Here is a 54596-nt window from a genome sequence, read left to right as displayed (position 1 = left end):
CGGCGATCGAAACCGAGTACCCGACGGTGGCGGTCGCGCACACGATGGAGTGCGCCGGCAACGGTCGCGGCCAGCACCGACCCGAGACGGGCAGCGTGCAGTGGGAGTTCGACGCCGCCGCCACCGCGGTCTGGACCGGGACGCCCCTCAGTTCGGTGCTGCGCGATTTCGGCGCGGACGCGGCCGAGGGCCGGTGGCTGACCGCAGTCGGCGGCGATCGATCCGACGGCGACGACGTCTTCGCGCGGTCGATTCCGCTCGAGAAGGCGCTCGACGACTGCGTCCTCGCCTACGAGATGAACGGCGACCCGCTCCCGCCGGAGCACGGGTATCCGGTCCGACTGATCGTCCCCGGCTGGTACGGGGTCAACAACGTCAAGTGGCTCGAGGAGCTCCGGGTGGCGGACTCGATGGTCGTCGACGGGGCGCTCGACCGGCCGGGCGAGCACGCCGTCTGGCAGCAGGAGTCGTACCGAATCCACCCCGAAGGCGTCGAACCCGATCCGAACGAGACGATCGATTCCGTCGACACGTGGACCCAGCTCGAGGGCGCGGTCGACTCCCCCTACACGTTCGACGCGAACGTGATGTCGGTGATCGGCACGCCGGACGGGGAGTCGCCGGCGACGCCCGACTCGGACGGAACGATCGAGGTGCGCGGCGTCGCCTGGGCGGGCGACGACGCCGTCGACCGCGTAGATATCTCGACCGACGGCGGCGAGACGTGGAACGACGCGGACCTGTTCGGCCCCGACTACGCCGGCGCGTGGCGACTGTTCCGCTACGACTGGGACGCCGGACCCGGAACGCACGCGCTGCTGTCGCGGGCGACCGACGAACTGGACCGGCGGCAGCCGGCGCGGATCTCCGAGCCCGACGCCTGGCGCGACGCCCTCGAGGACGACGAGTACCCGTGGAACGAGGGCGGCTACGCCGCCAACGCGTACGAACCGAACGGCGTGACGGTCGAAGTCGTCGCGGACGAAGCGGGCGAGACGACCGGCGACGAGTGAGGAGGCGAGGGAGCGGGCGAGAGACGGACTCGAGGGGCGCTATCCGCCGCTGACGGGCGGGAAGAGCGCCAGTTCGTCGCCCTCCTCGAGTTCCGTCTTCATCCCCTCCTCCTCGACGAGGACGTTCGTCCCATTTCGCAGAACGTTGATCTGGGAGCGCAACTCGCCGTCGTCGTCGAGGACGCGTCCCTCGAGGTCGGACCGCTCCTCGAGCAGTTGCTCGAGGGCGTCCCCGACGGTGTCGCCGGCGCCCGCGTCGACGGTGACGTGTTTATCGCCCGCGCGTTCCGCGAGGTCGGCGAAGAGCTTCCACTCGGTGGGCATACGTGGCGGTATCGGTGCCGACGGCAAGTAGCTACCGCTCCCGCGCGGGGTCGGCCGGCGGGTCCGTGGGTTCCGAATCGGCTTCCGCTCCGTCCGACTCCGCGGCCTCCTCGAGCAGGGCCTCGCCGGGCCGCTCGAGGTCGCCGATCCGCCGCAGGGCGTCCGGGCGGCCGAGAACGTAGGCGACGTCGCCGGCCTCGAGGCGCGCGTCGGCCGCCGGCAGCGCGAGGGGGGCGGCGGCGTCCGCGTCGCGGTCGACCGCGAGGACGAGAACCGGCAGCGAGCCGACGGTCGCGCCCTCGAGCGCGTCACCGGCCGCGACGGGGAGCGTGGTCACGGTCTCGTCGGCCGCCCGGAGCAGGGAGACGAGGTCCCGCTCGGCGCCGGGGTCGCGAGGCAGCGTTACCAGCCGGTACTCCTCCTCGGACGGGAGCGATCCCGCGTCGTCGGCGTCGACGGCGACGGTGGCCACGTCGTCGGCGACTCCGCGGAGTTCTCCGCCCGTGGCCCGTCGGAGCGAATCGCCGTCGCGACGCCAGATCCGGACGGCGTCTCCGGGTGTGGCGTCCGGCGCCGGATCGCCGCGGATCGCGACGGCGACGGTCCCCGGCGCGAGCGTCGAGCCGATTCCCGACGGGCGGCTGCCGAGGGCCAGGTAGTCGATCGTCCGATCGGCCCCGAACTCGACGTCGACGTGGCCGATCCCGTAGTCGCGCTCGAGGCGGTCGATCAATCGCTCGCGCAGGTCGTCGACCGAGAGGCGCCGCGGGAACAGCAGCGTGTGGCCGGCCAGTTCGGTCTTGGTGGGCTCGTCGACCGGGTCGTAACCGTCGACGTCCGCGATCTCCTCGGGGAGTTCGACGGCGACGACGCGGCCGGCCGATCGGACCAGTTGGCCGACCTCGGTGATCGTCCGCGGCGTCGCGATCGAGAAGACGTCCGTCGCGAGGTGGTCACCGAGTCGTCGGCCGCCGTCGGCGGCCATCGCGCTCGCGGCGAACGCGGCGACCGTGAAGACCACCGTACTCAACTCGAGCAGTTCCGCGTCGCCGCTGATCACCTGCTGGAGCGCCGACTCGGCGTTGAGCCAGATGGCGACCATCGAGACGCCGAGCAGAATCGCGACGCCCTCGGGGATCGCGTCCGCGCTGTACCAGCGGAAGACGAAGGCGATGCCCGCGGCGGTTCCCCCCGCCAGCAGCGCGAAGCCCAGAATTCCGAGGAGCGAGTCGAGCAGCGTCTCCGAGGTGATCGTCTGGGCGAGCATCGGCTCGAGTCCGGCGGCGATCGACGCCGTCATCGGGCGACCGCCTCCACGAACTCGTCGGTCGCCGCCTCCGGCCCCGCGACGAACACCTCGTCGCCGGGCTCGAGCGACCGTTCGATGCCGGGCGCGAACACCCAGCCGCTGCGACGACCGCCGGTCTCGCTGCCCTGTCGACGGGCGGCCAGGACCGTCACGTCCGCCGCGGCGCGGAGGTCGGCGTCCGCGTTCGGGCCGACGGTGAACCGTCGGATCACGTGCCCGGCCCGCTTGACCAGCGTGAAGGCCTCGAACTCCCGGCTGGTTCCTCGGGAGCGGACGACCAGCCGCGGCGTCTCGGTCTCGAGCAACGCCTTGACGTCCCGGCGGGCGACGGCGACGGTAACGCGACCGATGCCGCCGGCGCTGGCCGCGTTCGGTTTGGGCGCGGGGTCGGGGTCGGCCTCCGCGTCGCCGCCGTCGGGGACGGGCGTCCCGTCGTCGACGGGCGACTCGTCGGCCGCGTGTTCGTCGTCGACCGCCGTCCGGGCGCTCAGCACCGTTCCGGAGAGCGTCCGCGCTTCGGCGCGGATCGACACCTCGTCGCCGCGCGCGAGCCCGGTCGGGACCAGCGTCGCGATCGAGACGGCGCGGCGGCCGTCGGGGATCCGCTTGGAGAGCCCGCCCGACGGCGGGGCCGCGGTGATCGTCGCGCGTGCCCGCTCGTCGATCGTCACGCTGACGTCGCCCAGGTCGTGGTCGGTCCGCAGTCGCTCCTCGAGGCGGGATTCGAGTTCCGACAGCGGCAGATCGGCGGGGAGCCGCCACGAGCCGTTCTTCAGCGATCGGCGGAGGGCCGGCGATAGCGGCGGGTAGCCCTCCATGTCGTGGATTTCGCCGGTCGGACGGACCGTGACCTGTCCCATGGTGCCGACGAGTTCGACGACGTCGGCCGACAGGGTCCGCTGGCGGATCGAGGTGAGGGAAAGGTGCCGTGGGAGTTCGGCGCCGAGTTTGTCGCCCTGGCTGTGGGCGTAGAGCGCGAGCATGAGGACGACGAGGACGGCGATCAGCAACCGCGGCGACTGGGCGATGTTCGGTTCGACGAGGCCGAGCAGCCCGCCCTGCACGCTGGCGATCGACAGCGCGAGGACGACGACACCGAAACCGGGCAGCGTAACTCCGGTAAAGTAGCGAACGAGAAAGCCGAGCGAACCGGCGACGAACGCGGGGACGATGCCGGTCAGGAGACCGAGATAGAGACCGAACAGGACTTCGACCGGGAGACTTCCACCGGGCGTCATTGTCGGCGAGTTGTCCGGGACGGTTAAATCACCACCGACCGCGAACCGCGGCCGCGATTCGCGGTCGCGGCCGCGCTCGCGTCCTCGAGTCGAAACGGGACCCGTCCGAACGAGCGGCTGTCCGTCGTCGCTCGGACGGGCGGCCGTCCATCGACGGGTGTGAACGTTCGAAAACGGAGACGTTTAACTGACACCGTCGCGGACGGGCTGTATGGCCGAGGAAGGGTGGATACGAGCGCGGCTGCCGGACAACTGGCGGCGGCTCCTCTCGATTCAGGCGGCCGTGATGCTCGCGTTGAGCGTCGCGATCCTCTCGGTCGGGACGGCCGTCGTCAACATCGGCTTCGATTTCGTCGGCGGGCCGCTCGCGGAGTACGTCCCCGACCCCGTCCGGGACGCGGCCGGCTTCACCGGCGCCCTGACGGGGTTTCTGATGGTCGGCAGCGCGCTCGCGCTCCGGCGCGGGCTGCGAGCGGGGTGGTGGGCGACGCTGCTGTTGCTCCCGCTGACCGCCGCGCAGGGCCTGCTCCAGTCGAGTCAGTTCTCGCTGCCGCTTGTCGTTCTGTCGCTGATCGCGATCCCGGTGGTGTTGCTCAACTACCGCCGGTTCGACAAGTCGCTCTCGCTTGGGACGACCCAGATCGCCGCCGGCTTCGCGCTGCTGGGCGTCCAGGCCTACGGCACCATCGGCGCGTACGCGCTCCGGGAGGATTTCGAGGGCATCACGACCATCCTCGACGCGTTCTACTTCACGCTGATCACCTCGAGCACGGTGGGCTACGGCGACGTCACGCCGGACTCGGGGTCGACGGAGGCGATGCTGTTCACGATGTCCGTGCTCGTGCTGGGCGTGGCCAGTTTCGGTATCGCCATCGGGGCGCTCGTCGGGCCGGCGATCCAGACCCGCATCACGAAGACACTCGGAAAGATGACCGATACGCAACTCGAACTGCTCGAGGATCACGTCCTCGTGCTGGGATACGGCGAACTGACTGAACCGATCGTCGACGAACTCGCCGCCAACGACCGGCAGTTCGTCGTCGTGACGAACGACCGCGAGGCGGCCTCGGAGCTCTCCGATCGGGACATCTCCGTGGTTTCGGGCGATCCGAGCGACGAGGAGCCCCTCGAGCGGGCGAAGATCGAGCGCGCGAGCGCCATCCTCGTCGCCACGAACCACGACGCGGAGGACGCGCTCGCGATCCTCACCGCGCGCCAGTTGGCCCCGGAGACCCGCATCGTCGCCGCCGCGACCGACCGCGAGAACACGACGAAACTCGAGCGTGCGGGCGCGGACGCGGTGATCAGTCCAGCGATGCTCGGCGGCCACCTCCTCGTCCAGTCGGCGCTGGGCGAAGACGAGAACGAACTGATCAAGCACATCATGCGCAGCGACTGAGTATTGTCGCCGTCTGAATCGCCGACGCGAATCCGCCTCGATGGCGATTCAGCCGTGGACGCGGCCCGGACAGCAACGCTCGACCCGGGATTCGGCTTCGACGTCGCGGGCGGAACTCGCGACCGGGACGGTCGTGTGCTCCGCTGGCACGCGTGAGCGGACGACCCTACGTCGGTCGCGTCACCGATGGCGGCCGCGGTGAACGATCGCCACGTCGGCCTCGAGGTCGCTGAGTCGCTCGAACGTCGGCGGTGAGACGAACCGTGAGGCGGCCGAGCGGTCGGTGCTCGAGCCGACGAAGACCACGTCGTACTGGGGGGAGACGCGCTCGAGGTAGGACTCGACCGGTTCGGTGACGACGTGGGTCTCGAAGCGACCGTCGAAGGCGTCGACGAGATCCGCGACGGTGTTCTCCGCGCCGCGGCGCTCGGATTCGCGGTCGATGCAGGTACAGACGCTGGTGGGCTGCCAGGAGCCGGAGACCCGCTTGGCGAAGTCGACCATCGCGCGGGCGGTGTCGCCGGCGCCCCGAACCGCGACCATGGCGTGGCGCCACCGGCGGCGGCCGTTCGCGGCGCGGAACGCGATGACGTCGATCTCGCTGTCGAACAGCCCGACGATGAACGGCGAGAGGCCGCCGCCGTCGCGCTCGGCGTACGGCGTGACGATCAGGTCGCAGTTGTGCTCCCGGGCGGTGCGAAGGACCTGTCCCGATGAGCGCTCGCCGGCCGCGACGACGACCTCGCAGGGAACGCCGTACTCGGCCGCGAGATCGGCCGCGAACGACTCGAGACGACGGGCCGCGGGTCCCGGTTCGCTCGTGGCGATCTCGTCACCGTCGTCGACGGTGTCGAAGAGGACGATCTTCCCGGCGTCGTGTGCGCTGGCGAGTTCGGCGGCGAAGTGAACGACCGGCGCCGCGTCCCCGTCGCCGTCCCAATCGTCGTCCATCGAAACGAGGACGTGATCGTCGCCGTTGGTCGTCTGGTAGAGGTACCGCGCCCGGCGTTCGTAGAAGCGGTCGCGCCAGACGACGAACGCCGCCGCGACGAACGAACTCGAGACGACGATCCCGAGCACGTAGGCCAGTTGGGCGTTGCCGCTGACCAGTACGAGCAGCGCGGTCGAGAACGCCGTCGGCTCCTCGAGATCCAGCACCCAGGTGGCGATCCCGGTGAACAGGATCGCGAGCGCGGCGCCGGACGCGCTGACGCCGGGGCCGGTCAGCCCCGCCGTGTCCGCGAGTGCGAGCGCGAGCCACCCACAACACGCGCCGGCGGTCATCCCGCCGACGAACTTCGTCGGCGTGGAGTAGCGGCCCTCGGGATCGGCGAAGAGGGTGTACGTCCCCGACGCCAGCGGCGGGAACAGGAGGAAGGAGACGGCGGCCGTCACGTTCGCCAGCCACGTCACCGCGGCGAGCAACAGCGGGACGAAGACGAGCACCGAGAGGTGCAGGAGGTTTCCCGTGTGTTCGAGCCAGCGTGAGAACGCGTCGAGTTCGCGGCGCTCCAGTCGACGAAGGCGGCGACGAAGCGAGCGAATCCGCGTTCGGACCGACTCGAGCATAGGCCCCGTTGAACGATCGGCGACGAAAAGCGTTCGGGTTACGGTACTGTCGTCGACGACGAGGGGTCGACTGGGCGTTCGTTGCGCCGATCGCGCTGTCTCGGCTCTCGATCTCCCGTCGCGGCCACCGCTCACTCCGTCGTCGTGTTATTCCGGCGCGCCCTCGAGGATCGCGACGCCGCTCGAGGCACCGATTCGCTCGGCGCCGGCCTCGACCATCGCCATCGCCTCGTCGTAACTGCCGACGCCGCCGCTGGCCTTGACGGGCAGATACTCGCTCATGAGTTCGACGTCCGGAACCGTGGCGCCGCCGTCTTCGAAGCCGGTCGAGGTCTTGACCATCGCCGCGTCGGCTGCCTCCGCGGCCTCGCAGGCGCGGTGTTTTTCCTCCTCGGAGAGCAGCGCGGTCTCGATGATCACCTTCACCGGGATCGGAACCGCGGCGACGACTTCGGCGAGTTCCGCTCTGACGACGTCGTCCTCGCCGGCCTGCAGTCGGCCGACGTTGAGCACCACGTCGAGTTCGTCGGCGCCGGCCTTCCAGGCGGCGACGCCCTCGCGTCGCTTCACGTCGGCCGCGTTCTGCCCGTGGGGGAAGCCGACGACCGTCGCGAGCGTGACGTCGGGCGCGTAGTCGGCGGCCTCCTCGAGGGCGAACGGCGGGATGCAGGCGTTCATCCCGTGGTCCGCGGCCTCGTCGAGTACCCGGCAGACGTCGGCGAACGCGGTTTCGGGACCGAGAACGGTGTGATCGATCAGGGGCGCGAGTTCGCTGCGGTTCATACGGACACGGAGTCGGTCGACGGGCAAAAACCCGCCCGATCACTTTTGCCGTCCGAACTGCAAACGGGGGTCATGGACGATCCTGGGAGAAACGTCGATCCGGCCGTCGAAGCCACCGCCGCGGACATCGCCGCGATGGACGTCCGCGGGGCGGCGACGATCGCCGACGCGGCCGCCGGCGCCCTCGCCACGCAGGCCGATCGCTCCGATGCCGAGACGCCCGCGGCCTTCCGGGATCAGTTGCGGGAAGCGGCGAAGACCCTCTACGAGACCCGTCCGACCGCGGTGAGCCTCCCGAACGCGCTCCGGTACGTCCTGCGCGGGATGGACGGCGAGACCGTCGCCGAACTGCGCGCCTCGACAATCGCCCGCGCCGAGGAGTTCCAGCGGGACCTCGCGCAGGCGCAGTCGACGCTCGGGGCGGTCGGCTCGAACCGGTTGCGCGACGGCGACGTCGTGATGACCCACTGCCACTCGACGGACGCGCTGGCCTGTATCGAGGCCGCCCTCGAGGACGGCACGGAGATCGAGGCGATCGTCAAGGAGACGCGGCCCCGGAAGCAGGGCCACATCACGGCCCGGCAGTTGCGCGAGTGGGGCGTTCCGGTGACGCTGATCGTCGACAGCGCGGCCCGCCGGTACCTGGATCGAGCCGACCACGTGCTGGTCGGCGCGGACAGCATCGCCGCCGACGGCAGCGTCGTCAACAAGGTCGGGACCAGCGGACTGGCGGTCACCGCCCGCGAGCGGGGCGTGCCGGTGATGGTCGCCGCCCAGACGATCAAACTCCACCCGGACACGATGACGGGCCACACCGTCGAAATCGAGATGCGCGACGAACGCGAGGTGCTCGCGGACGACGAGCGGGCCGAGATCGCGGCGGACGATGGACGGGCCGAGATCGCAGCGGACGACGGGGACTCCACCGACGACGGGCTCTCGGTCGAGAACCCCGCGTTCGACGTGACCCCGCCGCGCTACGTCGACGCGATCGTCACCGAGCGCGGTCAGTTCCCGCCGGAGAGTATCGTGACACTCATGCGAGAGCTGTTCGGCGAGACGACCGGCGAACCGTGGGAACGCTGAGCGGCGACCGGCGCGGTCGTCCCGCGTGACCGCCGTTACCGCCGTTTCCGCCGACCCGGTCCGATCGTTCACGCGAGTGAATGATTGTCGACCGGAAAGTGTTTGGCACTGGTGTGTGCGACATACGGTATGGTATTACCCGAGGGGTTCGCCCTTCCACCGTGGTATCTCCTCGTCCCGATCCTCGTGGTGCTGGCGGGGACCGTCGCACTGCTGTGGGCCCTCGAGCCGCCGGTGACCGACCGGACAGTGCTGGCGTTCGCGCCGTGGATGATGCTCGGTTCGGCCCTTCACGTCCTCTATCAGCTGTCAGCCTACCCGGATCGTTTCGAGATACTGTTCGCGACGCCGACCGTCTATCTGATCACGGCGATCGCGGCGGGGCTCTGCTGGATCGTCGCGATATTCCTCTACGCCGGGGGGTTACAGCCGACCATCCCGCGTTTCCTCGGCGTCGCGGGGACGGCCTTTTTCACGGTCTTCGCGATGGTCATCATCAACGCCGGCTGGAGTCAGGAGACGTTCGACCTGTTCTGGCCCGTCATCTGCGTCGTCGTCGCCGGCATCGTCACCGCCATCGCCTGGGTCGCGCTCAGCCTCTGGTTCACCGACGTCGCCGCGACGACGAGTTACACCGGGGCGCTCGTGGTCTTCGGCCACGCCATCGACGGCGTCTCGACGGCCGTCGGCTACGACGTCATCGGCGTCGCCGAGACGGTCCCCCTCTCGGCGCTGATCCTCGAGGCCGGCGAGTCGCTGCCGACCGCCGACTACATCGGCGCCGGCTGGCTCTTCATCCTTGTGAAGGTCGTCCTCGCGCTGGTGATCCTCGGCCTCTTCAAGGAATTCGTCGACGAGGCGCCCCGTCAGGCGCGGATCCTGCTCGCCGGCGTCGCCGCGGTCGGACTCGGGCCGGGCATCCACAACGTCTTGCTCTTTATCGCCACCTAGAGTTTTTTCGGGCGCCGTCGTCTTTCCTGTCGTATCGAATGCCCCCCACCGTACTCACCGCCGGCCACGTCAACTGGGACGTGACGCTGCGCGTCGACCGCCTCCCCGTCCCCGACGGCGAGGCGACGATCCGCTCCCAGCGCCAGTCCGGCGGCGGCAGCGCCGCCAACGTCGCCGCCGCGCTCGCCGGGCTCGAGGTCGAGACCGGCCTGATCGGCAGCGTCGGCGACGACGATAACGGGCTGCTCGCGAGACGGGGCCTCGAGGAGGCGGGCGTCTCGCTGTCGGGGCTTCGGGTCGTCGAGGACGCCCAGACGGCCGTCAAGTACCTCCTGGTCGACGACTCGGGAGAAGTCTCGATCCTCGGCAACGACGGCGTCAACGAGGCCGTCCGGCCGGCGGACGTCGACGCCGACCACGTCCGGTCGGTCGACCACGTCCACCTCACGAGCCAGCACCCCGAGACCGCCGCGAGGATCGCGTCGCTCGCGGCCGACGCCGGGATCACCGTCAGTTTCGACCCCGGCCGGCGGTTCGGCGACCGCGAGTACGACGCGGTGCTCGCGGCGGCCGACGTGCTGTTTCTCACCGAGCGAGAGGCCGCGGCGCTGGGCGAGTCCGACGGACTGGATCGCCGCCCGGCGGATCGAATCGTCGCCGTCACGTCAGGCGCCGACGGCGCGGAACTCCGAACCCCCGAGGGGACCTACACGCACCCCGGCTTCGACGTCGAGGCCGTCGACGCGGCCGGCGCCGGCGACGCGTTCGCGGCGGGCTTTCTCGCCACCCGACTCGAGGGCACTGACCTCGAGGACGCCCTCGCGTACGCGAACGCCTGCGGGGCGCTGACCGCGAGTCGAGAGGGGGCCCGGAACGCCCCGACGGCCGCGGAGGTCGACCGCTTTCTCAGCGAGCGGGACGAGTGATCGGGGGGACACGGGTACGGTCTCGAGCGACGGTGCTGTGACGGGGTAATTCTCAGCCCCTGCTATCCGGCGGTAATTATATGGGAGACGCCGTTGGTCATTTTTCTATACAGTCACGGAGACGTGACGGAGAGACATGACGGAACGAAGGATCAGCGAGTCCCATGGGTGCGAGCTCAAACGCCGCGTCCAGTACGAGAGAGGCAGGAATGAACCACCGAGTATCGCCGCCGCAACGGCGTTAGCAGAGTACTACGACGAGGATGCGAGTGCGACTACCAGACAGTTGTACGACTACGTCGATCCGGACGCCCTCGACGCCCTCTTCGCCGACACCCACGCCGGGCGGAGTCGGGCGTCGGGAACCGTCGAATTCACCGTCGAGGGGGTCACGGTGACGGTGACACCCGATCGGGTGGAGGTCACCCCGGAGACGTAACTGAATCACGCGACTCGCAGTCGACGCATCGCAAACTGGGGGAATGGGACAGTTTCCAGGGTACTGACCCGACGGACCGTCGGGATCCGTCCTCGAACCTTTTTTCTCGCCGCCGCCGGAATCGGGGGGTATGGCAACGCAACCGCACCTGCTGGTCGACGACGGAGACCTGACCGATCGGGCGCTCATTCCGGGCGACCCCGGTCGCGTCGACCGCATCGCCGACCGCTGCGACGAGTCCGAGACGATCGCACAGAACCGAGAGTACAAGGTCGTCAACGCGACCTACGGGGGGCAGGAACTGACGATCTGCTCGACCGGGATCGGCTGTCCGTCTGCGGCCATCGCCGTCGAGGAACTAGCCGCGGTCGGCGTCGAGAACTTCATCCGCGTCGGGACGACCGGCGCGCTGCAGTCGGAGATCGAGATCGGCGACATGATCGTCGCCACCGGCGCCGCGAAGAACGAGGGAACCTCGAAGCGCTACGAGGACGTCGAGTACCCCGCCGTCCCGGACTACGACGTGCTCTCCTCGCTCGTCGATTCCGCGGAAGCTAACGACGAGGAGGTCCACGTCGGTCCCATCGTCTCCGACGACGCCTACTACGCCGAGACCGACGAACACGTCGCCGACTGGGAAGACGCGGGTCTGCTCTGCGTCGAGATGGAGGCCGCCGCCGTCTTCTCGCTGGCCCGCCGCAAGGGCCTGCGCGCCGGTGCGATCTGTACCGTCGACGGGAACCTCGTCGAGGGCACCCAGAAGGGCACCGACACCGAAGACGACGAACTCCCCGACAAGGCGAAGAACAACGTCGGCCGCGCGATCGACATCTCGCTCGAGGCCGTGACCCGACTGTAACCGGGCCACTTCCCCGACTTCTACTCCGAGCGTCCGAACAGTCGCTCCCGGAGCGAGCGCTCCGCCGGCCGCTCGGCGAGCAGGACCGAGCAATCGACGTCGTCGACGACGTCGAGCACGAGCGAGCCGCGGACGAGCCGCGAGAGGAGGCCGCGCTCGGTCGCGCCGATGATCACGAGCGATTTGTCCGCGGCCTCGCGGGCGATCGCGCCCTCGACGTCGCCGCTATCGTCGACGGTCAACACGGCGTCGCCGAAGCCGTGTTCGGCCGCCCAGTTCGCGAGGAACTGCTCGCCGGCCTCGCGCTCGTTCTCGTCGTCGACGACGTGGAGTAGCTGAATCGTCGATCCCGTCGCCGAACGCAGCGTCTTCGCGACTTCGGCGCTGAGATCGGAGTCGGGACCGCCGGCCGTCGGCAGGAGGATCCGCGACGGATCGTAGCCGCGGTCCTTCAGGACGAGGAAGTCACACGGCAGGTCGGCGGCGAGTTCGTCCAGCGGGCGCTCGGCGCGGCCCGCGGTCCACGGGCGGTCGCCGCCCCACCCCATCACGACCCGATCGGCGTCGTGCTGACGGGCCGCGTCGAACACTTCCTCGAACGAGCGGTGGGAGACGATCGTCGTCGTCTCGATCGGAGCACCGCGGTCTTCGGCGTGTTCGCGGGCCCGCTCGAGCAACTTCGCGGACTCGGCGTCGATCCGGTCGACGTAGTCGGTGGCGCCCTCTAGCGGCGTCTGATCGGGCACCTGTACGATGTGGACCGCGTGGACGACGCCGTCGTTTTCGGCGGCGAGCGTGCTGGCCAGTTCGATCAGGTGCTGCTCGGTACGCGGGTTGGCCAGCGGAACCATGACGCGATACTCGCTCGAGCCGTCGGGGCGGGCCGCGCTGGCCGCCGAGACCGCGACGTCGGGCATCTCCTCGGAGCGGTCGAGGATGTACTCGCCGAGCACGCCCTGCCGGGGCGTCTTCGAGCGGGCGTAGAACGCGTACCACAGCACCGCGACGGAGACGAACGCGAGGCTCAGCGCGATCTCGATCGTCTCCATGAAGGCGACGAGCCCGAACGAGAGGATCGCGCCGAGGATCGGCGTCACCGGGTAGAACGGCACCCGGAAGTCGGGATCGTACTCGGGGACGTCGGCCTGCCGGAACGCGATCAGCGCGACGTTCATCAGCGCGTAGACGATCAGGTGGAGCACGCTGGCGGCCTTCGAGAGGATCTCGAGGTCCTGTCCGAGCGCGACGATGAAGACGATGATGACGCCACCGGTCAGCAGGATCGACCGGTACGGCGTCGCGTACCGGGGGTGAATCTCGTTGAGTTCGTCCGTGACGATCTTGTCCCGACCCATCGCGAAGTTGATCCGGGCCGAGGAGAGGATCGACGCGTTGGCGCTCGAGGCGGTCGCCAGCATCGCGGCCAGCGAGATCAGCGTCACGCCGACGGCGTCGAGGACGGGGATGCCGGCGAACGTGATCTCCGCGACCTGCGAGACGGGGACGCTGTCGTCCAGCGAGTGCCACGGGACGATGCCGACCATCGTGGCGACGAGAACGCCGTAGATCACGGTGACGACGCCGACGCTGCCGATGACCGCGATCGGCAGGTTTCGGCCGGGGTTTTGCAGTTCTTCGGCGACCGTCGCGATCTTCGCGTAGCCGAGGAAGGAGACGAACACGAGGGCGGTCCCCGGCAGGATCGCACCGTACCCCGCGTCGGTCGGCGCGAGGCCGTCGGTCGTCAGCGTCGACCACTCGAAGTGGAGGAAGCCGGAGGCGGCGAAGACGGTCAGAATGCCCAGCAGGATCGTGACGATCACCGTCTGGACGCCGCCGGTCTCCTTGGCGCCCATGTAGTTGACGCCGACGAACAGCAGGCCGGCGACCAGCGCGCCGAGTTGGATGTCGGTCAACGCGAACAGGCCCAACTCGAGGGTCGGCAGCGCGAGCATCGTTCCGGCCAGCAGGTCGGTGAGGTAGCCGCCGAAACCGATGCAGTAGAACGCCGACGCGAAGGCCAGCCCCATCCAGTCGCCCATGCCGGCAATCGAGCCGAACAGCGGCCCGAGCCCGCGGTTGATGTAGTAGTAGCCGCCGCCGGCTTTCGGCATCGCCGTCCCGAGTTCGCTCACCGCTAAGGCGTTGACCATCGCGATCAGGCCGCCGATCACGAACGAGACGACGACGATCGGGCCGGCCTCCTGGGCCGCGACGCCGGGCAACACGAAGATGCCGGCGCCGATCATCGTCCCCATCCCGATCGCCAGCGCCGAGAGCAGGCCGAGGTCCTTGGCGAGTTCTTCGTCACTCATGGTCGGGTCGGGGCAGGATTACCAGCGGACGATCGGTGTTCGTGAGCAGTTTCTGCGCGACGTCACCGGTCAGAAGCTTCACCCACCGGCTCGCGCCGCGAGGCGTGAAGACGATCGACGTCGCCTCGAGGTCCCGAGCGCGATCCAGAATCGTCCCGGCGACGTCGGTGCCGTACAGGATTTCCGTGTCGACGTCGGTGTTCGTCCCCGCGAGCGTCGATTCGACGAGTTCGAAGATGCGTTCGGCGCGCTCCTCGCGCTGGGTGACGCTCGCTTTGTCAGGGGCGCCGCCCGCCTTCTCGATGACGTGGACGACGTGAACCGTCGCGCTGTCGTCGCCGAGCTTCCCCAGAATCGCCTCGCACGTCTGCTCGGCGTCCCGCTCGTTCGCGATTGGCACGAGCACCGTCTCGAGGAAGGAATCAGTCATCGATCGACCCCTCCGTCGGTGACCGGCGGTTCGCACGCGCCGGCGTTCGCTCGGCCGTACTGGGCGTCCTCCCCGAAGGTACGATCGATCATCAGATGCCGTCTTTAGCCGGCTAGATCATAAACCATCCGATAGTATTGACGATTGCTTACTTTATGCGCATGAAAATTTCTGAATCCGTAGTGATATCTTTTTAGTTACCATTGTGGGGCGCGACGGATCAGAACCGTGTATAGTGGTGACCCACTATGGGCCAGCATGGACCACCGGCTCGACGAGATCGATCGTCGAATCATCCACGCGCTGATGGACGACGCCCGGAACACCGCGGCGCCGGCGATCGCGGAAGACGTGAGCGTCTCCCCCGGGACGATCCGAAACCGGATCGCCCAACTCGAGGAGCGGGGGATCATCACCGGCTATCACGCCGACGTGGACTTCGAGCGGGCGGCGGGGCATCTCACCAACCTCTTCATGTGTAACGCGCCCGTCTCCGAGCGGGAATCGATGGCCAGACGGGCGCAGGTGATCCCCGGCGTGACTAACGTTCGGGAGCTGCTAACCGGTCGGCGGAACCTGCACGTGCTCGCGGTGGGGGAAGACACCGCGGATCTCCGTCGGATCGCCCGCGCGCTCTCGGATCTCGGGATCGAAATCGAGGACGAGGTGCTCGTCCAGAACGAGACGACGCGAGCGTACGCGCCGTTCGGCCCCTCCGACGAGACGCGCGAGGCCATGCTGACGGACTTCATCAGCCTCTCCGGCGACGCGGAAGTCGCCGAGGTGACCGTCGACGAGGACGCCCGGATCGCCGGCATGAACCTGCAGGAAGCGGCTCGCTACGAGGTGCTCGACGACGACGCGCTCGTCGTCGCCATCGAGCGGGACGACGCCGTCCTGACGCCCCACGGCGACACGGTCGTCCGACCCGACGACATCATCACGCTCTTCTCCCGAAACGGGGTCGCCGAGGAGACGATCGCCGTGTTTCGCGCGGACGACGACGAGTAACGATCCCGACCGAGCGCGACGGCGATCGACTGCCGGCGACGGCATCCACCCGTCCGATGCCGTTCAGGACTCCGTCAACTGCTCCGCCAGCGTCATCGTCCGATCGGTCAGCGTCTCCGTCGTCCCGGACGCCGCCTGCAGTCCGTCGTTGATCGCCGAGAAGAGCCGTTCGAACGCGAGGCGCCCGTCGCCGCTCCGCCAGTCGGCGGTTTCGCGGGCCTCGAGGCCGCAGGTCGGACAGGTACCGTCCTCGAGTTCGTCGAAGCAGCCGTAGCAGCGGTCGAGACCGGCGGGAACGGTCTCGGCGAGGATCACGACCTCGCGCAGGCTCGACTGGAGGTCGCCGGCGGTCTCGACGACCGCCGCGAGCGACGAGTGGACGTCGGCGTCGAACGCCGTCTCCTCGACCGCCGCGAGGCGCTCGAGGCGCGCGTCGACGACGTCGAGCGCGAGCAGCACCCCGCGGCGGGTGTCGCAGTAGTTCGCGGCGGTCTCGTCGGCGGTCGGTTCGGCCCCGGCATCGGCCTCCTCGAGCGTCGTCGGCAGCGACGTCGCGAGCGAGGCGAACGAGGCAACGTCGGAGATGGCGCCGCCCTGAAGGCGAGTGGTCGCGCGGACGAGCTGGAACAGGTCGTCTCTGGCGGTCGGCCCCGAGACCGCGCCACCGGAGTCCGACCGCACCAGCTCGAAGCAGTCGGTACAGACGGTTACGAGGGCGCTCTCGTGGACCGCCCCCTCGAGCGGGACGGCGCCGACGGGGTACGTTCGGAGGGCGGTCGGATCGGCGGCGTCACCGGCCGTCTCGCAGCGTCGACACGTGTGGTCGTCGCGCTCGAAGACGGCGCGGCGGTCGGCCTGCCAGTCGCGGGAAGTCACGGCCGAGCGAAGACAGCGCGGGGGCAAAAACGCACCGGCTCCGCGAACGGGCGGCGTCGGTCGGTTCCACATCAACCATAACTCGCTGGACGTCGTAGGGGACGTATGGACGATTCACCGAGCGAATTCGACGAGATCGAACTCGAGCGCGCGTACGACCGCGAGGAACTCGCCGACGTCTTCCGCGAGTTCGCGGGCGCACTGGCAGACGATCACCCGATTCGAATCGACGACGGCGAGCGAACCGCCACGGTCACGGTCCCCGAACGGGTCGTCGCGGAGTTCGAAGCGGAACGCGAGACCGACGATCCGCCGGTCGCCGAACTGGAACTCGAACTCGAGTGGGACGATCCGGACGGCTCGACACTCCGGATCGCGGAGAGCGAGGGCGACGAGCCGGGAATCTCGATCGAGGGGGGCGACGAGGATGGTGGGGAAGCGAGCGACGCAGGCGAAACGGGCGGCGGGGAGACGGGCCAGGAGCCGGCCGATTCGGCAGCCGCCGAGGGTGAAGGGGGGACCGACGGGCGAACCAGCCGGTTCGAGGTCTACGAGGACCGCGCCGAGGAGTGGCGCTGGCGGCTCGTCCACTGGAACGGGAACATCGTCGCCGACAGCGGCGAGGGGTACACGTCGCGGTCGAACGCCAGACGCGCCGCGCGAAGCGTCATGCGGTCCGCGCCGAACGCGGCGCTCACGGACCGCGACGACTGACCGGTACTGGAGCCACGACGCGACGAACTAGGGGCGAAACTCCGCCGGTTCGCCGTCGAAGTCCACGTCGGGGGCCCGCGTCGCCGACTCGTACTCGAGGGTCGGCCGCGTGCCCGGAGAAACGGCGTTGTACTGCCGCAGGAACGAGACGACCCCGCGTTTGCCGCCGAAATCGCCGCGGTACCGGTGGAAGAGTCGCGGCACCGTCGCGACGTCGTCGGCCGCGTCGTACGTGACCGTCTCCTCGAGGAACCACTCGACGGCGATGTCGAGTTCCGCGTCGACGTCCGGCGGCGAGTAGACCGTCACCGGCGGGCCGTGGCCGTCGACGCGACTGAGCGCGAAGTGGATCCGGGGATCGCACTCGGGGAGGCGAAAGCGGCGTTCGAACGACGAGGGGAACGGGCGCGGAACGTAGCCGAAGCCCCAGGGGTGTTTCGAACACCGGAGGAGACCGTGCTGGACGTCGGTGAGGCTGAGCCAGACGCCGCCGATCGGGATCCGATCGCGGGAGACGAACTTCCAGCGCTCGAGCGCGCCGCCCTCGACGGACGTCGGCTCCGCCTCCAGTAGCAACTGGATGTAGGCGTTGTAGCAGTTGAGCCAGAACGCGAGTTTCCCCTCGCGGCTGGCGAGCGCCCTGGCGAGTTTCGACCGATCGAGCGTCGCGAGGTGCTCGCGCAACCAGTCGGTATCGCCCCCAGTCTTGACCGCGTAGAGCAGATCGGCCGAGAGGGAGAGGGGGTCGAGCTGGGTCGACATTCCATCCAACGTAAGCCTACCAGCACCTTGAAGCCGTGTGAGAGTGAGGGCGACAGTCTCTCCGCCGGACAACTCCGGCCCCGGTTTTATCAGTCACTGCGTGGACAGGACGACCGTGAACCTCAGCAAGGGGTATCTCCTGACGCTCGTCGGCGTATTCACGTATCTCTCGTGGCTGCTAGTCGAACCCTTCGTGCAGTACGTGCTCGCAGCAGTTCTCCTCGCATTCGTGCTCTATCCCCTTCAGAAACGGCTCGAGCGGCGCGTGTCGCCGACGATCGCGTCGTTCCTGCTGCTCATATTCGCATTCATCGCCTTCCTCCTGCCGTTCGCCGTGATCGTCGCACTCGTCGCCGAGGACGCCGCCCGGATCCTCGAGGACGGAAACACCGGCTCGCTCGGCATCGCCGAACTCGAGGAGGCGATCCAGTCGCAAACCGGCGTGAGCGTCGATCTCGTGTCCTCGCTGACGGACGCCGCACAGGGGGTCGGAACGGCCGTGCTCGAGCGATCGACCGCGTGGTTCGGCGCGCTCACCCACGCGATCATCGGGCTGGGACTGGCGTTCTTTCTCATCTACTACCTGCTCAAGGACGGCGACGAACTGATGGCCTGGCTGCGGAAGATGTCGCCGCTGCCAGCGGACGTGCAGGACGAACTCTACACCGAACTCTCCGAGGTAATGTGGGCGGTGCTGGCCGGTCACGTCCTGATCGCGATCGTTCAGGGAGCTATCGCCGGCCTAGGACTGTTCGCCACCGGAATCCCCAGCGCCGCGTTCTGGACGTTCATCATGATAATCCTCGCGCTCATCCCGCTGATCGGGACGTTCCTCATCTGGGGCCCCGCCGTCGCCTACCTCGTGGTGACCGGCGAACCGGCCCTCGCGGTCGCGCTGGCGGTTTACAGCACCATCATCGTCGGCATCTCGGACGACTACCTGCGTCCGATCGTCGTCGACCGCTACGCCCAGATCAACCCCGCCGTCATCATCCTCGGCGTCCTCGGCGGGGTCTACGCCTTCGGCGTCATGGGGCTGTTCTTCGGCCCCGTCGTCCTCGGCGCCCTGCTCACGGTCGTCCGGGTCGTCGACGAGAACTACGACCGACTCGAGGGCGAGTCGGGAACGACCGAGACCTGATCGCCGGCGGTGAGCGATTCGGGCGCTGGCTCCCGTTCGACGGCAACCACGAGACCGCGTCCGATCGGTAGTATCGGTCGAGCGGGCGTTCCTCGTCCGTCGAGTCCGTAGGTCCGAGCATGCGCGTCCGGACCTACATCTACGACGGCGAGACCGCCGCCGATCACGTCGACCGCGTCCGCGAGCGGCTGGCCGATCGCGACGGGGAGATCGAGTGTCTGGACGTCGCCGCCGCGGAGCGTCGGGCCGACGCCGTCCGGGAGGCGACGTTCGCGATCCGCGAGTCGGTTCGAATCGGAACGACACCCGACGGCCTCTACGACGACGCGGGCGATCCCGACTTCTCGGCCGGCGTCCTCATCACGCAGGAACCGACCGGACGGCGGCGTATTCACGTCGGCGAAGACGCGCTCGCGGCGCTCGAGGAATCGGCGTAAGGCTCGAGTGGGTCATTCCACGAGGGGCAGAAGCTATCAGCCGCCGTGGCCCGCGAGCCGAACCGACCGCCCCTCGAGACCCGTTGTCACGGCCGTTGCGCCGCGGATCCGTCGCGCTTTTGCCCTACGAGATCCGACACTGTGGTGAGCGAATGGCCCGGTATCACATCGAAACGTACGGCTGTACGTCCAACCGCGGGGAGAGCCGCGAGATCGAGCGACGGCTCCGCGACGCGGGCCACTACCGGGTCGACGGGGCCGAGGATGCCGACGTCGCCATCCTCAACACCTGTACCGTCGTCGAGAAGACCGAGCGCAACATGCTCCGCCGGGCCGAGGAACTCTCCGCGGAGACCGCGGACCTCTTTATCACGGGCTGTATGGCCCTCGCGCAGGGCGAAGCGTTCGCACAGGCCGACGTCGACGGACAGGTACTCCACTGGGACGAGGTGCCGGAGGCGGTCACCAACGGCGAGTGTCCGACGACGACCCCCGACGCCGAACCGATCCTCGACGGCGTCGTCGGCATCCTCCCCATCGCGCGGGGCTGTATGTCCGACTGCTCGTACTGCATCACGAAGCAGGCGACCGGCAAGATCGACTCGCCGTCGATCGAGAAGAACGTCGAGAAGGCCCGCGCGCTGATCCACGCCGGTGCGAAGGAGCTCCGCATCACGGGCCAGGACACCGGCGTCTACGGCTGGGACGACGGCGAGCGCAAGTTGCACCGGCTGCTCGAGGAGATCTGCGAGATCGACGGCGAGTTCCGCGTCCGCGTCGGGATGGCGAATCCGAAGGGCGTCCACGGCATCCGCGAGGAACTGGCCGCGGTCTTCGCGGAACACGAGGAACTGTACGACTTCCTCCACGCGCCGGTCCAGTCCGGCTCGAACGACGTGCTCGGCGACATGCGCCGCCAGCACCAGGTCGAAGAGTACGTCGAGGTCGTCGAGACGTTCGACGACGCGCTCGAGTACTGGACGCTCTCGACGGACTTCATCGTCGGTTTCCCCACCGAGACCGAGCGCGACCACGAGCAGTCGATGGCGCTCCTGCGTGAGACCCGGCCCGAGAAGATCAACGTCACCCGCTTCTCGAAGCGCCCCGGTACCGATGCCGCCGAGCTGAAGGGTCTGGGCGGCACGGTCAAGAAGGAGCGCTCGAAGGAGATGAGCGCGGTCAAGCGCGAGATCGTCCGCGAGGCCTACGCGGACATGGTCGGCGAGACCCGCGAGGACTGTCTCGTCGTCGAGGCGGGCACCGCCGACTCCGTGAAGTGTCGCGACTCCGCGTATCGCCAAATCATCGTGCAAAATGCGAGCGACCACGGCATCGAGCCCGGCGACTTCGTCGATCTCGAGGTGACGGCCCACGAGACGATGTACGCGTTCGGAGAGCCGGTCTGAGTTCGCGCTTCAGTTCGTCCGACGACCGTTCTAGAGGTCCGCAACGGCGTTTTCGATTTCCTCTCGAGGCAGCGGCGAGATCCAGTCGTCCGCGACGAACGCGTACTGCACCTCACGGTCGGCGTCGACCACGAACGCCGAGCGCCACGGCGTCGAGACGTTCGCCATGTGATCGCGGTCGGCCAGCAGGTCCAGCGACTCGCTCACCTCGCCGTTCACGTCGGCGAAGAAGCGGAACGCGGGTTCGTCCAGCCAGCGGAGGAACTCGTTTTGCGCGTACGGGCCGTCCCGGCTGACGCCGAGGACGGCGACGTCCTCGAACTCGCCCCAGCCGGCGCGGACGAACTGCTTCCACCAGTTCTGTGCGATCGCGCTGAACGCGAAGCCGGTACAGATCACGACGCCGCCCCGCTCGCCGAGCGCCTCGGAGAGCGCCGTCGAGCGAAACGTCTCGCCGTCGCACAGCAGCGCCTCGAAGTCGGGGAGTTCGTCGCCCTCTGTCGGTGGCATACCCCGAGTGTTCCGCGGAGCGACAAAAGGGTCCGTGCTCCGGCAGGACGCTGTCGACGACGGGTCCATCCACGGACCGCGAGCGGACGGCCACCCACCCTTTTGGCGATTCGGGTCGAACGGTCGTGTATGGTTACGCTCTATCAGCTCGAGGGCTGCCCGTACTGCGAACTGGTCGCCGACCGCCTCGATGAACTCGAGGTCGACTACGACAGCGTCTGGGTGGAGGGGCTCCACTCGAAGCGTGACGAGGTCAAGCGCATCTCCGGCCAGCGGCAGGTACCGGTGATCATCGACGACGAGTACGGCGTCACGATGGCCGAGTCCGAACGGATCATCGACTATCTCGATCAGACGTACGCCTGATCAGCCGCGAACGCCTGAGCCGTCGCGGAGAGAGGTCGCCAGCTACTCGTCGTCCTCCTCGAGTCCGTGGGGATCCAGCCCCGGGTCCTCGACGGCGGGCGCGCCGATGGCGAGCACGACGCCCTCCTCGTCGCCGACGTTGCGGTGGCCGTGGCCGACCTCGGGTTTGGCGATCCAGAACGTCCCCGGCCCGGCATCGACGTACTCCTCCTCGCCCGAACGGCCGAGTTTCAGCGAGAACTCGCCCTCGAGGACGTAGTAGATCTCCTCCTGTTCGGCGTGGGCGTGGTACCGAATTTCCTCGCCGGGGTCGAAGTACCAGAGTTTGAGGTGGACGTCGTCGGTTCCCAGGACCTCGTCGAGCGCGCGGATCCGCAGGTCCGGCGGAACGTCGTCGCTCTCGGAGAGGTCGGTCGTCGGCACGTCGTCGGCGTGTACGACTTCGTACTCCATGCTACCGTCCCGCACGACGACGGGCACCAAAAACGTCCCGACCGGGGCGCCGTCCGAGTCTTACTCCGCGCGGCCGCCGCCAGTGTCGTCGTCCCGCACTCGAGACGGCGGTCCCGGCCCGACGGTGACGGATCGCTCGAGCGCCTGCGGACTCGCGGCGGCGAGGTCGATCCCCTCGCGCTCGAGGCGGTCGACGATCTCGCGGGCGTACTCCGAGCGGACCCGACCGAAGGTGGTGCGATCGGGATCGGCGATCCAGAACGAGGCGACGACCTGCACCGCATCGTCGAGGGCCGCGATTCGGGCGGTCGGCTCCGGTTCCGCGAGGATATCGGGGTGGTCGACCGCCGCGTCGGTCAGGATCCGAGCGACGGCGTCGAGGTCGTCGTCGTACCCGACCGCGATCGGGAGGGTCAGCCGGAGCTGGTCGTTGAGAACGGCGTTGGTGACCGCGTTCGCGGTCAGTTCCGAGTTCGGCACCGTGATGATCTCGTTGTTGAACGTCCGAACCCGCGTCGACCGGAAGCTGATGTCCTCGATGATCCCTTCCTGATCCGACCACCGAATCCAGTCGCCGATGTTGAAGCTCGGATCGGTGACGATGAACGCGCCGCTGACGAAGTTGCCGACGACGTTCTGCGCGGCGAACCCGAGCGCGACCGTCAGCGCCGCGACGAGGATCGCCGCCCGTTCGAGGACGAAGCTGAGCCCGGCGATCGAGAGGCCGACCACGACTGCCGCGGCGACCACGCCGAAGGCCACGAGGCGCTCGAGCCCCCGTTTCAGGGTTCGTTCCGTCCCTCGGTAGTCCAGCGCAGCGCTCACGACCGGCCGGACGACGACGCGGCCGAACGCGTACACCAGCGCGAACGTCAGCAGGAAGGTCGCGACGTTGTCGAACAGGGAGAGATACGTCGCGAGCAGTTCCTCGAGGCGGGTCAGCACGTACACGTGGTCGGACTTCGTCGGGAACGCGCACAAGGATTCGGCCGGCAGGCGCGCCGGAGGCGAGGTCGCAGCGCGACCTCGGCGCCGCTACTCGAAATCGAAGACGACCGCGCTCCCCTCGTCGGGAACGGTCGCACCAGCCTGCTCGGCGAAGGCTTCGCGGACGCGCTCGTAGGTGTCCGCGAGCGCCTCGACGATCACCGAGGTGTCGCTCAGAACGGGCATGAAGTTGGTGTCGCCCTGCCAGCGGGGGACGACGTGAGTGTGGAGGTGGTCGTCGATCGAGCCGCCGGCCCCGTCACCGAGGTTCAGGCCGGCGTTGAAGCCGTCCGGCTCGAGGGCCGTCTCGAGCGCGTCGAAGGTGCGCTGTTTCAGGCGGGCGTGATCGAGCAGTTGTGCGTCGGTGAGGTCGCCGTACGCACCGGTGTGGGCCTGAGGGATCACCATCACGTGCCCCGGATTGTACGGGTAGTTGTTCAGCATCGCGAAGGCGTGATCGCTTCGCGCGACGATCAGGTTCTCGGCGTCGGCGTCCAGATCCGGGAGTTCACAGAAGACGCAGTCGTCGATATCGGGGTTCTTCTCCTCGCGTCTGATCCACTCGATTCGCCACGGTGCGAAGACCTGTTCCATACGTGAGCCCACACAGGGCGCGCCTAAAGGGTTTCAGTTCGAGCGTTCGGTCACCCGTTCGGACAAAACAACGTCTCTTCACAGTCAGAAATCGAGATTATTTTCCAACGGAACGCGGAGCGAAGCCCGTGAACGATATGGAACGCTCTCGCGGCGTCATAGGCGGAGAGTAACGGCGTCTTGCGATTTTTCGACTCACGGCTCGAAATGAAGCAGGGATTTAAGCCCACACTACCGAAAGGTCTCGGTAATGGCAACGACTGACGACTCCTTCAACGGGATGACCGAACACTGCACAGAATGCGACCTGGACACCCTCCACGAAGTCTCGGTCCAGATCCGCACCGAGAGCCTCAAGAAAGAGAACGCCCAGTTCTCCCGCGAGCCCTACCGCGTGGCCGAGTGCCAGCAGTGTGGGAACCGCTCCAGCCAGCGGATGAACAACGCTTGAGAACGGCGTCGAGTCGAGCGACCGAGCGCGAACGCCCTCGGTACCCGGTCTCCCGCTCTCTTCGTCTTTCACGGGTAGCGCGCACTCGCTTCGAACCGAACCGATTCTCGAGACCGATGCGAATATCGGAAAACAACCCGCTTCCGGGAACGCGGTCGTCTATCGTTCCGTCGTCACTTCGCAGCCGTCTTCGGTGACGATGATCGTGTGCTCCTTCTGGCTGACGAGGGAGCCGTCGTCCTCCTTGAGCACCGGGTAGCCGTGCACGATGTCGTTGCGTTTGAGCCGGCGCAGCGCCATCTCCGCGCGGTCGGTCTCGAGCCACCGCGTCGCGAAGGGCAGCGTCCGGAACTCCTCGGTGATCTGCTCGAGGGCCTCGCGGGCCTGCCGGTTGCGGACCGAGCCCTCGCGCTCGAGCGCGAAAATCTCCTCGCTGGCGCCCTCGCTGACCTTGCCGCCGCCGTCGGTCGCGAACGGTTCGATGGCGACGACGTCGCCGACCTCGAGCGTCGCGCCCTGCGAAACGGCCCGATTGGGGATGTTCGGACTGGTGTGTTGTTCCCAGTGGCCGAGTCCGTGCCCGGTGAGGTTGACGACGGGGTTGTAGCCGTAGCCGTCGATGACGTCCTCGATTTCGGCGCCGATGTCGCCGGTGTCGACGCCCGGTTCGACGACCTCGAGGGCGGCCTCCAGCGCCTGTTCGGAGGCCTCGGCGAGTTCGGGATTCCCCGAGAGGTCTACGGTGATCGCGGTGTCGGCCAGCCAGCCGTCGATGTGCACCCCGATGTCGAGATTGATCATCTCCTCGCCGAAGGTCTCCTCGTCGTCGATCGACGGCGTCGCGTGGGCCGCCTCCTCGTCGACCGAGATGTTGACCGGGAAGGCGGGTTCGCCGCCGAGCTCCCGGATCCGATCCTCCGCGTACTCGGCGACCTCGAGGTGGCTCGCGCCGACCTCGACGCGCTCGGCTGTCTCTTCGCGCACCTGCGCGAGGATCTCGCCCGCCTCGCGGTGCTTCTCGTACTTCTCGGACTCCAAGTCCACCTCGGATTCGGCCATGCACCGGCGTTGTACCGGTCGACAAAAAGAGGTTCCGTCTCCGACCGACGGCCGCCCTCGAGACCCCATCGGCGATGACGCGGCCGATTCCGTCGGCGAGGAACCGGACTATATCGATCCCGACCGCCGATCGGCGTCGACCCAGTTGCACTGCGGACAGGCCTCGACGCCCTGGACGTTCGACAGCGTCGCCGCACATCGGGGGCAGTTTCGAGCCCCGTGGAAAGGCGATTCCAGCATCGTCTCGGACCACGATCACGACGATGTTAAAGGTATCTGACGTCAATCGTCGAAACATCCGGGATAGTATCAGTCATCGTGAGTTCAGTTCCGCGTCTTCCGTCCACGAAGACGGCATCGCGTCGGGACAAACGGAGCCTAACGTCAGCACGCTGTCCGAAACGGTCACCGTCGTTTTATCGGTTCCGAGAGTCCCCTCACTCGGCGTGAGAGACGCCACGACTGGGCACTTCCGGTCCACCGGCCGACGACCCACTCGAGATCGGCAGTGAACGAACCCGGCGGGTGGCGCCGATCTCGAGTCCGGTCACGACCGGCGAGTCGCGCTCGCCGTCTGCATCGCGACACTGTTGTACGCCGAGCCGAGGGTTCCACGCGCGTCGATAGCGATGACGCCCGCCGTCGAGCCGGTCAGCTCCGCGAACTCCTCGAGCGCGAGTTCCGCGGCCGCGTCGGCGTCGCGGCCCCGTTCGACGTGGCGGGCGACGCGCCTCGAGAGCGTCACGCGAGCGATATCCTCGCCGGCGCCGGTCGCGCTGACCGCGGCCGCGGGCGAACAGTAGAATCCCGACCCGACCTGCGGAACGTCCCCGACGCGGCCCGCGAGCGCGAGCCACCGGCCGCCGGTCGAGGTCGCCGCCGCGAGGGCCTCGCCGTCGAACGCGACGGCGCCGACCGTGTCGTGGTCCGTTGGACCACGGCTCGCTGGACCCCGTCCAGCGTTGTCGTGATCCGCCGGCGGCTCCGTGGAATCAGCGTCAGAATTCGTTCGACCGCCCGAATCCGATTGACCGTACCGCTCGCGAATCCACTCGAGTTGCGCCCGGGGATCGTCGGCCGGCGGTGTTTCGAGGTCGGCCCACCGCTCTCGTGTCCGATCGGACCAGAGGTCGACCCCCGTCTCGATCCCGTACGCGTCGGCCAGCGCGACGGCGTGCTCGCCGGAGACGAATCCGTGTGGCGTCTCCTCGAGCACGAGTCGGGCGACGCTGACCGCGCGTTCGACCCCCGGCATCGAGCAGGCCGCGCCGACCGATCGATCGTCGGTCATCAGTCCGGCGTCGGTGCGGATCGCGCCGTCGCTCTGGACGGCGCTCCCGATTCCCGCGTTGAATCGAGGATCGGACTCGAGGACGCGCACCGCCGATTCGACCGCATCGACGGGGTCCGTCTCCGCTGCGCCGGAGTCGGCGGCCCGCTCGAGCCGTTCCTGCCTGCCCTCGGGATCGTCGGGGGCGCTGCCTGCGCCGCCGTGGACGAGTACCTGCATACCCGTCCCGACGGATCGGCTGCGGGAAGAGGTTTCGCGATGGGGCCGTCGGAGACGGTATCCCCGACACGTTCGAGAGCGGCCTGTGTAGCGACGACGATGACGCCAGTCGTCCTGCTCGTCGTGTTCTGTGCGGCGATGGCAGCGGTTGCGGTCGGGCGACTGGCGATCGCGGACGAGCGGGATCCCGCCGATATCGGCACGGCGCTCGTCGGTGGCGGCGTGACGGTGACGCTCGGCTACTGGGAGGCGCCGCCGACGCCGAACGCGTCGGGCGACTGCGGATTCAGCGGGTGGCTCCCCCTCGAGACGGCCGGTTCTGCTCGTGTGCGGGGTCGAGCCATCCCGTTACGCCGGGCGAAGTTGTGGTTTTGCCGCGAGCGGACCAGTCATACGACGAACGTTTATCCGGGCCGGAAGGGCAGACGAGCGGTACCCGGCCGTCGAAAGCCAGTAGAGGAGAAATAACCGGCAATTCTCCGTCTGAGTATCGTTCAACTTTTGCCGGTGCGTCGATGGAAATGGTAGACCTTTTACCCGCGTCGAAGAACCGTATAGACGAGATGAGCTACGACAAGATCGAGGTCCCCGAGGAGGGGGAGAAGATCACGCTGAAAGAGGGTACCGAGGACGAACTCGAGGTACCCGACAACCCGATCATCCCGATCATCTACGGCGACGGCGTCGGGAGCGACGTCGGCCCGGCCGCACAGAAGGTTCTCGAGGCCGCCGCGGACGAGACCGGCCGCGAGATCAACTGGATGCGCCTCTACGCGGGCGGGTCCGCACGCGAAAAATACGACGAGAACCTGCCGGACGAGACGGTCGAAGCGATCAAGGAACACCGCGTCGCGATCAAGGGCCCGCTGACGACGCCCGTCGGCGCCGGCTTCCGCTCGCTGAACGTCGCCCTGCGGAAGAAGCTCGACCTCTACGCGAACGTGCGACCGACCTACCACCTCGACGGCGTCCCGTCGCCGGTCAAGAACCCCGGCGAGATGGACATGGTCACCTTCCGTGAAAACACGGAAGACGTCTACGCCGGCATCGAGTGGGAGGAAGGCACCGACGAGGTCCAGGAAGTCAAGGAGTTCGTCGAAGAGGACATGGGCTTCGACAACACCATCCACGACGGCCCCGTCGGCATCGGCATCAAGCCGATCACGGAGTTCGGCTCCAAGCGGCTGATCCGCCGTGCCATCGACTACGCCCTCGAGCACGACCGCGACTCGGTCACGCTGGTCCACAAGGGTAACATCATGAAGTTCACCGAGGGCCAGTTCCGCGACTGGGGCTACGAGGTCGCCGAGGAAGAGTACGGTGACGAGGTCATCACCGAGGACACGCTCTGGGAGGAGAAAGACGGCGAAGCACCCGACGACGCGGTCGTCGTCAACGACCGCATCGCGGACAACATGCTCCAGCAGATCCTCACCCGCACCGACAACTACGACGTCGTCGCGACGATGAACCTGAACGGGGACTACATGTCCGACGCCTGTGGTGCCCAGATCGGCGGTCTCGGTATCGCGCCCGGCGCCAACTTCGGCGACGGTCGCCTGCTCGCCGAGCCGGTCCACGGCTCCGCACCCAAGTACGAGGGCCAGGACAAGGTCAACCCGACCGCCATGATCCTCTCGGGCCGCATGATGCTCGAACACATCGGCTGGTCCGACGCCGCCGACCTCGTCCGCGACGCCGTCGAAGAGACCATCTCCTCCGGCAAGGTCACCTACGACCTCGAGCGCAACCTCGAGGACGCCGAGAAGCTCGCCACCAGCGAGTTCGCGGAGGAAGTCGTCGACAATATCGAGAAACTTTCGTAGAAAGTTTCTCGCACTCTCGCGGCACCGCCGCGACAACATCGAAAAACTGTCGTCGACAGTTTTTCGGACAGTCAGACCGCTTCGCGGCCTGACGCTTTCGAGAAACTTTGACAAAGCGGACTTCGAACTCGGACCGCGGCCGCGATCTACGCTCCATTTCTTTCGACTACCGACTTCGAGTAGCTGCGGCGGACGCGCGACAAGGGTCGCCTCGGGGTCGATCAGTGGTTTTTCGACCCGGTAGCCACGAGGGTCGGGTATGGACCCTTCCCTCGAGCCGGATACCCTGCGCGACCGCGACGACGTCGAGTTTCAGACGGAGACGCGCACCCTCTCCGCGCCGGAGTTCGAGACCGCACAGAGCCTCGAGAGTCGCGTGACGGTCGGTATCATCAACGCCGCGGGCGAGGTGCTCCTCGTCGCCGACGGCGCCCGCGACTGGACGCTGCCCGGCGTTTCCGTCGGGGCGAACGCGGAGTGGGGCGACGCCGCTCGCCGCGCGATCGAATCGCTGACCGGCCTCGAGGCCGAGGTCGACGAGCCGATTCGCGTCCGGGAGGTCGCGTTCCGAGAAGAAGGCGAGTCTGACCGGCAGCGACGGACGTACGACGTCCTCGTCCGGACGACCCCGGTCTCCGGCCGCCCCGTCGCGGAGGAACCGACGATCGGGGACGACGACGTCGCGGACCTCATCTGGCTCGATCGGGTCCCCGAGGGCGTGTCGGACGGCCTCGCGGCCGACGTTCGATCGGTCCTCGAGCGGTCGTCGGACTGACGGCGGGCGTGACGCACGTCGTCGTCCTCGATCGCGAGCGCCGGGAGCGCATCGACGAGGTTCGACAAATCCAGACGCGGTACTGATTCCGACGCCGGTCGCGATATGCGTTCTCTCGGCCTTGGTGGGGGTGTCGGGCGACAGAGGACGGCTGGCGGTCCCCGATCGATAACGTTCTCACGGTCGAATCACCTAGCGACGCGTGATGGACGACATCGACGTTCGCATCGCCGACACCGAGGACGAACGCGCGGACGCCTTCGCCGTCCGACGGACGGTGTTCGTCGAGGAGCAAGGCGTCGACGAGGACCTCGAGTACGACGAGCACGACGAGACGGCGACGCACTTCGTCGCGACCGACGGCGACGACCCGATCGGCGCCGCCCGGTTGCGGGAGTACGAGGACGGCGTCGGCAAGGTCGAACGGGTCGCCGTCCTCGAGTCGCGCCGCGAAGAGGGGGTCGGCCGGGAGCTGATGGTCGCCGTCGAGAACCGCGCCCGCGAAACGGGGCTCGAGGCGCTGAAACTCCACTCGCAGACCCGCGCCGCCGACTTCTACCGACGACTCGGCTACGAACGCCGCGGCGAGGAGTTTACCGAGGCGGGGATCCCCCACGTCGAGATGCGGAAGTCCCTGGAGTGACTCGAGGGCGGGAGAGACGAGGGCCGAAGCCGAGACGAGGTATTCAGTAGATTCAAGGGCACGTGTCCTGATTCTGGACGGTAAGGATATTCGATGAAGGTTTCTGATCAGCTTCTGTGCCTGTTTTCCGGACGAATCGAGGAACGAGACGGCTCGTACGTCGTCGAGATTCCCGAACGAGAACTCGAGTTAGGGGACGTAGACGACGGCCGGACGTACCGGGTCGCGCTGGTGTCTCCCCCCGAAGAAGAGACGGAAGACGCGAAACCGGACGCGGAGACGGGGACGGAACCGGAACGAGAATCGACGCCAGCGGACCACCGACTGGAACCGCCCGTCGAAGCCGGCGAGACGCGGACGGTCGAAATCGAGGACGTCGGCGAGCAAGGCGACGGGATCACCCGCGTCGAACGCGGCTTCGTCGTCATCGTGTCGGGTGCGGACACCGGCGAGCGGGTCCGGATCGAGATCACCCAGGTGCAGGAAAACGTCGCCTTCGCCGACGTCATCGAGCGCCTCGATTACTACGAGTGACTACCCGAGCCGCTGCTCCCACTCCTCGGCCGGCATCGACTCGCCGCTGACGCCGTCGGGTCCCTGCGAAGCGAGGAGGACAGCGGCGTCGTTCATCACGTCGGGGTCGAGGATCTGCTCGCGCTCCTCGTCGGGGAGGTGCGCCCAGATGTCGGTGTCGACCCGTCCGCCGGGGTCGAGCGCGTTGGCGGTGACGCCGTGCTCTTCGCCCTCGAGCGCGGTCGTCCGCGTCAGCCCCTCGAGGCCCCACTTCGAACTGACGTAGGGAGCAGCGCCGCCGATGGCGTGGCGACCGAGTCCGGAGGAGATGTTGATGACGTTCCCGTGCTCCTGCTCGTACATGTGGGGGAGGACGGCGCGGGTGAACAGGAAGACGCCCTTCAGGTTGACCTCGAGGACGGTGTCCCAGTCTTCCTCGGAGATGTCCTCGAGTCGGTTCCGCTCGTCGTACATGCCGAGCAGGCTGACGCCGGCGTTGTTGACCAGCGTGTCGATGCGGCCGAACTCGTCGATGGTCCGGTCGATCACCTGCTCGACGGCCTCGCTATCGCGGACGTCCGCGGGAACGACGAGCGATTCGCCGGGTAGTTCGGCGGCGATTTCGTTCATCCGGTCCTCGTCGCGGGCGGTGAGCACGACCCGCGCTCCCTCCTCGGCGAACCGTTCGACCATCGCGCGGCCGAGGCCCCGACTTGCGCCCGTTACCACGATTACGTCCTCGTCTAGCGTCGACATGCACCGAGGTTCGGTCGCTGTCGACTTCAATCTCGGCGTCGCGGTACGACGGGTGGCGCGACTCGAGCCGTCGTGGCGTCCCCTCTCGTTGGGCCGGCTACTCCTCCTGCCAGCTCGGATTCTCCCGCGGCGGGCTGAAGATGTCGACGCCGCGGACGGCCTCGTCGCCGCGGTTCTCGGCCGCGTGGGGCTGGTCGCCCGGAATCGCGAACGAGTCGCCGGGGCCGCAGACGATCTCCTTTCCCTCGAGGAAGAAGACCAGTTCGCCCTCGTAAACGAATCCCGTCTGCTCGTGGGGGTGGCTGTGCTCCTCGACGACGGCTTCGGGTTCGATCTCGAAGTGCTGGACGTTCATCGAATCGGTGCCGGCCATCAGTGCGAGGTGGACGCCGTCGGCGGCTTCCGACGGCTCGAGGTCGTCGAGTGACACGCGTTCCATACGACTCGAGAGGACGCGACGACGCATAGTTCTCGAGGTCGAGCCGAGACGGGCAGGTGAGACGCCCCTCTACGTCCGCCCCGCGTGCCGAACCTTGAACTACCGGGCGGCCCCACTGCGAGCCATGTACGCCGTCGTCGGCTGTAGCGAGTGTTCGAACCTCTGGATCATCGAGGGACGCTCCGAGACGACCCAGTGTCCCCGCTGTGGCTCGCGCAAGGCCTACGAGAAGCGCAAGAAGTTCGTCGAGACCGACGACGCGGCCCACGCCCGCGACGTCCGCGCCTCGATGCTCGCCAACCGACAGGGCGAGGGCGAGGCGTTCGCCGAACTGGACTCCTTCGATGCCCTCGAGGAGCAGGTCGCCGACGGCGTCGTCGACGACGACGAGTACCTCGAGGAGTCCGGCCTCGACGTCGGCGAGGTCGACGCCGCGGGCGACCGCGACCCGCGCGGGCCGAATCGCAGCGGCAGCAAGAAGGAAATCGTCGAGCAGGCGCTCGAGGAACTCGAGCGGCCGACCGAGGACGAGGTGGTCGACTACGCCGGCGAGCGCGGCGTGTCGGCGGAGTACGTCCGGAACGCCCTCGAGAAACTCGTCGGACGCGGCGAGGTGAGCGAGAGTCGCGGTCGGTACCGACGACTGTAGCGGTCGCTCGCGCTCGAGCGGCGAGACGGGCGGTCGGCGACGACGGGCGAGAACGGCAAGGCTTTCCACTGCGGGAGCCAACGGCGAGTGAATGGAAGAGACGGTCGACGTCCAGGGGCAGGCGATCGGTGCCGGATCGATAGTCGCGCTCGCGTTCGCCGCGTACGGGCGGTTCATCGACGAGACCGTTCTCGGATTCGACGCGACGGCGCTGGCGACGGGCGCGTTCGCCGCGACCTTCGCCGCGGTCGCCCTCCTCCACGGCGCGTACGGTCGCCGCGACTTCGCCGTCGCCCACGGCGTCGCCGCGGTCGGACTGCTGCTGGTCACCGTGGCCGCGACCGGACTCCAGATGCTGGGCGGGCTGGCCCTACTGATCGCCGGCGGCGCCTACGTCGCGGTCGCGACGGTTCGCGCTCGAGACGACGCCGCGGTCGACGAACAACCAGCGTAACGGGAGCGAGGAGAACGGTTTCGCGAGCCCCTGCGGCGGAGCGGACGGCGGCCTACCAGGGGAACAGCGGCGGTAGCTCGGACGCGACGTCCGACGCGGTCAGTTCGTCACCGTCTTCGCCGTGGGCCATCGCCGGGAAGGGGCCGAACGAGGAGGCGTGGTCGACGTACTGCTCGTAGCCCGCCCTCGTGTGCGGGGAGAACGGCGTTCGGAGATCCTGCTCCTCCAGCGCCCACTGGCCGAACCGCTCGTTGGCGTTCTCGTTTTGCCGCCACTCGCCGCCCGAGAGCCGACTGCCTTCCTCGAACTCGGTCTCGTCGCGCTTTCGCTCGTCGACGTAGAGGTAGTGCTTTGGGTACGGGCTCGCGTCCCAGGCCCGGGCGAGCGTCGTTCCGTCGGCCATCGCCGCGAGCTCGAGGAACGTGTACATGGTCGGCGGCTGAACGACGAACGCGGGCACCGCCTCGACGTCCATCCCCGTCGTCTCGAGGAACTCGACCGGCCCGAGTTCGTAGAACTTCTCGCGCATGATCTCGATGTACGTGTCGGTCCCGCCGAAGACGACGGAGGCGCGCACGCCCTCGACGCCGTCGACTTCCTCGCGCACGGCGTCGCTCTCGAATCGCTTGTTCGAGACGTCGGCGGGGAGTTTGTCCTTCCCGTCGAACCAGTCGAGGTCGTCGCGCTCGATGATGTCCCTGACGACGTTCTCCTCTCCAGGTTCCCCTTCGACGCCGACGTACGACGGCCGCTCGTCGGCGTTCGTCTCGAGGGCGACGCTCGGCTCCACGAGGGTCCGTCCGTCGGGCGTGGAGAACGAGAGTTCGATCTCGTTCGCGAGGCGGTACTGGCGAAGGCCCTCGTCGTACTCCGGGAGGTGCTTTCGCATCTCGCGGACCGTCTCCAGGTCGTCGGGGAGATCGGTCACGGCGTCGGCGACGAACCACGCGTCGAGGCTCTTGCCGTCGTAGTCGGGCATCGCGCTGTCGAGGGCGTCGCCGTCCGCCGAACTGTTCTCGCTGTGGCCGGGGAGCAACGTGACGGTCGTCGCCGACGTCGAGCGCTCGACCATCAGGACCACCCCCCGCCGAATTCGATCTCGGTGTCGGCGACCGTGAGCAGGAACCGGTCCGCGGCGAGGACTTCGAACCGATAGGGCTCGGTCGCGCCGTCGGCGAAGTAGAACGTACCCGCCTCACCGTCCTCGAACTCCTCGGTCACCTCGGTCCGGACGTACGCGCCGTGATCGAACTGGAGGTCCCGCATCGTCGCCGCGAGTCGGGCCCGTCCCGCGGGGTCGACCGAGTCGGTCGCCCGGACGGCGTCGAAGACGACCCCGCCACGGTACGCGAACGACCCGTCCGACGACTCGGGGTCGCGGTCGGCCGGGTACCAGCCGATCTCGAGGCGGGACGCCACGTCGAGGAGATCGTGTTCGACGTCGCTCGCGTCCCAGTAGACCTGCCCCGGCGTGGCCTGCGGAACCGTCACCGGATCGGACTCGGCGACCGGGTCCCGCGTCGAGTCGTCGAGGAGGTCCGTCGAGCGATAGAGTCGGAACTGGAACGCGATCGGTGCGTCGGTCCCGTCGACCCGACCCGGCGTGACGTCGGCGACGAAGTAGGGGTGCGCCGAGAGGTCGAGGTCGGTGATCGGCCGCGAAATCGTCGGCGATGGATCGTCATCGACCGCGACCTCGAGGGCGTACTCGCCCTCGGTGACCGCGACGGGACGGTCGCGTCGGGCGACCCTCGACAGTGCGACGTCACCGTCGGCGCCCCACCCGTCGAGCGTCGACTCGAACGTGCCGAGCAGCAGTTCGTCGATCGAGTCGGCGGTCAAATCGGCGCTCGCGTGGTTCGACGCGATCGTCCCGAACGCGGCGGCGACGCCGGTTCCCGCGAACGCCGACAGCATCCCGCGGCGCGACGTCCGGAGTAGGCTCTCTTTTTCGGGCATTTACCGAGCGGGTGAACGTCGCGGCCGTATTAATTACTGTCGGGATGTTCGAACGGGCAACGAGGAGCGCCACAGCGGTCGTCACCGACCGGCCGGAAATCGTCTCTCCCGGAACGGATTTCCACCTCGGGAGGTCGGACGGCTAGCGCCCGAGGTCCTCGTGGGCGCTCGCGAGGTGTCGCGAGGAGAGCGCCCCGAGCAGGGAGAGTTCGCCGGCCAGCGCGCCGACGGCGATGATCTCGGCGAGCGCGTCGGCGTTCGACCCCGGCGGATCGCCGCCGCCGCGGAGGCCGAGGACCTCGAGCGCCTCGGACTGCGTCGGCAGTTTCGTGCCGCCGCCGACGGTGCCGACCTCGAGCGAGGCCAGCGAGACGCTGGCGTAGAGGTCGGTGGTGCCGTCCTCGCGCTCGCGAGCGTCCATGGTCGTAATCGTATTTGCGGCCTCGACGACCTGGGCCTCGTCCTGGCCGGTCGCGAGGAAGGCCGCGGCGACGACGTTCGCGGCGTGGGCGTTGAACCCTAAACTGCCCGCCTTGGCGCTCCCGGTGAGGTTCTTGCGGGTGTTCGCCTCCGCGATGGCCTCGGGAGTGGTGTGCAGTCGGTCCTCGACGAGTTCGCCGGGGATCACGGCGTCGGCGGTGACGGAGCGCCCGCGGCCCTCGACGGCGTTGATGGCGGCGGGTTTCTTGTCCGAGCAGAGGTTGCCCGAGAGCGCGACGAGCGAGGCGGGAGTCTCGCGTTCGACGATCTCGCAGGCCTCGCCGGTCGCGATGGTGGCCATGTTCATCCCCATCGCGTCCTTGGTGTCGTAGGCGAAGCGCAGGTAAACGGAGTCGCCGACGACGTACGGTTCGACGTCGAGCAGTTCGCCGTGGCTCGTGGTGGACTCGGCGGCTTCGGCCAGCGCCTCGGTGTTGTCGTTGACCCACTCGACGGTCTCGGCGGCCTCCGCGACGCCCTCGACGCGAAACACCGGGGCGCGGGTCATCCCGTTTTTCGTCACGCGGGCGTCCGCGCCGCCCGCGGAGCGAATGACGCCCAGCCCGCGGTTGACCGAGGCGAGCAGGGCGCCCTCGGTCGTCGCCAGCGGCAGGTAGTGCTCGCCGTCGGCCGCGCCGCCCGCGACGTCGACGGGGCCGACGACGCCCATCGGCACCTGCGCGGCGCCGATCATGTTCTCGATGTTCGGCTCCGCGGCTGCCGCGGGGAAGGTGTAGTCGCCGATCGCCTCGAGTTCCGTCCCGGTCTCGCGCTCGAGCAACAGCCGGCGGGCCCTGGCCGCGGTGTCGTTGTCGGCGTGGTCCTCGAGTTCGTGCAGGCGAAGGTCGCCCTCGCGTACTCGTTCGGCGAGGTCCTCGGGGTCGGTCATGCGTGGGTCGAGACGGCGGGGCGTCCTAACAGTTGCTGATTTTCTCGCTCGCGGTCACACTCCCGGCGCGGTTCCCTCGCTCGAGGAGCGATACCACGTGACGAGTTCGTACCAGACGAGCCCCAGGACCGAACAGGCGCCGGCGCCCGCGATCAGCAGGTATCGAATCCCGGTGGCCTCGCCGGCGAAGGCGACCGCGAGGACCGCCGTGCCGACCGCCGCGAACTGGATGCGAGCGCGCGGGGGTACCTCGTCGTCGGTCGCGGCGAGGTACAACTGGGGCGCGACGATCGCCACGCCGGAGAAGACGACGAAGGCGAGGACCGGATACTCGCGGAGCCCGACCCCCAACTGGCGTTCGGCGACGACCGAACCGGTCAGGACGAAGACGAACGCCAGTAGCGAGCCGAAGACGATGCGGCCGTCGCGGTCGATCATATCGGGTCGGTCCACGAGCGGGCAGGTTAACCTTGTGCCACATTGCACGCTCGGCGTACTCGAGTCGGCCGGCCGACGACCGGGACACCGCCGACCGCCGGTCGGCCAGACCCCCGGGTATCCAGCAGGCGGACGATCCACCAGGTATCCAGCAGGTAGACGATCCACGCAGATTCGGCCGGCCGGACGAACCACCCCGGGCGGGACTGAAAGGGGCTGTTCGCTCGTGCCGCAGGGCGAGCGGAGCAGGGGCTTTCGACCCAACTGTTTTGCGCCTCGCCGACGCTGACTTCCGCATGACCGACGCTGCCGACCTGTTGCTGACGAACGCGGCGGTCCACTCCCTCGCCGATCCCGATGTCGTTCACGAGGCGATCGCCGTGCGCGACGGCGAGATCGTCCGTCTGGGCGACGAGTACGGGATCGGATTTCTCGAGGGAGTCGAGACCGACGTGATCGACTGCGAGGGCCGGGTGGTCCTGCCCGGGTTCGTCGACGCGCACACGCACATGGAGCAACTGGGCCAGCACCTGGTTCACGCCGACCTCTCGAGCGCCGGGAGCGCGGCGGAGTGCGTGTCGCTGCTGGAAGCGCGGGCCGCGGAGACCGATCGCGAACGTGTCCTCGGGTTCGGCTACGACGAGAGCGAGTGGGACGACGGGCGTACGGAACCGCTCACGCGCGCGGACCTCGACCGCGTCAGCGAGGAGCGCCCCGTCGTCGCCATGCGAGTCGACCTCCACACCGCGTCGCTGAACTCGGTCGCCCTCGAGCGGTTCCGGGACGAGCTGCCCGACGACGACCTCCGCTATTCGAACGGTGAACCGAACGGCGTCGTCGTCGAGGACGCCGCGGAGGCCGTCCGGCGAGACCTGACGGCCGGCCGCGAGGAGATGCGCGAAGTCCTCGCGGCGGCGACGGCCCGCGCGGTCGAACTGGGGGTCACCGGGGTCCACGACAAGGTCCGGGGCTCGACGGCGCCGCGGGTCTACCGCGAGCTGGCCGCCGACGGCGACCTGCCGCTGCGCGTCAGGATCGACTACTGGAGCGATCACCTCGAGGCCCTGCGCGAGGTCGGACTGGGGACGAACGCGGGCGACGACCGCGTGCGAACGGGGGCGATCAAGTCCTTCTCCGACGGGAGTTTCGGGAGCCGGACGGCACGGCTCCGGGAGCCGTACGCGGATGCGGGCACGGACGAGCGCGAGGCCGACGGCGACGGCGACGACGAATCCGAAGCCGAATCCGGCGACGACCGCGGTCAGTGGGTCGTCGACCCCGACGACCTCGCCGCGCTCGTCGACCGCGCCGACGGCGCGGGCTATCAGGTCTGCGTCCACGCCATCGGCGACGAGGCGATCGAGGAGACGCTATCGGCGCTCGAGAATACCGCCAACCCTGGCGGCCGGCGCCACCGGATCGAGCACGCGGAACTGGCGACCGACGACCAACTCGAGCGCATGGCCGACGCGGGAATCGTCGCCTCGATGCAGCCGAACTTCCACCGCTGGGCCCGAGAGGGAGGGCTCTACGACCGGCGGCTGGGGCGGGAACGGCGGAATCGAACGAACCGGTTCCGCCGGGTGCTCGAGGCCGGCGCCCCGCTCGCCTTCGGCTCGGACTGCATGCCACTGGATCCGCTACTCGGGATTCACCACGCCGTCACCGCCCCGACCGACGCCCAGCGGCTGACGGTCACCGAGGCGCTGCGCGCCTACACGCGCGGCGCGGCCTCCGCCGGGTTCGACGAGGATCGACTCGGCACCCTCGAGGTCGGCAAACGCGCGGATCTGGTGGTGCTCGAAGAGTCGCCGTGGGAGGAGTCCGATCGAATCGACGAGATCGACGTCGCGACGACGATCGTCGACGGCGAGATCGTCTACGACGGCCGCGAGTGATCGCGAGGAGGCCGGACGGGGCGCCCGGTCGCGGCGACGGCTCCCCCCGGACGGCCGCTCCAAGCTTCTTGGCAACGGCTAGCAAAGGATCCCACATGAGCGAGACGCGGGTCATCGCCGAAATCACGCTCGTTCACCCGGAGCTCGTGCTCACGCCGACGATCCAGGCGATCCCCGAGATGACCACCGACCTCGAGTACCAGACGATCGCGGGGCCCGGGGAGTACTACCTCTTCTTCGAGGCCTACGGCGGCGACTTCGACGAGTTCGACCGCGTCGTCGCCGACGATCCGACCGTTTCGGAACCGTCGGTCGTCATCGACGGCGGCGAGTTCCGCGTCTACCGCATGCGGCTGACCTCGGCGGAACGGCTGGTGCTACCGCGCGCCGCCGAACTCGGGATGCGGGTCCTCCACGCCACGAACGGCCGCGGCGGCTGGGTCGCGACCCTCGAGGTGCCGGCGCTCGAGGCGCTGCGGGAGTTTCGAGAGCACTGCCGGGCGAAGGACGTCTCGTTTACCGTCGAGCGGCTCTACCACGCCGAGGACGCCGACTACGAGGCGGGGCAGGGGTACGGCCTGACGCCGGTCCAGCGGGAGACGCTCGTCACCGCCTACGAGCGGGGCTACTTCGAGGATCCGCGAGACGCTTCGGTCGAGGACCTCGCGGACGCGCTCGGCGTCTCATCCTCGGCGGTCAGCGGTCGCCTCCGTCGGGGCCTGGGGGCGCTGATCGAGCACACGGTGATTCGCTGACGCGCTTATAAAACCGGGCATATACCGTCCGCCCCTTCAACCCGCCGGCGAGCCTACTGTGTGTAATGAACGGCCTCCGCTCCGAACGCCCGTCTCCGCCCGCTCACCGCGCCCACTTCGACCCGACCGGCTCCGGCCAGCTCTCGAGTGCGATCGTTCGCGCGATCGTGACCGCCACGGACCGGTCTCCGGGGCAACTCACGCCGCTGTACGAAGCGATCGATCCCGACGCCCTCGAGCGACTGCTCGAGCACGCGGCCACCTCGACGGTCGACGCGGCGGCGTTCGGCCTCGAGTTCAGCGTCGACGACCTCGAGGTCGTCGTCACCGGCGACGGCGGGATTTCGGTGTACGACTGCGGCGACGACCCCGAACCGGATGAGGGCACCGGGTCCGAGAGCGGCGTCGAGTTCGAGTACGAACAGTAACGCGATTTTTTCTCGCTGGATCCCGTCGTCTGGTGCATGGACGTCGGACTCATGGTGACATCGTTCGGCGACGTCGAGCTAGCCGACGTCGCCGTTCGGGCGGAAGAACTGGCCTACGACGCCGTCTGGGTCGGCGAGCTCTGGGGCGAGAGCGGCGTCGTTCAGCTGACCGAGATGGCCTGTCGGACCGAGGCGATCGAACTGGGGAGCGCGATCCTGAACGTCTACTCGCGGTCGCCGGCCGTCCTCGCGATGACCGCCGCGTCGCTGCAGCGGGCCGCGGACGGCCGGTTCACGCTCGGCGTCGGGACGAGCACGGCGAAAGCCGTCGAGGGCCTCCACGGGATGGCGTTCGATCGGCCCGTCCGTCGGGCCCACGAGACGATCGAACTCGTCCGCGAGTTCACGGCGGGCGACGGCCGGGTCGACTACGACGGCCAACTGCTCGAGGCCGCGGACTTCCCCGCGCTGGACGTGCCGCTCCCGATCTACCACGCGGGTCTCGGCCCCGCGAACCGTCGCGTCGTCGGCCGGCTCTGCGACGGCTGGATTCCGCACAACATCCCGTTTTCCGCGCTGGACGAGGCCTTCGAGGAGGTCGCGAGCGCGGCCCGCGAACGCGACCGCGACCCGGACGAGATCGAGATCGCCCCCTACGTCCCGTCGGCGGTCAACGAGGACCCCGACGAGGCACGCGAGACGCTGCGCCGTCACGTCGCCTACTACGTCGGCAGCGGCGAGGGGTACCGCCGAGCGGTCGCGATGGCGTACCCCGACCGCGCGGACCGGATCGCCGAGGCGTGGCGCGGCGGCGACAAACGCGGGGCCGCCGAGGCGGTCACCGACGCGATGATCGAGGATCTCGGCGTCGCCGGGACGCCCGACGAGGCCCGCGACCAGTTGCGAGCGCTCGTCGCCGAGACGGGGATCGACCACCCGATCGTCGTGGTTCCGGAACCGGCCTCGAGCGAGACGATCGAGTCGACGATCGAGGCGCTAGCGCCCGAGAAGTTGTAGCCACGCGGCGCCGCGGATCAGCGCCGCTCAGGGCGTCGATAGTCGGCCGAAGAAAACGGGTCGATCGTCGTCGATCCGTTCACTCGAGGTCGACCCGACATCCCGTCTCCGCGGACTCGTAGGCGGCCTCGATCGCGCGCAGGTCCGTCAGCCCGTCGGCACCGTCGGGTTCGGGCGTCGTTTCCGTCAGCACGCAGTAGCCGAAGTAGTCGAACTCCTCGCGGACCTCGTCGACCGGCGGCCCGGTGTACTCCATGCGGACGTCGCCGCTCTCGACGACCATCTCCTGTGGGACGACGCCGCCGAACGGGGACTCGACGTGGATCTTTCCCGAGGTGCCGACCAGCTCGAGCTGGCTGCTGGCATGGGCGTCGAAACTGGCCGTACACGAGGCCGTCGCGCCGGATTCGAACTCGAGTTGGAACGCCACGTGTTCGTCGACCGCGTCGAACGGCGGGCCGCTCGAGTGGGTCGTGGCGTAGACGCCCGCGAGGTCGTCCTCGAGGAGAAACCGGACCGTATTGAGCGGGTAGACCCCGAGATCGACCAGCGCGCCGCCGCCCGCGACGTCGGGGTCGAGACGCCAGCTATCGGGGCCGGCGTGCTCGAGCAGCGGATGCGAGAAGCCGCCGTGGACCTGCACGACGTCGCCGACGACGTCGCTCCGGACGAGTTCGCGGGCCCGGCGGATCGTCGGTTCGGTCTGGAGTCGATACGCGGTCATCAGCGTCACGCCGGCCGCCTCGCAGGCGTCGACGAGCTCCGCGGCCGTCTCGCGAGACGTCGCCAGCGGCTTCTCGCAGATGACGTGGTTGCCGCGCTCGGCGGCGGCGACGGCGTACTCGGCGTGGGTGGCGTTGGGCGTCGCGACGTAGACCGCGTCGTAGGTGTCCGCGTGGTCGCCCGCCAGAAACGAGTCGTAGTCGAGGACGTGCTGGACGTCGAACGACTCGGCGACCGTTCGCGTCCGGTCGGGCGATCCCGTCACGAGGGCCGTCGTCTCGCAGTAGTCGCCGTCGGCGATCCCCGGCAGCGCGCGATTCCGAGCGAATCCGCCGACGCCGACGACCGCGAGCCGCACCGTCCCGCCGGGCGGCTCCGTCTCCCAGTCCCGTCGCGTGAAGTTCGCGAGAGCCTCCTCGAGTGCCATACCGATTCTAGGTGCTCGAGCGAAAAGAGGCCAGTCACGGCTCGAGTGACCCTCTCGGTCGAGTACCTGTCGGCCCTCGAAAACAACCGGTCATTCGTTTTCGAACGTTGTATCCCTCGATGGTATTCCCCCAGTACGATGTTTCGAAGGGAAAATTTCTTCAATAGGGCCATGTGACGTAGAGTTACCCACAGGTGACGTGATATGGTCAAAATGGAAACGGCGGAGCTGGAGACCGATCTCAGTCTGTTCAAATACGACAACCTCGAGCAGTTGCCGCCCCGGTACCGGGACCTCGAGGCGGACGAACGGACCGACCGCATCGAGGCGGCGCTCGAGGAACTCGGCGACGACGTCGTGATCCTCGGACACAACTACCAGCGACGCGAGATCGTCGAGCACGCCGACTTCGTCGGCGACTCCTACCAGCTCTCGAAGGAGGCCGCCGAGGCCGACGCCGAGTACGTGATCTTCGGCGGCGTCACGTTCATGGCCGAGAGCGCGGACATCATCACCGACGACGAGCAGTCCGTGATCCTCCCGAGCATGGAGGCGTCGTGTCCGATGGCCGGAATGGCCGAGGCCTTACAGGTCGATAGCGCGTGGGCCGAAATAACGGCGGCCGCGCCCGACGCCGACATCGTCCCGATCACCTACATGAACTCCTACGCGGATCTGAAAGCGTTCTGTGCGAGCCAGGGCGGGCTCGTCTGCACGTCCTCGAACGCCCACGAGGCGTTCGAGTACGCCTTCGAGAAGGGGGACAAGATCCTGTTCCTCCCCGACAAGCACCTCGGGGAGAACACGGCCCACCGGCTCGGCATGGAAGACGAGATCACCGAGTGGGACCCGTGGGATCCAGAGGGCAAGGACGCCGACGAGGTCGCCGAGAGCGACATCGTCCTCTGGGACGGCTACTGCCAGGTCCACGAGCGGTTCCGCGAGGACCACATCGAGCAGATCCGGGCCGAACACGACGACGCGAAGGTCATCGTCCACCCCGAGTGCCGTCGCGAAGTCGTCGAAGCGGCCGACGTGGCCGGCTCGACGGCGACGATCTGCGAGACGGTCGCAAACGCTGACCCCGGGGAGACGTGGGCGATCGGCACCGAGATCCACCTCACGAATCACCTGCAGCGCTGGCACCCCGAGGTGAACGTCCTCCCGCTCTGCGGCGACGCCTGCATGGACTGCAACGCCATGCGCCAGATCGATCCGAACTACCTCACTTGGGTGCTCGAGGAACTCGTCGAGGGCCGCGAACGCAACGTGATCGAGGTCGCTCCCGAGGAGAAGGAACTCGCGGGCGTCGCGCTCGACCGCATGCTCGAGATCTGAGACAGCTATGACCGATACAACAGCAGACGCAGACGCAACGGCGGACCACGAAACCGCGGACGTCCTCGTCGTCGGCAGCGGCATCGCGGGCTGTGCAGCCGCCCTGTCGGCTGCACGGGAGGGAAGCGACGTGCTCCTGTTGACGAAGGCGACGAAACCCGACGACGCCAGCACCGACTGGGCGCAGGGCGGCATCTCGACCACTCGAGGCGACCCCGAGTCGCTCAAGCGAGACATCCTCGAGGCCAGCGACGGCACGGCCGATCCGGACGCGATCGACGTGCTGGTCGAGGACGCCGACGACGCCGTCGAAGACGTGTTACTCGACACGCTCGAGATCGAGTTCGACGAGACGAGCGAGGGCGAGTTCGACTACACCCGAGAGGCGGCCCACTCGAACTACCGCATCCTCCACGTCGACGCCGCGACGGGGACGCACATCCTCCGGCCGTTCCTGAACCACATCGACGACCACGCAAATATCGAGGTGCGACAGGATACCGCCGCGCTCGAGCTCATTACTCACGAGGGACGCGTCCACGGTGTAGTAACGGACGAAGCTCCCGAGGGCCACCCCGTCTTCGCCGGCGCGACGATCCTCGCGACCGGCGGCATCGGCGCGCTCTACGGCCGCTCGACCAATCCCGACGACGCGACCGGCGACGGCATCGCCATGGCCGCGCTCGCGGGGGCCGACGTCGAGGACCTCGAGTACGTGCAGTTCCACCCCACCGCGTACGCGGGCGAGGATCCGTTCCTCCTGTCGGAAGCGCTCCGCGGCGAGGGCGCCGTCCTCCGAAACGGAAACGGCGAGCGGTTCATGGAGGAGTACCACCCGCAGGGCGACCTCGCGCCCCGCGACGTCGTCGCCCGCGCCGTCGAGACCGAGCGCGAGGAGACCGGCGAGGTCGTGCTGGACGTGAGCACGCTCGAGGGCGAGGTCGCCGCGGAGTACCCCGCCATCGCCGAGAAGTGTCGCGACCGCGGGATCGAGGGCGACGAGATCCCCGTCGCGCCCTGCGAGCACTTCCTGTGTGGCGGGATCGCGGTCGACGAGAACGGGCGAACGTCGCTCGACCGACTGTACGCCGCCGGCGAGTGCGCCCGGACCGGCGTCCACGGCGCGAACCGGCTGGCGAGTACGAGCCTGCTCGAGGGCCTCGTCTGGGGCTTGCGGGCGGGTGCGGACGCCGTCGACGCTGCGGCCGAACCCGAAATCGTCGAGGCACCCGAACTCCGCGACAGCGACCCGGACCTGCCCGAGCGCTTCGCCGCCGAGAAGTTTACCCGGCTGAAGCGGACGATGGACGAGTATCTGGGCCTCGAGCGCGACCCGGACGAAATCGCCCGCGCGAGCGCCGTCCTCCGGCGGCTCAAGGGCGAGGTCGACGCCTACGTTCGCACGCGGACGGCTCGAGACCTCTACGAACTCCGGAACGCCAGCGTCGTCGCCCTGCTGATCGCACGGGCGGCCAGCGAGAACACCGAGTCGACGGGCTGTCACTACGTCGTCGAGGACGAGCGACCGGCTCGGGCCTGACATCGCGGTCGCGCAGGCCGCCGTCGATGGCGACCGACGACTCCGAGACCGGTACGACGAGTGCGTCGCCGACGCGCGGTGCGGTACCGTACGGCGCAGGACGTTTCGCTTCGAAACGTTTGAGACCACCTGTCGGAAATCACGAGCGTGGCCCGCGCCCGACTCTTCGCCTCCCTCTGTGGACTCGTCTTCTTCGTCAACCTCGCCAGAATCGTCTTCGCGCCCCTGCTGGACGTGTTCATCGTCGAGTTCGGGATCGGCGAGGGGACCGCCGGACTCATCGTGACGCTCGCGTGGATCGGAAGCGCCTCCCCGCGGCTGCCGACCGGATGGCTGCTCACGAAGGTACCGAGACACCACGTCGTGGTCGGCTCCGGAACGATCCTCGCGGTCGCCTCGGGACTCGCCGCGACCGCGACGACGGTTCGCCACCTCATGATCGGCGCGTTCCTCATGGGAATCGCCTCCGGCGTCTACTTCGTCTCGGCGAATCCGCTGTTGAGCGAACTGTATCCGTCCCGGGTCGGCCGCGTCATGGGGATCCACGGGGCGGCCAACCAGATCGCCGCGGTGATCGCCGCCCCGTTCGTCGCGCTCGCGCTCGTCGTCGACTGGCGGCTCTCACTGTGGGCGATCGCCGTCGGCGCGGCGGCCGTGACGGGCTACGCGTGGTACGCCGCGAGCGGTGTCGAGATGCCCGAGGCGGGGAGCGCCGACCGCGAGTTCGTCGCCGGCGCGCTCTCGGAGTGGCGGATCATCCTCACGGCGCTGGCGGTCGTCGGCGCCGTCTCGTTCGTCTGGCAGGGAGTCTTCAACTTCTACGAACTGTACATGCAGTCGAAGGGGCTCTCCGATCGAGCGGCGGGAGCGATGCTCACGATCGTCTTCGCCGCCGGCGTGCCGGCGTTTTTCGTCGGCGGCAACCTGGCCGACAGGTTCCCCCATGTTCCGCTGCTGCTCGGCATCGTCGGCACCTTCGCCGCGTGCCTGCTCGCGCTCACCGTCGTCGACGGCTTGGTCGCGCTGGTCGCGCTCTCCGCGGTCGTCGGCTTCGTCATCCACACGCTGTTTCCGGCCACCGACACGTACCTCCTCGACACGTTGCCGGATTCGACGCGGGGCAGCGCCTACGCCGTGTTCAGTTCCGCGTGGATGCTGACGCAAGCCGTCGGGTCGTCGGTCCTGGGCGCCGTCCTCGAGCGCGGCTACGCCTACGACGCGGTGTTCGCCGCCGCCGCGCTCTGCCTCGGCGCTGCGGTCGTCGCCCTCGTCGCCCTCGAGCGAACGGGCCGACTCGCGAGTTGACGGGCGAACAGACCGAGAGTCACAGTGCGGCGACGGCGGCTGGCGATGGCGGATTCGAACGCGCGGTAAACGGGTCGTTTTTCTGCCGAGCGCTCGCAGAGGCCCGTATGATCACCGACGCGCAGGTCGAACGCTGGCTCCACGAGGACGTCGGCCACCACGACGTGACGAATCAGGTGCCCGGCGAGACGACGGGGCGACTCGTCGCCACGAAATCGGGCGTCGTCGCCGGCCTCGAGGCAGCAACGAGCGTCTTCGACTACCTCGGCGTCGAGACCCGCGAGCGGCTCGAGGACGGCACTGCGATCGAACCGGGTGACGAGGTCCTCCGCGTTGACGGAGCCGCACGCGAGGTCCTGCGGGGCGAGCGCGTCGCCGTCAACCTCGCCGGCCACGCGTCGGGAATCGCCACGCGAACGAACGAGGTGGTCGAACGAGCCCGCACCGAATCGGAGGACGTCCGCATCGCCGCGACCCGCAAGACCACCCCCGGCCTCCGGGGTCTCGAGAAACGCGCCGTCGTCGCGGGCGGGGGAGATACCCACCGGCTCGACCTCTCGCACATGGTAATGGTCAAGGACAACCACATCGCCGAAATGGGGCTCGAGGGCGCGGTCGAGCACTTCCGGGAGCGAACGTCGTTCGCGACGAAACTCGACGTCGAGGTCGAGACGGTCGACGACGCGCCGCGGGCCGCCGAAGCGGGCGCGGATATCGTCCTGCTCGATAACATGACCCCCCAGGAGACTCGCGAGGCCGTCGAGTCGCTCGCCGACTACGACGGCGTCCTCGCGGAGGCCAGCGGCGGGATCACGCTCGAGACCGTCGCCGACTACGCCGCGACCGGCGTCGACGCGATCTCGATGGGGTCGCTGACCCACTCGGCACCGACGCTGGATCTGTCGTTCCGAACGGGCGACTGACGGACGGAGGTACCGAGCAGTTGTTTTCGCTCGAGCGAGACCAGTCGACCGTGACGAATCCGATTCGAACCTGCACGGACCACGGGCCGTTCTCGAGCGCCGACGGTCGGTGTCCTATCTGTGACGCGCGCGGCGAGCGACTGCTGTCCGGCGATCGGCGGCGCAGGCTCTCGACGTTCGTGAGCGGCGCGCTCCGACACTTCCCCGGGGATGTCGGCCTCGAACTCGACGAACGCGGCTGGGTCGAGTACGAGAACTTGGTCGACGCGGTCGAGCGGAACTACGACTGGGCGGAGCCGAGCCACGTCGCGGCGGTGATCGCGACCGATCCGAAGGGGCGGTTCGAGCGGACCGCCGAGGAGTCAGACGGGACGGACGACGGTCGCGTGCGGGCGTCGTACGGCCACTCCGTCGACGTCGACCTCGAGAGCGAGGCGCTTTGCGCCTCGGATGTGCCCGACGAACTGTACCACGGCACCGCACCGGCGAACCTGTCCTCGATCCGCGAGGAGGGGCTGCAGCCGATGTCCCGGCAACACGTCCACCTCTCCGGGACGCGCGAGGCGGCCCGGCAGGTGGGAGAGCGCCACGCGAGCGCCCCCGTCGTTCTCGCCGTCGACGCCGCGGCGATGCTCGCGGACGGTCGTCGGATCACGAAACGCGGCCGAGAGACGTACACGACGGACGACGTCCCGCCCGACTACATCCGCTTCCCCGGGAGCGAGCGCTGACTACGAGACGAGCGACGCCAGTCCGACCACGGCGCCGAGGTACGCGCCCATCCCGGCGGCGACGCCGACGAGCACGACGAGCCGTCGTTTCGCACGGATCAGGATGCCGGCGCCCAGTCCGTCGGCCTCGTCAGACGACGGGACCGACGCCAGTCTGGACGCCGCAGTGGCGCCGATCAGGCCGGCGAGGGCGAGCCCGATCGCACCGAGATCAGACGCCAGCGGTCCCCGTATCGCGTGATAGCCGAGCGCGAATCCGGGCCCGACGACCGTCACCCCGAGACCGACGACGATCACCGCGCCGCGGGCGTACTGGCTGCGGCGGTCGGCGAGCGTTCCGTCGGCGCCGGTCGGAAGCGCCAGTCCGGCGGCCTCGAGCGCGGCCCGAACGCGTTCCCGGTCCGCGTCGTGGACCTCGAACGCCGTCGGTTCCGAGAGGTTCACGCCAGGGGAGGAAACGGTGACGACGGTCGTTCCGGGGAGCGAGATCGCGCCGACCGAGTCGACACGCTCGAGGTCGATCGTCGGGGTCGCGCCGAGCGCGGAGAGCAACGGGTGGTCGGTCTCGACGCCGACCTGCTCGATCTCGAGTCGGCGAGCGTCGGGGTCGAGCGCGTACTCCGTCCGCGCGGCGCCGGCGGACGTGAACCAGACGAACAAGATGGCGACGACCCACGCGACGGCGGCGAACCGGAGGGCGGGTTGGCCGACGGCGACGACGATTCCGGTGACGGCGAGGGGAGCGACGACGAAGAACGCGAGCAGTACCGACCACGGCATGCCGACGAGCGTCACCGCGACGCGGAGCGGGAACCGCGCGAGTCCGCGGTGATCCACGGTCCAGGTCGTTCGGTCGGTCATTAGTCGTACGTGATATCTGAATTACAAAATGCGTTGCGTCACGGCGATTGGCGAGGTTGGCACAGGTATCGGCCCGGCCTCGAGAGACGAACCGTCCGGTACTGTGCCAGCGCAGCATCGCTCGAGTGCGAGTCGAACGGAGTGGCGTATCCGCTCACCGTCGACCGCCTCCCGCGGCAGAATCCGTGGACCTCCGCGATCAATACGCCACCCCATACTTTCACCCCCTAAGTGATGGTTAGATATATATTCGTCTCGAATCATACGTCGAGTATGGAGTCTGCACGCGAAACCGACGCCACCAAGACGGACTCGTTCGAAGACGGACCGCTCACGCCGAGACGGATCGGCGCAGCCGCGGGCGCGATGGACGTCGTCGTCTTCACGGCGATCGGCTACGTCGTCTTCGACGACCTCGCGATCGGCGGAATCGCCGGTCTCATGGTCGGTATCGGCATCTACTGGTTCCATCCGCTGTCGATGGCGCGGGGAGAGGACGGTAAACTCGCGGATCTGGAACCGGCCGACGACCCCGGACACCTCCGGAGCTTCCACCGATTCGCCGCAGGCTACGCGCTCTCCGCCGCGGGCATCGCGTTGTTCGCGTCGGGGCTCCTCGAGATGGGACGTCCCGTCGGCCTCCTCGCAGCGCTCGGCGCGGCCGGCGTCGTGTATCTCGGCGCCGGGTTCGTGATGCCGAACGCACGGCTTCCGGAGTCCGGTCGCTGAACCTCGAGACCAACGATTCTAGCTCCAGAAGACGAGTAGGGTCACGACGACGGCGACCAGCAGGGACCGCGGGAGTGCATCGACCGGGGGGAACGGGTCGGCACGAGGCGAGGGAAGGGATTTGAACAACGCCCGAGAACCTGCTCGCGGTGCTCGCAGAACCTCGGTCTCATTCAAATCCCACGTCTTCACACTCGTCACTCACGGCTGTTCGTGACGAGTGCGAGGGAAGGGATTTGAACCCTCGGACCCCTACGGGAGCGGGTCTTAAGCCCACCGCCGTTGGCCTGCTTGGCTACCCTCGCGAGAAGTGCATTCGAGGATAGTCGTCCCCCCGGAATGTGCGTTTCGATGTTCGGGCCGATGAGACGTGGCACGTCCCCAGTTGCGACCGGGGATTCTCGAGGATAGCGTCCCACCCGAAATGTGGGATTCGGTGTGCGTTCGGTCGTGGTCCCGTTCCCGGATCGCTACCAATCGACGCTCAGCGTGCCGTCACCGTGGGGATCGGGGGCGATCTCCTCGTCGGTTCGGCGGTCGACGACGTGGATACAGCCGTCGTCTTTCTTCGCCGGGCAAACCTCCGCGGCGCGGACGTTGTGCTCGAGGTCCTCCTCGCCGAAGAAGTACTCGTTGGGCTGGGCCATGCCCGAGACGATGGACATCTCCCAGTTATCGCTGACCTCGGCGCACTTGCCCGCGCCGAAGCACTTGTTCGCCTCGAAGACGATCTTGTAGGGCTTCTCCTCGACCGGGGGCGCGTCGGACGACCCGACGTCGCTCGCACGCTGGATACCGTCGTCGCTCATTACGCGACGATTCGGCCGCGGCGCCTTTCGCGTTACGGTCGCCGCGATACCGGCCGTCGGCCCGAACTCACGTCGACGCCGACGCGTCCGCCTTCGGTTCCGGGAGATCGTACGTTACGTCGGTCAGCTCGCTCGAGACCGACCACAGTCGGCGCGCCGTCTCCTCGTCGTAGGAGCGATCGGAGGAGGCCTGGCGTTCGGGCGCGCCGCGCATGTTCGCGAGTCCGCCGGGACCGTAGTAGGCGCCGCCCTCAGCCTCGGACGACGTCGCGGCGTACAGCGTCGGCAGCGCGCCCATCTCGGCCGACTGGGCGACCACGGCGTTCAGCAGCTTCATCGCCGCCATTCGAAGCCGACTCTCCCGCTGTTCGGGCCCGCGGAACTGCAACTGCGTGTTCGCGTAACCCGGATGGACGGCCGTGCTCTCGGCGTTCAGTTCGGCGGTGAGGAACCGCCGCTCGAGTTCGTAGGCGAACAGCACGTTCGCCAGCTTCGACTGGGCGTAGGCGTCCCACTCGTCGTAGGACTCCTCGCCCTGGAGGTCGCCGAAGTCGATCTCGCCGCGCTCGTGGACGCCGCTCGAGACGGTGACGACCCGCGCCGGGTCGCCCTCGTCGGTCGTGAGATTCTCGAGCAGCAGTCCAGTGAGCGCGAAGTGGCCGAGGTGGTTGACGCCGAACTGGGTCTCGAACCCGTCCGCGGTCTCCGAGCGCGGGATCGCCATCACGCCGGCGTTGTTGAGCAGGACGTCGATCGACTCGTCCGCGAGGCGGTCGGCGAACGCGCGAACGGAGTCGAGGTCGGCCAGATCGCACGCCTCGACCCGGAGGTCGGCGTCGGGGACCTCCTCTCGGATCTCGTCGGCCGCGTCCTCGCCGCGCTCGGTGCTCCGGCAGGCCATGATCACCGTCGCGCCGTTGCGCGCGAGTTCGCGGCTCGCCTCGAGACCGATGCCGCTGTTGGCGCCCGTGACGACGACCGTCCGTCCGTGCTGATCGGGGACGTCTTCGGCAGTCCAGCCCATACGCTCGGGACGGACTCGCGGGAGTAAACGGATGGGATCGCCGTCGGATTCGCCGGTTCTCGGCGGTTCGGGGGTCCTACTCGTCTCCCGGAGCCGGCAGCGTCAGGAAGAACGTCGACCCCTCGCCGGGTTCGGACTCGACCCAGATCTCGCCGCCGTGGCGCTCGACGATCCGCTCGCACAGCGCCAGCCCGATCCCGGTGCCGGCGTACTCCTCGCGGCTGTGGAGGCGATCGAAGATCGTGAAGACGCGATCCTGATCCTCGGGGTCGATCCCGACCCCCTCGTCTTCGACCGAGAGCACCCACTCCTCGCCACCGTTCTCCGCGGCGTTGCCGCTTCGTTCCGAGGCGCGTGGCGCCTCGCATCGCTCGGCACCGACGTGCACCCGCGGCGGGTCGTCGCCGCTGTACGTGAGCGCGTTGCTCAACAGGTTCTGGAACACCTGCCGCACCTGACTGGCGTCGCCCTCGACGCGGGGGAGGTCCTCGATCGTGACCTCGGCGTCGGTCTCCTCGATCCGTACCCGCAGATCCGCCAGAACGTCCTCGAGCACGGCGTTCAGATCCATCGGCTCGAACGGGTCGCCACGGGTCTCGACTCGGGAGTACTCCAGCAAGCCGTCGATCATCTCGCGCATCCGGTCGGCGCCGTCGACCGCGAACTCGAGGAACTCCCGACCGTCCTCGTCGAAAGCGTCGGCGTACCGGTTCTCGAGCAGCGTGAGGTAGCTCGTGACCATCCGCAGCGGTTCCTGCAGGTCGTGGGAGGCGGCGTAGGCGAACCGCTCGAGGCGCTCGTTGGACTCCTCGAGTTTGCGCTCGTACTCCCGGCGCTCCGTGACGTCCTGGACCATGACCATGCCCGCGAAGATCTCGTCGTCCTCGTTTCGAACGGGGAGAGTGTGAGCCCAGACGTCCCGTCCGTGGGCCTGGTACTCGAACGTGTTCGCCTCGCCCTCGAGGGCGGCTCGGAAGTGCGGTTCGATCTCCGCGACGAGATCGTCCGGATACCGCTCCTCGAGGGTCGCACCGGCGACCTCGTCTTCCGAGATCTCGAGGTCGTCGAACGCCTCGCCGCCGACGACGATGTACTCGAGATTCTCGTCGTACAGCCCCACCGCGCCGGCGGGGAAGTTTTCGACGAGCGTCCGGTAGCGGCGCTCTGACTCCTCGAGTTGGCGCTCTCGCTTCTTCCGCTCGCTGATGTCCCGGGCGACGCCGACTCGGTGCCAGTCGCTGTCGTCTTCGGGCAACAATGCGAAGTTCGCTTCGACGGGAATCGTGTCGCCGTCGGCCGTCCGGAGTTCGGCCTCCATCGTCGGCCACTCGTCGTCGCTGTCCGCGGTCGCCTCGAGTTCGCCGACTCGCTCGAGGACGGCCGCGTCGGCGACGATCCGCGAGACGTGCTCGCCGACGAGTTCCGCCGGCTCGTAGCCGAGCATCGACGCGTAGGTCTCGTTGACCATCGTGAAGTGACCGTCCGCGTCGACGACGTAGACCCCGTCGTCGACCACCTCGACGATCGTCTCGTAGCGCTCGAGGTGTTTCTCGCGCTCGACTCGATCGCTGACGTCGCGGCCGATCCCGGCCAGCACAGTGTTGCCCCAGGGGTCCTCGAGCGTCGAAGCGTTGAACTCGAAGGGGATCACGTCGCCGTCCTTGGTTCGGAGCTCCAGTTCCGCACTGACCGACCCGGTCTCGAACCCGTCCAGAACCGCGTCGACGACGGCCTCCTGATCGTCGGCCGTAAAGAGCTCCGTCGTCGCTATCGCGTCGATTTCTTCGTCCGTGTAGCCGGTCACCTCGGTCACGCTCCGGTTCCACCGCCGTAGCGATCCGTCCTCGCCGACGACGTAGAACACGTCGTCGATGGCGTCGAGGATCGCGTCGACGTACTCCTTGTACTGTTCGAGGCGGCGCTCGCGTTCGCGCAGTTTCCGCTCGCGCTCCTTGCGCTCGGTGATCTCCTGGACCATGATCATGCCCCCGAAGATCTCGCCGTCGTCGTCCGCGACCGGAAGCGTGTACGCCATCCACTCCCGGCCGTGAAACGTCATCTCGAAGGCGTTCGTTTCGCCATCGAGCGCGGCCCGGAACCGGGGCTCCAACTGCTCGGCCTGTTCCGGCGAATACCGATCCCAGAGGGTCTTTCCGACGACGTCCTCCGCGGAGGCCCCGATCTCGTCGAAGGCCGCGCCGCCGGCGATCTGATACCGGAGGTCTTCGTCGAACAGCCCGACCGCACCGTTCGGGAAGTGTTCGATCAGCGTCCGGTAGCGCTGCTCGGACTCCTCGAGCTGGCGCTCGTACTCGTAGCGCTCGGTGACGTCCTGTGACATCCCCAGCGCGGCGAACACCTCGCCGTCGTCGTCGCGAACCGGGACGACGTGGATGTCGAAGACGCGCCCGTCGATGGTCGTCTCGAACGCGCTCGAATCGCCCTCGAGGGCGGCCTCGTAGCGCGGAACGAGTTCGTCCGCCAGCGCCGACGGAACGGCCTCGGCGACCGGCTTCCCCTCGATCTCGTCGGCCGTGGCGTCCGCCGTGTCCGTCGGGCTCCCGCCGACGGTCCGGTAGGTCAGATCTTCGTCGACGAGTGCGACGGCGCCGTTCGGGAAGTGTTCGACCAGCGTCCGGTAGCGCTGCTCGGACTCCTCGAGTTCGCGTTCGCGTTCCGTTCGTTCGGTGACGTCGCGATCCGAGACGATGACCGACGTGACCTCGCCCGCGTCGTCGGTCACGGGGCGGAACGCCCCCTCGAGCGTGTACCGCTGGCCGTCCGGTCGAGTGAGATCCGTTTCGAACTCGACGTACTCGCCGGCCGCCGCCCGCTCCGTCCACTCCTTGACGTCGTTCCGGACGTCGTCGCCCTCGCCCCACCACGGCGTCTCCCAGAAGAGTTCGCCGGTCACGTCCGCGAGGTCGGCGTCGATGTACTCCATGGCGGTCCCGTTGATGTCGACTACGGTTCCGTCGGGCTCGAGCAGCCCCACCAGAATGTTGGGATCCTCGAAAATCGCCTCGAACCGCCGTTCGGTTCGCTCGAGGTCGCGCCGCGTGCGGACGTTTTCGATCGCCGATCCGAGGACGTCCGCGACGCGCTCGAGGAAGTCGATGTCGGCGCCGGAAAACGAACGGCTCTCGACGGCGGACGCGCTCAGGACGCCCCACGGATCGTCGATCGGGCCGATGCGAACGGCGACGGCGCTGTCGACGTCGCGATCGGCGAGCAGTTCCGGGACTGAAACGCCCGACTCGTCGCTGCGGTCGACGACGACCGGCTCCTCGGCGCGAAGCGCGGCTCCCGCCAGCGAGGGCCGATCCGTACTGACGGTCGCCGACCCGAC

General features: G+C 68.3%; 58 protein-coding genes and 1 tRNA gene (2 of these 59 running past the window's edge). 31 read left to right on the top strand and 28 right to left on the bottom strand.

Features of this window, described 5'->3' with window-relative positions:
• Positions 1-1013 carry the 3' portion of a sulfite oxidase gene (locus J0X25_RS29150; protein ID WP_207287425.1) on the top strand. It extends 259 nt beyond the left edge of the window, so 1013 of the gene's 1272 nt are visible here — the last part of the coding sequence; its start codon lies beyond the left edge, outside the window; the stop codon is at positions 1011-1013.
• Positions 1014-1052: 39 nt separating this feature from the next.
• On the opposite strand, the gene J0X25_RS29145 is transcribed toward J0X25_RS29150, so the two are convergent.
• The 3 genes from J0X25_RS29145 to J0X25_RS29135 are packed head-to-tail and all read right to left on the bottom strand — an operon-like array spanning position 1053 to position 3884.
• Positions 1053-1337, bottom strand: coding sequence for a ubiquitin-like small modifier protein 1 (locus J0X25_RS29145; RefSeq protein WP_207287424.1), 285 nt, complete (start codon positions 1335-1337; stop codon positions 1053-1055).
• A 31-nt stretch (positions 1338-1368) separates the two neighbouring features.
• Entirely contained in the window at positions 1369-2637 is a 1269-nt protein-coding gene (locus tag J0X25_RS29140) for a DUF8167 domain-containing protein (protein WP_207287423.1), read from the bottom strand.
• Entirely contained in the window at positions 2634-3884 is a 1251-nt protein-coding gene (locus tag J0X25_RS29135; protein WP_207287422.1) for a DUF8167 domain-containing protein, read from the bottom strand. Before J0X25_RS29135 ends, J0X25_RS29140 begins: the two co-directional genes overlap by 4 nt.
• A 211-nt stretch (positions 3885-4095) precedes the next feature.
• Between J0X25_RS29135 and J0X25_RS29130 the strand changes: the two genes are divergently transcribed.
• Entirely contained in the window at positions 4096-5283 is a 1188-nt protein-coding gene (locus tag J0X25_RS29130; protein ID WP_207287421.1) for an NAD-binding protein, read from the top strand.
• 180 nt (positions 5284-5463) lie between these two features.
• On the opposite strand, the gene J0X25_RS29125 is transcribed toward J0X25_RS29130, so the two are convergent.
• On the bottom strand, positions 5464-6852 hold the full coding sequence (locus J0X25_RS29125) for a universal stress protein (protein WP_207287420.1): 1389 nt from the start codon (positions 6850-6852) through the stop codon (positions 5464-5466).
• A 147-nt stretch (positions 6853-6999) separates the two neighbouring features.
• On the bottom strand, positions 7000-7635 hold the full coding sequence (deoC, locus tag J0X25_RS29120) for a deoxyribose-phosphate aldolase (protein ID WP_207287419.1): 636 nt from the start codon (positions 7633-7635) through the stop codon (positions 7000-7002).
• A gap of 72 nt (positions 7636-7707) precedes the next feature.
• Here deoC and J0X25_RS29115 point away from each other — a divergent pair, with 72 nt between their 5' ends.
• The 5 genes from J0X25_RS29115 to J0X25_RS29095 all read left to right on the top strand — a co-directional run bounded on the left by J0X25_RS29115 (position 7708) and on the right by J0X25_RS29095 (position 11896).
• Complete coding sequence (locus J0X25_RS29115; protein ID WP_207287418.1) at positions 7708-8721, top strand: ribose 1,5-bisphosphate isomerase; 1014 nt, start codon at positions 7708-7710, stop codon at positions 8719-8721.
• A 129-nt stretch (positions 8722-8850) separates the two neighbouring features.
• Positions 8851-9672: a DUF63 family protein gene (locus J0X25_RS29110; protein WP_207287417.1), complete on the top strand. Its 822-nt coding sequence runs from the start codon at positions 8851-8853 to the stop codon at positions 9670-9672.
• A 38-nt stretch (positions 9673-9710) separates the two neighbouring features.
• Complete coding sequence (locus tag J0X25_RS29105) at positions 9711-10598, top strand: ATP-dependent ribose-1-phosphate kinase (RefSeq protein ID WP_207287416.1); 888 nt, start codon at positions 9711-9713, stop codon at positions 10596-10598.
• A gap of 136 nt (positions 10599-10734) precedes the next feature.
• Positions 10735-11037 (top strand): HalOD1 output domain-containing protein, encoded by a 303-nt coding sequence (locus J0X25_RS29100; protein WP_207287415.1) that lies wholly within the window; start codon positions 10735-10737, stop codon positions 11035-11037.
• 130 nt (positions 11038-11167) lie between these two features.
• Positions 11168-11896, top strand: a complete 729-nt coding sequence (locus J0X25_RS29095; protein WP_207287414.1) for a guanosine phosphorylase — start codon at positions 11168-11170, stop codon at positions 11894-11896.
• A gap of 20 nt (positions 11897-11916) precedes the next feature.
• Here the strand turns inward: J0X25_RS29095 and J0X25_RS29090 are convergent, their stop codons facing one another.
• Entirely contained in the window at positions 11917-14211 is a 2295-nt protein-coding gene (locus J0X25_RS29090; protein ID WP_207287413.1) for an amino acid permease, read from the bottom strand.
• Positions 14204-14641, bottom strand: a complete 438-nt coding sequence (locus tag J0X25_RS29085) for a universal stress protein (RefSeq protein ID WP_207287412.1) — start codon at positions 14639-14641, stop codon at positions 14204-14206. The genes J0X25_RS29090 and J0X25_RS29085 overlap by 8 nt, the downstream gene beginning before the upstream one ends.
• Before the next feature lie 258 nt (positions 14642-14899).
• On the opposite strand from J0X25_RS29085, the gene J0X25_RS29080 reads away from it, so the two are divergent.
• On the top strand, positions 14900-15652 hold the full coding sequence (locus J0X25_RS29080; protein ID WP_207287411.1) for an Lrp/AsnC family transcriptional regulator: 753 nt from the start codon (positions 14900-14902) through the stop codon (positions 15650-15652).
• A gap of 63 nt (positions 15653-15715) precedes the next feature.
• Here the strand turns inward: J0X25_RS29080 and J0X25_RS29075 are convergent, their stop codons facing one another.
• Positions 15716-16528: an HNH endonuclease gene (locus J0X25_RS29075; protein ID WP_207287410.1), complete on the bottom strand. Its 813-nt coding sequence runs from the start codon at positions 16526-16528 to the stop codon at positions 15716-15718.
• 105 nt (positions 16529-16633) lie between these two features.
• Between J0X25_RS29075 and J0X25_RS29070 the strand changes: the two genes are divergently transcribed.
• Positions 16634-17242: an amphi-Trp domain-containing protein gene (locus tag J0X25_RS29070; protein WP_207287409.1), complete on the top strand. Its 609-nt coding sequence runs from the start codon at positions 16634-16636 to the stop codon at positions 17240-17242.
• 27 nt (positions 17243-17269) lie between these two features.
• Here the strand turns inward: J0X25_RS29070 and J0X25_RS29065 are convergent, their stop codons facing one another.
• Positions 17270-18004 carry a DUF547 domain-containing protein gene (locus J0X25_RS29065; protein WP_207287408.1) on the bottom strand — a complete coding sequence of 245 codons (735 nt, stop codon included), beginning with the start codon at positions 18002-18004 and terminating at the stop codon, positions 17270-17272.
• Between the two features lie 115 nt (positions 18005-18119).
• On the opposite strand from J0X25_RS29065, the gene J0X25_RS29060 reads away from it, so the two are divergent.
• The 3 genes from J0X25_RS29060 (at position 18120) to J0X25_RS29050 (ending at position 20988) form a co-directional block, all read left to right on the top strand.
• Positions 18120-19145, top strand: coding sequence for an AI-2E family transporter (locus J0X25_RS29060; protein WP_207287407.1), 1026 nt, complete (start codon positions 18120-18122; stop codon positions 19143-19145).
• 119 nt (positions 19146-19264) lie between these two features.
• Positions 19265-19582: a hypothetical protein gene (locus J0X25_RS29055; protein ID WP_207287406.1), complete on the top strand. Its 318-nt coding sequence runs from the start codon at positions 19265-19267 to the stop codon at positions 19580-19582.
• 152 nt (positions 19583-19734) lie between these two features.
• On the top strand, positions 19735-20988 hold the full coding sequence (locus J0X25_RS29050; RefSeq protein WP_207287405.1) for a tRNA (N(6)-L-threonylcarbamoyladenosine(37)-C(2))-methylthiotransferase: 1254 nt from the start codon (positions 19735-19737) through the stop codon (positions 20986-20988).
• A 30-nt stretch (positions 20989-21018) separates the two neighbouring features.
• Here J0X25_RS29050 and J0X25_RS29045 read toward each other — a convergent pair whose 3' ends face one another.
• Positions 21019-21498, bottom strand: coding sequence for a redoxin domain-containing protein (locus J0X25_RS29045; protein WP_207287404.1), 480 nt, complete (start codon positions 21496-21498; stop codon positions 21019-21021).
• A 129-nt stretch (positions 21499-21627) separates the two neighbouring features.
• Here J0X25_RS29045 and J0X25_RS29040 point away from each other — a divergent pair, with 129 nt between their 5' ends.
• A complete protein-coding gene (locus J0X25_RS29040) occupies positions 21628-21864 on the top strand; it encodes a glutathione S-transferase N-terminal domain-containing protein (protein WP_207287403.1) in 237 nt (78 codons plus the stop codon).
• Positions 21865-21906: 42 nt separating this feature from the next.
• On the opposite strand, the gene J0X25_RS29035 is transcribed toward J0X25_RS29040, so the two are convergent.
• The 3 genes from J0X25_RS29035 to J0X25_RS29025 all read right to left on the bottom strand — a co-directional run bounded on the left by J0X25_RS29035 (position 21907) and on the right by J0X25_RS29025 (position 23898).
• A complete protein-coding gene (locus J0X25_RS29035) occupies positions 21907-22317 on the bottom strand; it encodes a cupin domain-containing protein (RefSeq protein WP_207287402.1) in 411 nt (136 codons plus the stop codon).
• 60 nt (positions 22318-22377) lie between these two features.
• A complete protein-coding gene (locus tag J0X25_RS29030) occupies positions 22378-23268 on the bottom strand; it encodes a mechanosensitive ion channel family protein (protein ID WP_225896643.1) in 891 nt (296 codons plus the stop codon).
• 84 nt (positions 23269-23352) lie between these two features.
• A complete protein-coding gene (locus J0X25_RS29025) occupies positions 23353-23898 on the bottom strand; it encodes an HIT family protein (protein ID WP_207287401.1) in 546 nt (181 codons plus the stop codon).
• Positions 23899-24148: 250 nt separating this feature from the next.
• Here J0X25_RS29025 and J0X25_RS29020 point away from each other — a divergent pair, with 250 nt between their 5' ends.
• Positions 24149-24349 carry a DUF7835 family putative zinc beta-ribbon protein gene (locus tag J0X25_RS29020; RefSeq protein WP_207287400.1) on the top strand — a complete coding sequence of 67 codons (201 nt, stop codon included), beginning with the start codon at positions 24149-24151 and terminating at the stop codon, positions 24347-24349.
• A 159-nt stretch (positions 24350-24508) separates the two neighbouring features.
• Here J0X25_RS29020 and map read toward each other — a convergent pair whose 3' ends face one another.
• From map to J0X25_RS29010, 3 genes are all read right to left on the bottom strand, one after another.
• Complete coding sequence (map, locus tag J0X25_RS29015; RefSeq protein ID WP_207287399.1) at positions 24509-25408, bottom strand: type II methionyl aminopeptidase; 900 nt, start codon at positions 25406-25408, stop codon at positions 24509-24511.
• Positions 25409-25516: 108 nt separating this feature from the next.
• Complete coding sequence (locus J0X25_RS39805) at positions 25517-25648, bottom strand: hypothetical protein (RefSeq protein WP_284145138.1); 132 nt, start codon at positions 25646-25648, stop codon at positions 25517-25519.
• A 307-nt stretch (positions 25649-25955) separates the two neighbouring features.
• Positions 25956-26918 (bottom strand): isoaspartyl peptidase/L-asparaginase, encoded by a 963-nt coding sequence (locus J0X25_RS29010; protein WP_207287398.1) that lies wholly within the window; start codon positions 26916-26918, stop codon positions 25956-25958.
• Between the two features lie 99 nt (positions 26919-27017).
• Between J0X25_RS29010 and J0X25_RS29005 the strand changes: the two genes are divergently transcribed.
• The 5 genes from J0X25_RS29005 to J0X25_RS28985 all read left to right on the top strand — a co-directional run bounded on the left by J0X25_RS29005 (position 27018) and on the right by J0X25_RS28985 (position 30696).
• Positions 27018-27386 carry a hypothetical protein gene (locus J0X25_RS29005; protein ID WP_207287397.1) on the top strand — a complete coding sequence of 123 codons (369 nt, stop codon included), beginning with the start codon at positions 27018-27020 and terminating at the stop codon, positions 27384-27386.
• Positions 27387-27481: 95 nt separating this feature from the next.
• Positions 27482-28744, top strand: a complete 1263-nt coding sequence (icd, locus tag J0X25_RS29000; RefSeq protein WP_207287396.1) for an isocitrate dehydrogenase (NADP(+)) — start codon at positions 27482-27484, stop codon at positions 28742-28744.
• A gap of 259 nt (positions 28745-29003) precedes the next feature.
• On the top strand, positions 29004-29519 hold the full coding sequence (locus J0X25_RS28995) for an NUDIX hydrolase (RefSeq protein WP_207287395.1): 516 nt from the start codon (positions 29004-29006) through the stop codon (positions 29517-29519).
• Between the two features lie 205 nt (positions 29520-29724).
• Positions 29725-30162: a GNAT family N-acetyltransferase gene (locus J0X25_RS28990; RefSeq protein WP_207287394.1), complete on the top strand. Its 438-nt coding sequence runs from the start codon at positions 29725-29727 to the stop codon at positions 30160-30162.
• Between the two features lie 93 nt (positions 30163-30255).
• A complete protein-coding gene (locus J0X25_RS28985) occupies positions 30256-30696 on the top strand; it encodes a TRAM domain-containing protein (protein ID WP_207287393.1) in 441 nt (146 codons plus the stop codon).
• Here the strand turns inward: J0X25_RS28985 and J0X25_RS28980 are convergent, their stop codons facing one another.
• Both J0X25_RS28980 and J0X25_RS28975 read right to left on the bottom strand, forming a co-directional pair.
• A complete protein-coding gene (locus tag J0X25_RS28980; RefSeq protein ID WP_207287392.1) occupies positions 30697-31431 on the bottom strand; it encodes an SDR family NAD(P)-dependent oxidoreductase in 735 nt (244 codons plus the stop codon).
• Between the two features lie 97 nt (positions 31432-31528).
• Positions 31529-31870 (bottom strand): cupin domain-containing protein, encoded by a 342-nt coding sequence (locus J0X25_RS28975; protein WP_207287391.1) that lies wholly within the window; start codon positions 31868-31870, stop codon positions 31529-31531.
• A 124-nt stretch (positions 31871-31994) separates the two neighbouring features.
• Here J0X25_RS28975 and J0X25_RS28970 point away from each other — a divergent pair, with 124 nt between their 5' ends.
• Complete coding sequence (locus tag J0X25_RS28970; protein WP_207287390.1) at positions 31995-32519, top strand: DUF5817 domain-containing protein; 525 nt, start codon at positions 31995-31997, stop codon at positions 32517-32519.
• 91 nt (positions 32520-32610) lie between these two features.
• Positions 32611-32973: a hypothetical protein gene (locus J0X25_RS28965; protein WP_207287389.1), complete on the top strand. Its 363-nt coding sequence runs from the start codon at positions 32611-32613 to the stop codon at positions 32971-32973.
• Positions 32974-33025: 52 nt separating this feature from the next.
• On the opposite strand, the gene J0X25_RS28960 is transcribed toward J0X25_RS28965, so the two are convergent.
• The 4 genes from J0X25_RS28960 to J0X25_RS28945 form a co-directional block, all read right to left on the bottom strand.
• Positions 33026-34045 carry a hypothetical protein gene (locus J0X25_RS28960; protein ID WP_207287388.1) on the bottom strand — a complete coding sequence of 340 codons (1020 nt, stop codon included), beginning with the start codon at positions 34043-34045 and terminating at the stop codon, positions 33026-33028.
• Positions 34045-34932, bottom strand: coding sequence for a hypothetical protein (locus tag J0X25_RS28955; protein ID WP_225896642.1), 888 nt, complete (start codon positions 34930-34932; stop codon positions 34045-34047). Before J0X25_RS28955 ends, J0X25_RS28960 begins: the two co-directional genes overlap by 1 nt.
• A 142-nt stretch (positions 34933-35074) precedes the next feature.
• A complete protein-coding gene (hmgA, locus tag J0X25_RS28950; RefSeq protein ID WP_207287387.1) occupies positions 35075-36301 on the bottom strand; it encodes a hydroxymethylglutaryl-CoA reductase (NADPH) in 1227 nt (408 codons plus the stop codon).
• A 54-nt stretch (positions 36302-36355) separates the two neighbouring features.
• A complete protein-coding gene (locus tag J0X25_RS28945) occupies positions 36356-36739 on the bottom strand; it encodes a hypothetical protein (RefSeq protein WP_207287386.1) in 384 nt (127 codons plus the stop codon).
• 296 nt (positions 36740-37035) lie between these two features.
• Here J0X25_RS28945 and J0X25_RS28940 point away from each other — a divergent pair, with 296 nt between their 5' ends.
• The 4 genes from J0X25_RS28940 (at position 37036) to J0X25_RS28925 (ending at position 40837) form a co-directional block, all read left to right on the top strand.
• Complete coding sequence (locus tag J0X25_RS28940; RefSeq protein ID WP_207287384.1) at positions 37036-38637, top strand: amidohydrolase; 1602 nt, start codon at positions 37036-37038, stop codon at positions 38635-38637.
• 95 nt (positions 38638-38732) lie between these two features.
• Entirely contained in the window at positions 38733-39392 is a 660-nt protein-coding gene (locus J0X25_RS28935) for a helix-turn-helix domain-containing protein (protein WP_207287383.1), read from the top strand.
• A gap of 65 nt (positions 39393-39457) precedes the next feature.
• Positions 39458-39820 carry a HalOD1 output domain-containing protein gene (locus tag J0X25_RS28930; RefSeq protein ID WP_207287381.1) on the top strand — a complete coding sequence of 121 codons (363 nt, stop codon included), beginning with the start codon at positions 39458-39460 and terminating at the stop codon, positions 39818-39820.
• A gap of 36 nt (positions 39821-39856) precedes the next feature.
• The gene (locus tag J0X25_RS28925; protein WP_207287379.1) at positions 39857-40837 is read left to right on the top strand and encodes an LLM class flavin-dependent oxidoreductase; all 981 of its coding nucleotides are present in this window, start codon (positions 39857-39859) and stop codon (positions 40835-40837) included.
• Between the two features lie 79 nt (positions 40838-40916).
• Here the strand turns inward: J0X25_RS28925 and gfo6 are convergent, their stop codons facing one another.
• Positions 40917-41987: a D-xylose 1-dehydrogenase Gfo6 gene (gene gfo6 / locus J0X25_RS28920; RefSeq protein ID WP_207287372.1), complete on the bottom strand. Its 1071-nt coding sequence runs from the start codon at positions 41985-41987 to the stop codon at positions 40917-40919.
• Positions 41988-42191: 204 nt separating this feature from the next.
• On the opposite strand from gfo6, the gene nadA reads away from it, so the two are divergent.
• The 5 genes from nadA to J0X25_RS28895 all read left to right on the top strand — a co-directional run bounded on the left by nadA (position 42192) and on the right by J0X25_RS28895 (position 47824).
• Entirely contained in the window at positions 42192-43325 is a 1134-nt protein-coding gene (gene nadA / locus J0X25_RS28915) for a quinolinate synthase NadA (RefSeq protein WP_207287371.1), read from the top strand.
• 7 nt (positions 43326-43332) lie between these two features.
• Positions 43333-44865 (top strand): L-aspartate oxidase, encoded by a 1533-nt coding sequence (locus J0X25_RS28910; protein WP_207287369.1) that lies wholly within the window; start codon positions 43333-43335, stop codon positions 44863-44865.
• A 147-nt stretch (positions 44866-45012) separates the two neighbouring features.
• On the top strand, positions 45013-46170 hold the full coding sequence (locus J0X25_RS28905; protein ID WP_207287367.1) for an MFS transporter: 1158 nt from the start codon (positions 45013-45015) through the stop codon (positions 46168-46170).
• Positions 46171-46277: 107 nt separating this feature from the next.
• Positions 46278-47093: a carboxylating nicotinate-nucleotide diphosphorylase gene (gene nadC, locus J0X25_RS28900; protein WP_207287365.1), complete on the top strand. Its 816-nt coding sequence runs from the start codon at positions 46278-46280 to the stop codon at positions 47091-47093.
• A gap of 50 nt (positions 47094-47143) precedes the next feature.
• Positions 47144-47824: an RNA 2'-phosphotransferase gene (locus J0X25_RS28895; RefSeq protein WP_207287364.1), complete on the top strand. Its 681-nt coding sequence runs from the start codon at positions 47144-47146 to the stop codon at positions 47822-47824.
• Here J0X25_RS28895 and J0X25_RS28890 read toward each other — a convergent pair whose 3' ends face one another.
• A complete protein-coding gene (locus tag J0X25_RS28890; protein WP_207287362.1) occupies positions 47825-48685 on the bottom strand; it encodes a hypothetical protein in 861 nt (286 codons plus the stop codon).
• Between the two features lie 273 nt (positions 48686-48958).
• Between J0X25_RS28890 and J0X25_RS28885 the strand changes: the two genes are divergently transcribed.
• Complete coding sequence (locus tag J0X25_RS28885) at positions 48959-49414, top strand: hypothetical protein (RefSeq protein ID WP_207287360.1); 456 nt, start codon at positions 48959-48961, stop codon at positions 49412-49414.
• Between the two features lie 221 nt (positions 49415-49635).
• Here J0X25_RS28885 and J0X25_RS28880 read toward each other — a convergent pair.
• The 4 genes from J0X25_RS28880 to J0X25_RS28865 all read right to left on the bottom strand — a co-directional run.
• A tRNA-Leu gene (locus tag J0X25_RS28880) sits at positions 49636-49719 on the bottom strand.
• Positions 49720-49884: 165 nt separating this feature from the next.
• Positions 49885-50223, bottom strand: a complete 339-nt coding sequence (locus tag J0X25_RS28875) for a ferredoxin (RefSeq protein ID WP_207287358.1) — start codon at positions 50221-50223, stop codon at positions 49885-49887.
• A 67-nt stretch (positions 50224-50290) separates the two neighbouring features.
• A complete protein-coding gene (locus J0X25_RS28870) occupies positions 50291-51247 on the bottom strand; it encodes an oxidoreductase (RefSeq protein ID WP_207287357.1) in 957 nt (318 codons plus the stop codon).
• A 76-nt stretch (positions 51248-51323) separates the two neighbouring features.
• Positions 51324-54596, bottom strand: the 3' portion of a protein-coding gene (locus J0X25_RS28865) for a PAS domain S-box protein (protein ID WP_207287355.1). 231 nt of this gene lie beyond the right edge of the window; the window shows 3273 of its 3504 coding nt (coding positions 232-3504); its start codon lies beyond the right edge, outside the window; its stop codon occupies positions 51324-51326.

The sequence above is a fragment of the Haloterrigena alkaliphila genome (genome assembly GCF_017352155.2).
Classification (GTDB): domain Archaea; phylum Halobacteriota; class Halobacteria; order Halobacteriales; family Natrialbaceae; genus Haloterrigena; species Haloterrigena alkaliphila.
Note: the sequence above shows the minus strand (reverse complement) of the source record. Positions and strands in the feature narration are given on the sequence as shown.

Excerpts from the sequence above, each read along its gene's own strand:
- J0X25_RS28985 (WP_207287393.1), top strand. The coding sequence starts at position 30,256 with ATGAAGGTTTCTGATCAGCTTCTGTGCCTGTTTTCCGGACGAATCGAG.
- J0X25_RS29095 (WP_207287414.1), top strand. The coding sequence starts at position 11,168 with ATGGCAACGCAACCGCACCTGCTGGTCGACGACGGAGACCTGACCGAT.
- J0X25_RS28885 (WP_207287360.1), top strand. The coding sequence starts at position 48,959 with ATGGAGTCTGCACGCGAAACCGACGCCACCAAGACGGACTCGTTCGAA.
- J0X25_RS28975 (WP_207287391.1), bottom strand. The coding sequence starts at position 31,870 with ATGGAACGCGTGTCACTCGACGACCTCGAGCCGTCGGAAGCCGCCGAC.
- J0X25_RS29090 (WP_207287413.1), bottom strand. The coding sequence starts at position 14,211 with ATGAGTGACGAAGAACTCGCCAAGGACCTCGGCCTGCTCTCGGCGCTG.
- J0X25_RS29110 (WP_207287417.1), top strand. The coding sequence starts at position 8,851 with ATGGTATTACCCGAGGGGTTCGCCCTTCCACCGTGGTATCTCCTCGTC.
- J0X25_RS29100 (WP_207287415.1), top strand. The coding sequence starts at position 10,735 with ATGACGGAACGAAGGATCAGCGAGTCCCATGGGTGCGAGCTCAAACGC.
- J0X25_RS29145 (WP_207287424.1), bottom strand. The coding sequence starts at position 1,337 with ATGCCCACCGAGTGGAAGCTCTTCGCCGACCTCGCGGAACGCGCGGGC.
- J0X25_RS28930 (WP_207287381.1), top strand. The coding sequence starts at position 39,458 with ATGAACGGCCTCCGCTCCGAACGCCCGTCTCCGCCCGCTCACCGCGCC.
- nadC (WP_207287365.1), top strand. The coding sequence starts at position 46,278 with ATGATCACCGACGCGCAGGTCGAACGCTGGCTCCACGAGGACGTCGGC.
- J0X25_RS29035 (WP_207287402.1), bottom strand. The coding sequence starts at position 22,317 with ATGGAGTACGAAGTCGTACACGCCGACGACGTGCCGACGACCGACCTC.
- J0X25_RS28980 (WP_207287392.1), bottom strand. The coding sequence starts at position 31,431 with ATGTCGACGCTAGACGAGGACGTAATCGTGGTAACGGGCGCAAGTCGG.
- J0X25_RS29140 (WP_207287423.1), bottom strand. The coding sequence starts at position 2,637 with ATGACGGCGTCGATCGCCGCCGGACTCGAGCCGATGCTCGCCCAGACG.
- J0X25_RS28945 (WP_207287386.1), bottom strand. The coding sequence starts at position 36,739 with ATGATCGACCGCGACGGCCGCATCGTCTTCGGCTCGCTACTGGCGTTC.
- map (WP_207287399.1), bottom strand. The coding sequence starts at position 25,408 with ATGGCCGAATCCGAGGTGGACTTGGAGTCCGAGAAGTACGAGAAGCAC.
- J0X25_RS28970 (WP_207287390.1), top strand. The coding sequence starts at position 31,995 with ATGTACGCCGTCGTCGGCTGTAGCGAGTGTTCGAACCTCTGGATCATC.
- J0X25_RS28875 (WP_207287358.1), bottom strand. The coding sequence starts at position 50,223 with ATGAGCGACGACGGTATCCAGCGTGCGAGCGACGTCGGGTCGTCCGAC.
- J0X25_RS29050 (WP_207287405.1), top strand. The coding sequence starts at position 19,735 with ATGGCCCGGTATCACATCGAAACGTACGGCTGTACGTCCAACCGCGGG.
- J0X25_RS29070 (WP_207287409.1), top strand. The coding sequence starts at position 16,634 with ATGGACGATTCACCGAGCGAATTCGACGAGATCGAACTCGAGCGCGCG.
- J0X25_RS29045 (WP_207287404.1), bottom strand. The coding sequence starts at position 21,498 with ATGCCACCGACAGAGGGCGACGAACTCCCCGACTTCGAGGCGCTGCTG.
- J0X25_RS28990 (WP_207287394.1), top strand. The coding sequence starts at position 29,725 with ATGGACGACATCGACGTTCGCATCGCCGACACCGAGGACGAACGCGCG.
- J0X25_RS29115 (WP_207287418.1), top strand. The coding sequence starts at position 7,708 with ATGGACGATCCTGGGAGAAACGTCGATCCGGCCGTCGAAGCCACCGCC.
- J0X25_RS28935 (WP_207287383.1), top strand. The coding sequence starts at position 38,733 with ATGAGCGAGACGCGGGTCATCGCCGAAATCACGCTCGTTCACCCGGAG.
- J0X25_RS28910 (WP_207287369.1), top strand. The coding sequence starts at position 43,333 with ATGACCGATACAACAGCAGACGCAGACGCAACGGCGGACCACGAAACC.
- J0X25_RS29130 (WP_207287421.1), top strand. The coding sequence starts at position 4,096 with ATGGCCGAGGAAGGGTGGATACGAGCGCGGCTGCCGGACAACTGGCGG.
- nadA (WP_207287371.1), top strand. The coding sequence starts at position 42,192 with ATGGTCAAAATGGAAACGGCGGAGCTGGAGACCGATCTCAGTCTGTTC.
- J0X25_RS29055 (WP_207287406.1), top strand. The coding sequence starts at position 19,265 with ATGCGCGTCCGGACCTACATCTACGACGGCGAGACCGCCGCCGATCAC.
- J0X25_RS28940 (WP_207287384.1), top strand. The coding sequence starts at position 37,036 with ATGACCGACGCTGCCGACCTGTTGCTGACGAACGCGGCGGTCCACTCC.
- J0X25_RS29040 (WP_207287403.1), top strand. The coding sequence starts at position 21,628 with ATGGTTACGCTCTATCAGCTCGAGGGCTGCCCGTACTGCGAACTGGTC.
- J0X25_RS28960 (WP_207287388.1), bottom strand. The coding sequence starts at position 34,045 with ATGGTCGAGCGCTCGACGTCGGCGACGACCGTCACGTTGCTCCCCGGC.
- J0X25_RS28995 (WP_207287395.1), top strand. The coding sequence starts at position 29,004 with ATGGACCCTTCCCTCGAGCCGGATACCCTGCGCGACCGCGACGACGTC.
- J0X25_RS29105 (WP_207287416.1), top strand. The coding sequence starts at position 9,711 with ATGCCCCCCACCGTACTCACCGCCGGCCACGTCAACTGGGACGTGACG.
- J0X25_RS28955 (WP_225896642.1), bottom strand. The coding sequence starts at position 34,932 with ATGCCCGAAAAAGAGAGCCTACTCCGGACGTCGCGCCGCGGGATGCTG.
- J0X25_RS29005 (WP_207287397.1), top strand. The coding sequence starts at position 27,018 with ATGACGCCAGTCGTCCTGCTCGTCGTGTTCTGTGCGGCGATGGCAGCG.
- deoC (WP_207287419.1), bottom strand. The coding sequence starts at position 7,635 with ATGAACCGCAGCGAACTCGCGCCCCTGATCGATCACACCGTTCTCGGT.
- gfo6 (WP_207287372.1), bottom strand. The coding sequence starts at position 41,987 with ATGGCACTCGAGGAGGCTCTCGCGAACTTCACGCGACGGGACTGGGAG.
- J0X25_RS29080 (WP_207287411.1), top strand. The coding sequence starts at position 14,900 with ATGGACCACCGGCTCGACGAGATCGATCGTCGAATCATCCACGCGCTG.
- hmgA (WP_207287387.1), bottom strand. The coding sequence starts at position 36,301 with ATGACCGACCCCGAGGACCTCGCCGAACGAGTACGCGAGGGCGACCTT.
- J0X25_RS29135 (WP_207287422.1), bottom strand. The coding sequence starts at position 3,884 with ATGACGCCCGGTGGAAGTCTCCCGGTCGAAGTCCTGTTCGGTCTCTAT.
- J0X25_RS29010 (WP_207287398.1), bottom strand. The coding sequence starts at position 26,918 with ATGCAGGTACTCGTCCACGGCGGCGCAGGCAGCGCCCCCGACGATCCC.
- icd (WP_207287396.1), top strand. The coding sequence starts at position 27,482 with ATGAGCTACGACAAGATCGAGGTCCCCGAGGAGGGGGAGAAGATCACG.
- J0X25_RS28890 (WP_207287362.1), bottom strand. The coding sequence starts at position 48,685 with ATGACCGACCGAACGACCTGGACCGTGGATCACCGCGGACTCGCGCGG.
- J0X25_RS28965 (WP_207287389.1), top strand. The coding sequence starts at position 32,611 with ATGGAAGAGACGGTCGACGTCCAGGGGCAGGCGATCGGTGCCGGATCG.
- J0X25_RS28870 (WP_207287357.1), bottom strand. The coding sequence starts at position 51,247 with ATGGGCTGGACTGCCGAAGACGTCCCCGATCAGCACGGACGGACGGTC.
- J0X25_RS28925 (WP_207287379.1), top strand. The coding sequence starts at position 39,857 with ATGGACGTCGGACTCATGGTGACATCGTTCGGCGACGTCGAGCTAGCC.
- J0X25_RS29065 (WP_207287408.1), bottom strand. The coding sequence starts at position 18,004 with ATGTCGACCCAGCTCGACCCCCTCTCCCTCTCGGCCGATCTGCTCTAC.
- J0X25_RS29020 (WP_207287400.1), top strand. The coding sequence starts at position 24,149 with ATGGCAACGACTGACGACTCCTTCAACGGGATGACCGAACACTGCACA.
- J0X25_RS29085 (WP_207287412.1), bottom strand. The coding sequence starts at position 14,641 with ATGACTGATTCCTTCCTCGAGACGGTGCTCGTGCCAATCGCGAACGAG.
- J0X25_RS29125 (WP_207287420.1), bottom strand. The coding sequence starts at position 6,852 with ATGCTCGAGTCGGTCCGAACGCGGATTCGCTCGCTTCGTCGCCGCCTT.
- J0X25_RS29025 (WP_207287401.1), bottom strand. The coding sequence starts at position 23,898 with ATGGAACAGGTCTTCGCACCGTGGCGAATCGAGTGGATCAGACGCGAG.
- J0X25_RS39805 (WP_284145138.1), bottom strand. The coding sequence starts at position 25,648 with ATGCTGGAATCGCCTTTCCACGGGGCTCGAAACTGCCCCCGATGTGCG.